The sequence below is a fragment of the Rhizobium sp. LjRoot254 genome, assembly GCF_964254105.1.
GTDB lineage: Bacteria > Pseudomonadota > Alphaproteobacteria > Rhizobiales > Rhizobiaceae > Rhizobium_E.
In genome coordinates this window covers 5,700,687-5,758,357 of sequence record NZ_CAXUSM020000001.1, presented here as the reverse complement: position 1 = coordinate 5,758,357, position 57,671 = coordinate 5,700,687, and the positions used below count along the sequence as shown (strand labels likewise).

Genomic DNA, 57,671 nt, shown 5'->3' with positions numbered 1-57,671 from the left:
GATATGTCTCCGGGGCCATCGACCAGTCTGGCGTGCTCCGGGCGAACGACCACGGTGGCCTTGCCATTGGGCCTGAAAGCCTCGGCGACCGTCGCACAAATCCGGGCGCCCGAATTCAGCGTCACGCTGGCCTTGCAGCCATCGATGCTATCGACCTTTGCGGTGAGGAAATTGGTTTCACCAATGAAGTCGGCGACGAAGCGGTCGGCCGGACGGTCATAGATATCACGCGGGCTGCCGACCTGGAGGATCCTGCCGGCGGACATCACGGCGATCCGGTCGGACATCGTCAGTGCCTCCTCCTGGTCATGGGTGACGAAGATGAAGGTGATGCCGGTCTCGTGCTGCAGCCGCTTCAGCTCGATCTGCATTTCCTTGCGCAGCTTGTAATCCAGCGCCGAGAGCGGCTCGTCGAGCAGCAGCACCTTTGGTGCCGGCGCCAGCGCTCGAGCCAAGGCCACGCGCTGTTGCTGACCGCCCGAAATCTGGCTTGTGCGCCTGTTCTTGAGGTTCTCCATATGCACGAGCTTCAGCATCGCATCGACGCGTACGCCGATCTCGGCCTTCGACCGCCCAAGCATTTCGAGACCAAAGCCGATGTTCTCGGCCACGGTCATATGCGGGAACAGGGCGTAGCTCTGGAACACGGTATTGACCGGCCGCTTGAAAGGCGGAAGCGGCGCTATGTCCTGGCCATAGAGCAGGATCTCGCCATCGGTCGGAAATTCGAAGCCGGCGATCAGCCGAAGCAACGTGGTCTTTCCGCAACCGGACGGACCGAGCAAGGTGAAGAATTCATTTTCGCGGATAGTCACGGATACATCGTCGAGTGCCGTGACCGGCTCCAGCCCCGCCGACCGAAAAATTCTTGTAACGCCTTTCGCCTCGATGGCGGACTGCATGGCTGTCAAGTCGCTTTCCCCCTGCGCTTGCATGCGGCCATTCACCGGCGGGACGTCGGCTGGCCAACTGATCTGCTGCATCCCGAATATATTTTACTAATTAGTTAGTCAATAAAAATTTGAAGATCATAATCGCTGTCACCGAGGCCGAGCCACACGGCGTGAATCATCGATCAATGTCGGTGAATGTTCGAGGATGCGAGGGCGGCTCTGTGCCGGACGGATGCACAGGCCAGAAGCCATCACAAGGATGGCGACTAAGACCTCGGGGCTATCTCGCGATCGATGTGGACAGCAGCAGCGCCGGAATGGCCGGGTCGTCTGCATCGGTAACCAGCAGGAGATTCAGTCGGTCGCCGTCCGGTTGGGCGCTGATGCCCTCGACCTTGTACGGCCGGTCAAGTCGTTTCAACGAGAGCAGATGTCCCGCATTGCCGATGATCCCGACCGCCGCCCCTATGCAGGCTCCATCGCGATAGGCGTCTTCTGTGTCTTCGGCCACGGCGCAAAACACCATGTCACCATTGGGCAGAGCCGCCGCATCGGTGAAGCAGAAGGGCACACCATCGATCAAACCAAGGTTGAGCCGATCGATGGCGGATGGTTCGATTGCATCGGGGCGCGCTTGCCACAGGCCATCCATGACTTGCGAAAGCGGGTAATGTACGATCGCGTTTTCGGCATGCCGCTTGTTGCCGCGTTGGAACAGGCGCAATTCGTCTCCGGCGACAACCGCGCCCTCGATGTTGAGTTCAGCGAACGCGCCGCCAAGCGGACCGAGAATGGGCGCCAGATCCAGTTGATGCGGCGGACCAGAGACGGCGCCGCCCGCGTCGAGACCGAGCAGAGCGCCGAGGCAACGGTTCTGCCTTGATCCCGATCCGAAAGCCATAAGCGCGCCATGCGGAAAACCCCGGAAAGCCGGAACCAGGGCCAGCGCCTCGAGGTCTGGCTTCCGCCGCTTTCGCTCAGCCTTGGCATCGGGCAACGCACCATCAAACAGGCGGATCAGACTGCCGGGTTCAGGCGAAGCGGTGGAAAACACGCCCAGGTGAAGCTCGTCGTCGGCAACGACATAGGCGGTTGAACCGATGCAGACGAGCCCGCTCGCAGCGCTCATATGCGACGGCCGCGTTCCGGGAATATCCATTGATAGGTTGAGCGCGCGTAACTCGGCGAGAGCGATCATCGCTGCGTCTTATCAGGCCGAATTCTCCACCTCAACGCCCGATGCCGGAAAACCGTCACAGCGTGAAGACTGCTTGCTTTACGCGCCTTGTCAAGCTGCAATCCGCTCCATGCGCAGCCCGGTAGGCGCGGGTCGCACTATCACCCGCCGGAAACGGCCCTGCTTCGTCTTGCGATCATTGAATCGAGCTGATGGCAAGATCGCGCAGAAGGTTTTGCAATTGGGCGCCTTGGGATTTGGGCCTGATCCGCTCAACACCTGGCGCTGGTTGGTGCTGTTGCGGGGTGGGGTTTTTATCCATGTCGAGCACATAGGTCTGCTTCGTCGTGACGACCTCAAGCACGAGATGGTCGTTCGGCCTGTTTCGGGACACGACCTTGGGCCGCAGCGCCCGCGCCGGATAGCCAAGCTGGATCAACGCGTGCCGCTTCGTGACGACAAAGTCGTCGCAATCACCGAAGCGGGGATTGATCGTCCATTCGTCACTTGTCTCATTTCGGGGGATGATCGAGTCGTTCACGGTGTGATCGATGCCCTGGATGTCGCGATCGACATGTTGCGACCACTTGATGACCGTCGGTCCCGTGGTCGGACACTCCGCGGCATGCTGAATGCAGAATACGGTATGTGCCATGTTGATTTGGTCGTCCGGTCCAGCATGCGACGCAAAACCGGCAAACAGCCATGACAAAGTAATGAGATATGACACAGAATCGCCCCGCTCGAGTTCCCCGGGGGCAATGTGACTAGAACTATGGCGATATCGCGTCGCAACTTTTAGGCGTTCTCGACGCCACGCGAATGGGAACGCCATCTTGCCGCCTATAATTGCAATATGTCAGCGCGGTTGACCCAATAGGCAGTCGATCGCTGACCGTCAGCGACAAGGATCTTGCCATTTGTCCTGCCGAAATCACCAATATACAATTTTGTAGTGTATAACATTATTAAGAAAGTCTTGACATAACAGCCTTTACTGGAGCTTAATGGATTTGTGGGCTGTTTTTCTTAAGTATGGAGGAAGAAATGCGCCAAAAAATTCTTGCAGCAACACTACTAGTTCTGACGTCGTCTTTGGCTTGGGCCGATCCAGCCGAAGTCGCACAGTCCTGTGCTACGGGCTCGGACTGCACCGCACTCGTCAATCAGGAGATTGCCGGGATGCAGGGAACGCAGGCTGAAAAAGACAAAGCCGTCGCCGATCTCGTGGTTTCGATCGGCACCGAAAGCCAGACCGCCGACGCGTTAAGGTGCAAGGAAATGGCGGTGGCCGTCAGGGCGTCAGCAGGCTCTGTTTCGGATGCTGGCCAGCAAGCACGGATAATCGCCGTTGCGGACTCCATGTGCAAAGCGCAGATACAAACAGCTGCCATTGGAGATGACTCACCGGACGATGGCGGCGAACGCAACGAACAGCCGGCAAGTGACAACTAGATCGGTTGCAGTTTCGTCGAAGCCGCCGTTTTGCGACGGTGACGTTATCCGGTGCTTATACCATGAGCACCGGTGGTGGCTTGCTCGTCCCGAAGGTCAATCAAACCTTTTGCCGGCCCGTTCGTCGGAGACAAATCGGGCGTGCTCGGCATGGACAATCGCCGCAAGCTCCCGCTTCACGTCGTTGAAGGCGACCGAATTGCTGCCGCGGGGATAGGGCAACTCGACCTTTACATCCTTTTTGATCGTGCCCGGTCGGTATGTCATGATCACGACTCGCGTTCCAAGATAAACCGCCTCTTCGACGGCCGCTGTCGATCCGTCGCATTGACTTCGCAAGCCACTCTCGCTTAGTTCACCCAGGACAGGGGAAAACGGGTTTCGATGGCGGATTCGACGACATCATTGGCAAAGGCAGTGCGCCTGTTGTGCGTGCTGTGCCTCGTCATGATCGGCTTCGCCCACAAGCCTGTCGAAGCCGCATCTGCCGGCAACATTCCCGTCTATGTCCTGCCCGACGGCTCGATCGCCTCGATCTGCATTCCCGGCGACCATGACCAGAGCCCGGCCAAGGCGGCAAGCCACGGCTGCGATGCTTGCCGGCTCTCATCGACCGCACTTCTGCCGACGCCGCAAGATCACTGCGGCCAGCCCTTGGCATATGCGCAAATCGTCAAGGTCCAGGAACGGCAATACCGCCTAGCACGGCAGATCTATCCGCCCAGTTCCGGGCCTCGCGCGCCTCCTCACGCTGTCATGATGTCCTAACCGGCGTTGCGGGCGCTCCGTAACGCCCGTCATCCCTCACGGCCTGCCGAGTGCGGCCGGAAACATCGGTATATCCATGACAGACACAACACTCACCGGCACGCCCGCCGTGACCGAAGGCGATATTTCCCTCTATCGCGCCATCTGGCGCTGGCATTTCTTTGCGGGCCTTCTGGTCATTCCATTCATGCTCAATCTCGCCGTGACCGGCAGTCTCTATCTCTTCAAGGATGAGATCAACGACACCTTCTTTGCCTACCGCAACGTGGTGGCGGACACTGGAGCAAGCGTTGCTCCATCTGCGATGATCGACGCCGCAGAGGCGGCCGTGCCCGGCTCCTCGGCATCCGGCTATCGCGAAGCGCCCGATGCCGCGCATTCGGCGATGGTGACGGTTTCATCCGATGCCGGCAGCACGCTGGTATTCGTCAATCCGCATGACGCCAAAGTGCTCGGCCACGTCGCCTCGGACAATGAATTCAACTGGGTCGTGAAGAAGATCCACAGCCTTGAATATTTCGGCGCCTACGCCAATCGGCTGGTGGAAATCGTCGGCGGCTTCGCGCTGATGCTGGTGGTGACCGGCATCTATCTCTGGTGGCCGCGCCGTCAGACCGGTGGTGTGCTGTCGGTCCGTGGCACGCCGTCGAGGCGGGTCTTCTGGCGCGACACGCATGCCGTGACCGGTGCGGTGGCCGGGATCATGATCTTCTTCCTCGCGGCCACGGGCATGCCATGGTCCGGCTATTGGGGAGACAGCGCCAACACATGGCTGACGGCCAACGGCTATGGCTATCCCGCCGAATTGTGGGATGCCGTGCCAACCTCCTCGAAGGCGACACACCACGCCGTCGACCAGCCGGGCTGGGTCGTCGAGAATGCACCGGTGCCGGAATCGACGATGGACATGGCGCACATGCACGCCCAGCCGATCAGCCTCGACGCCGCGGTCGATATTGCCCGGAAAGCCGGCATCGCGCCTGGCTTCGAAATGGCGACCCCCAGCGACGACAAGGGCGTTTACACGGCCTCCGTCTATCCCGATGACCTCTCCCGGGAGCGCACCATGCATATCGACCAATTCTCCGGCAAGCCGCTGGTCGATATCTCCTATGGCCAGTATGCACTCGCCGGGCGCCTGATCGAATGGGGCATCAATGTCCATCAGGGACAAGAATGGGGATTGTTCAACCAGCTGCTGATGCTGGCGACCTGCCTGTGCATCGTGCTGATGTGCGTGTCCGCTGCCGTGATGTGGTGGAAACGACGCCCCTCCGGGCGTCTTGGCGTGCCGCCCGCACCGCCGCGTAAAAGCGTCTATATCGGCCTCTGGGCCATCGCCGCCGTCTTCGGCCTTGCCTTCCCGATGACCGGGATCGCGATCGTTGTGATGGTCCTGCTCGACCAGACGATCCTCCGGCTCATTCCGCCGCTGCGGCGGATATTTTCGTGAGAGTTGCGGAAAGGACCTCGACGCATCGCGATTGCCAGCGGGGGGACCAACCTGCTGTTATCAATCAGTGATTGGTCAATCGACCAATCACTCCACATTCGCTGGTTGATGCCTTGAACACCGGATTGGAATGCCTACTTCACTCATACTCTGCCGCGGCAACTGTTGACATCGGTCAATTGAGCGAAGAGCATTCGTAAATTGATATGGAACCAAGGGGGCATGAGAATGCGGAATTGGCTATCTTCTGTACTGAACGGTCTCGTTTTCTCTCTCCTCCTTCTGCCAAATGCGGCAAACGCACAGGATGCCGCCGCCCCGCCGCCGGTCACGGTGGCCAAGCCTCTCGTCAGGGATGCGGTGGACAATGACGGCTTCGTCGGCCGATTCGACGCCGTGGACAGGGTGATCGTGCGGGCGCGTGTCGGCGGCTATCTGCAGGAAGTGCATTTTACCGACGGTTCGCTGGTCAAGAAGGGTGATCTGCTGTTCGTGATCGACCAGCGGCCATACGCGATCGCGCTCGACCAAGCCGATGCCCAGCTCCAGTCCGCCCAGGCCACGTTGACCTATGCGTCAGCGCAGCTCGCGCGCGCCGAAGGCCTCGTCAAGAGTGGTGGCCAATCCATCCAGACGCTCGAGGATCGACGCCGCGAACAGATTTCCGCTCAGGCCGCCGTTCGCGCCGCCGAGGCGACGGCTGATCGCGCCAAGCTCGACCTCGAATATACCAAGATCACCGCACCGATCAGCGGCCGCATCGACCGCAAGCTGATTTCCGTCGGCAACCTCATCCAGGCGGATCTGTCGATATTGACGACAATCGTCACGCTGGATCCGATCGATTTCTATTTCGATGTCGATGAACGCCGGCTCTTGAACTTCGCCAGCACGGCGCGCAGCCGTGGTGACGACATTCAGCTTGGCGGCGGCGGTGTCGAGGTGAAGGTGACGATTGCGGATTCTCGCGAAAAGCCGTTCAGCGGCAAGCTCGACTTCGCCGAAAACCGGATCGACACGCAGACGGGCACGATGCGGCTCCGGGCGCGGTTCGAAAATCCGCAGCTGGTTCTGCAGCCCGGCCTGTTCGGCCGTATCCAGGTCGAGGCGTCGAACAAGTATCGCGCGATTCTCATCCCTGACGAGGCGATCGGCTCGGACCAGAACGAGCGCGTGGTCTTCGTGGTCGGCGCCGATGGCACCGTATCCACCAAGGCGGTGCGCCCCGGTCCCCGTCTTTATGGCTACCGCGTCATCCGCGAGGGCCTCGACGGCACCGAGACGATCATCGTCAATGGTCTGATGCGCGCGCGTGCGGGCTCCAAGGTCACGCCTCAGATGACCGAACTGCCGCAACAGCGCGATGACGCCGTGCCGGATGCGTTGGATCTGGAGCTCGCGCAATGAGATTTGCACATTTCTTTGTCGACCGGCCGATCTTCGCATCGGTCGTCTCGATCGTGCTGCTGATTGTCGGCGGCGTCGCCTATTTCCAGTTGCCGGTCGCACAGTATCCTGAGATCGCGCCTCCGACCATCGTCATCCGCACCGCCTATCCCGGCGCCGATGCCGAGACGATCGCCAACACGGTAGCGACGCCGCTGGAGCAGGAAATCAACGGCGTCGAGGACATGCTCTACATGTCGTCCTACTCGACGGCCGACGGCTCGATGGCGCTGACCGTCACCTTCAAGCTCGGCACCGATCTCGACAAGGCGCAGGTGCTGGTGCAGAACCGCGTCGCCATTGCCGAACCGCGGCTGCCTGAAGACGTGCGCCGCATCGGCATTACCACGGCCAAGAGCTCGCCCGACCTGATGATGGTCATCCATCTGCTCTCGCCCAATGGCCGTTACAACCAGCTCTATTCCTCGAACTATGCCCGCACCCGCATCCGCGACAAGCTGGTCCGGCTTGACGGCGTCGGCGACGTCATCTTGTTCGGCGAGCGCGAATATTCGCTGCGCATCTGGCTCGATCCGGAAAAACTCTCGTCCTACGGCATGACATCGAGCGATGTCGTCCAGGCTCTGCGCGACCAGAATGTGCAGGTCTCGGGTGGCTTGATCGGCGCGCCGCCGGCGTCTGATAACAGCGCCTTCCAATATACCGTGACCACCGAGGGCCGGTTTTCCGATGCCCGCCAGTTCCGCTATGTGATTGTGAAAGCGGCTGAAGACGGACGCCTTGTGCAGTTGCAGGATGTCGCCCGTGTCGAACTTGGCGCCAAGGACTATGTGACCAACAGCTATCTCGACGGCAACCCCGCCGTCGCGATCGGCATCTTCGCCCGGCCCGGCACCAATGCGCTGGCTGCATCCGAATCGATCCAGCAGACGATGAAGGAGTTGTCGAAGGATTTCCCGCCGGGCCTGACCTACGACATCATCTACAACCCGACCGAGTTCATCTCGGAATCGATCTACGAGGTCTACAAGACCATCGCCGAAGCGGCCATCCTGGTCGCCCTCGTCGTGCTCATCTTCCTGCAATCCTGGCGCACCGCGATCATTCCGATCGTCGCCATTCCCGTATCGCTGATCGGCACCTTCGCCTTCCTCCTCGCCTTCGGCTTCTCGCTCAATATGCTGACGCTGTTCGGTCTGGTGCTGGCGATCGGTATCGTCGTCGATGACGCGATCGTCGTGGTCGAGAATGTCGAACGAAATCTCGCACGCGGCATGACCCCCAAGCAGGCGGCACATGTGACGATGGACGAAGTGGGTGTGGCGGTCGTCGCCATTTCGCTCGTGCTCATCGCGGTTTTCGTGCCGACCGCCTTCATTCCCGGCATATCAGGCCAGTTCTACCGCCAGTTCGCGGTGACGATCGCCGTTGCGACGGGCATCTCGGCGCTGAACTCGCTGACGCTGTCTCCGGCGCTGGCCTCGATCCTGCTGAAGCCGCATGAGGAGCACCATCGCTCACGCAATCCGATCACGCGGGCCGGCCAGTTCCTCGCCGGCGGGTTCAATGCCGGATTCGACAGGATGAGTGCCGGCTATTCCTGGATCGTCCGCCATATGGTGCAGACCGGGCTGGCAATCACGGCGTCCCTTATTGTGTTCGCCGGCTTGCTCTACGCGACCTATTTCATGGGCACCACGGTTCCACGCGGCTTCGTTCCGACGATGGACCAGGGCTACGCCATCGTCGTCGTGCAATTGCCCGATGGCGCATCGCTCGAGCGCACCGATGCGGTGATCACGAAAGCCTCCGAGATCGCGAACTCGATTCCCGGCGTCAGGAACGCCGTGGCCTTTGCCGGCTTCAATGGCGCGACCTTCACCAACGCGTCCAATTCCGGCGTCATCTTCACGCCATTCGATAGTTTCGAGGAGCGGCTGAAACACGGCCAGAGCGCGAACGCGATCATCGGCCAACTCTACATGAAAATGCAGAGCATCCAGGAAGCCTTCATCATCGCCGTGCCGCCGCCCGCCATCGCCGGCATCGGCAATGGCGGCGGCTTCAAGATGCAACTGATGGATCTCGAAGGTTCCGATATGCGCCGCGTGCTGGGTGCTGCCTATCAGTTGATGGGCAAGGCGAACCAGACGCCGGGCCTGACGGGCGTCTTCACGACCTTCTCCGCATCGAGCCCGCAATATTTCCTCAATATCGATCGCGACAAGGCCCGCGCCCTGAACGTGCCGATCCCCAACATCTTCGATACGCTGGCGATCAATCTCGGCACGTCCTATGTCAACGATTTCAACGCGTTCGGCCGTGTCTACCAGGTCCGTGCCCAGGCCGACAAACAGTTCCGCACCGACAGGGCGAGTATCCTGGCGTTGAAGGTCCGCTCGGCAACGGGCGCGCTCGTGCCTCTGGGAACCTTGATCGACATCCTCGACAAGAGCGGCCCGGCCCTCGTCCAGCACTATAATATGTATGTCTCCGTCCCGGTGCAGGGCAATCCCACGCCCGGCGTCTCGACCGGCAGTGCGATCGAGAAAATGGAAACCCTCGCCAGGGAGATCCTGCCATCAGGCACGACCTTCGAATGGACCGAACTGGCCCTTCAGGAGAAGAATACCGGCAATACGGCAATCTATATCTTCGCGCTGGCCGTAATCTTCGTGTTCCTGGTGCTTGCTGCGCAGTATGAAAGCTGGATCTTGCCACTGGCGATCATTCTCATCGTGCCGCTCGCGATCCTCGCGGCACTTATCGGCGTCTATTTGAGAGGGATGGACAATAATATCCTGACCCAGATCGGCCTTGTCGTGCTGATCGGACTGGCGGCGAAGAATGCGATCCTGATCGTCGAATTCGCCCGGCAAGCCCAGGCTGAGGGCAAGAGCGCGGTGGAGGCGGCGATCGAGGCGTGCCATCTGCGCCTCAGGCCCATCCTGATGACCGCATTCGCCTTCATCTTCGGCGTCGTGCCGCTGGTGATCGCCACCGGTCCGGGTGCCGAAATGCGCCAGTCCCTGGGTACCGCCGTGTTCTCCGGCATGATCGGCGTCACATTCTTCGGATTGTTCCTGACGCCTGTGTTCTATGTCCTGCTGCGCTCGCGCCGTTCGAAAGCCATGACACCCGGGGAACCGACCGAGGAAGCCGCCGCGATTTGAGCTTCGGAGCAGGAGACCAGAAGCAACAGCCTAGTTTACCGCCGGAACTCTGCATTTCCCGAAAATGTCGAGTTCCGGCCGGTAGACGGAGGTCCTGATATCCATCATCCCCAGCAGCGTGTGGTAGACATTGTCGTGGCTGAACGGCGAGGCGGAAAGCCTTGCCGCGCAGGCCCGATCGAAACTGGACGCCGCATCGTAATCCGACGACGTCCACGCGATCAGCGGCACATGCGTCTGCTCCCTCGGCGCAGAGGCATAGGGCGCGCCATGCATGAAGACGCCGTTCTCGCCGAGCGATTCCCCGTGGTCGGAGACGAAGAACATCACGCCGCTCGCCTTGTCATGATGTTTATCGAGAAGCCCGATGACCCTCGCCAGGAACCGGTCGGTATACGCGATCGTGTTGTCATAGGCATTGACGATCTCCTCCGAAGAGCAATCGTTCATCTGGTAGAGCCGGCAATCCGGCTGGAAGGGCCTGAACGTATCGGGATAGCGCAGGTAATAGGCCGGCCCGTGCGATCCGCGCTGGTGCAGCACCACGACGGTCGGCCCCGTCGCCGCGCCGATCAGCGTGTCGAGATCGCCGAGGAAGATGTCGTCCTGGCAGGTGCCGCTCTGGCAGAGGTCCGGATCTGTGCGCATCATATAGCTCACATATTTCACGCCATCGGCCACCCCCTTGGAGCCGCCGTCATTGTCCCACCAGTGCACGTCGATCCCTGCATGCTTGTAGACGTCCATCAGCGATTCCCGCGCGATCGCCTTGTCCTTGGAGAAGTCCCCGCGTTGGAAACCCGAGAACATGCAGCGGAGCGAAATGCTGGTTTCCGTGCCGCAACTCGTGACATTAGAGAAGTTCAGCACGCCGAGCTTGGCCAGGTCCGGATTGGTATTCCTGGCATAGCCGTTGAGCGAGAAATTCATCGCCCGCGCCGATTCCCCCACCACGATCACCGTGACGACAGGCTTTTTGGCCCGTGCGATCCATTCGCCCTTGCGGGCATCGCGGCCATAGGGTTCGCGCATGGCATTGCGGTTCTCGATCATCTGCGCCGCCACCCTGATCGCAGCCGAGACCGGTCCCGCCGGGTTCAGCACCTCCATCATGGCGTTGAAGTCGCGTCGCATCGCGGCGCGCACCTCGCCGAGATGCGAAAAGATCAGCCCGCCCGCGACCAGAAGCATCACGACGAACACCGCCGCATTGGTCAGCAGGCGTGACCGGAACGGACCGTAGATCACCTGCACCCACATCACCAAAAGGCTTGGCAGAATGCCGAAAACCAGCATGTGGACGAAAAAGCTCGCAGTCAGGAACTCTCCCGTTTCGCCGGAATTGGTGGCCAGAACATTCTCGATCATGTTGGCATTGATGACCGTGCCGAACGTATCGGTGAAATACGAAGCCCCCGCCGCGACCAGGATCGCGAAGATGTAGACGGGCTTGGCGATGAAACGAAACGACAGCCCCACCATCACCCCGATGAACACCGCAAACGTCGCCACGCCGAAGGTGGCAAGACCGGTACCGCTCGCGAAACCCTCCCAGGCCTTGCCCCAGAACGTGATATTAGCCACAGCCAGCAGATGGAGCGCGACAAGCACGCCGAGAGCCGTGGCGCTGATCGCGGGACGTCGCGTGAAAAATGCGGCCATGCTCTTCCATATGCTTGTTGATTGCGGACGGAATGGGAAGCGCATGTAGGCTCGGCGGCGGCCATTGTCCATGGAGCGTCTGGCCTTTTCCCCGCCGCACAACCACACTAAGTAGATGTTCTCGCGAGCATGGGATGGAGAGCGACCGGATGGGACTGCGCACGATCGGCCTTGCACTTGTAGGCCTCGCCTGCCTCACAGGCAGCGCCGCCGCGATCGAACTCAGGCTGCCCGCCGAATGCACGCTCGGCACCGATTGCTTCCTGCAACAGTCGCCGGACATGAAGGCAGGCCCCGGCGCCACCGATCCCTTCTGTGGCATCGCCACCTATGACGGCCACGATGGCGTCGATCTCCGCATCCTGTCGATGGAGGATGTCGCGCGCGGCGTGCCCGTCGTGGCAGCCGCCGATGGCGAGGTGCTGCGCGGCCGCGATGGCGCGCCGGATCGCCTGATTCAGACCGATGCGGATCGCCGGGCCGTCGCCGACAAGGAATGCGGCAACGGCGTCGTCATGAAGCACGCGGATGGCACCGAGACGCAATATTGCCACCTCAAGCAGGGCAGCATCGTGGTTCGTCCGGGGCAAAGGTTGAAAGCAGGCGACAAGATCGGCGAGGTCGGCGCCTCCGGTCTCGCTCAGTTCCCGCATGTCCATCTGACGGTGCGGATCGGCGGCGTGGAGATCGATCCGCTGACCGGCCGCAAGATCGGTGATGGATGCGTCGCCAATCCCGCAGACGCCCACCCCCTGTTTTCCAAGGCCGTCATGGACGCCCTGCCCCACGACAAGCCTGATATCCTCGGCTTCGGTCTTGCCGGATCGGTGGTCGATTACGACGCGCTCGCCATCGACGGCCCGCCGGCTGATGCTGCATCGAGCGATCAGGCAACCGTGGTCTGGGGATGGATCGCCAACCTGAGAGCCGGCGACCGCCTGCGCTTCACCATGAGCGATCCCAGCGGCCAGCCTCTGGTCGACACCACAACCGAACCCCTCGACCGCAACAAGGCGGTCTATTCCGCCTATTCCGGCAAGCGCGGCTCGCCCCTATCGGGCTCCTATGCGATCGGTCTGGAGATCATCCGCGACGGCAAGGCGATCATCGATCGGAAGACGACAGTCAATGTGAAGTGAGCGTGCTGACCGTCTTTAGTACGTCGCCCGGCCGCCCGAGAGATCGAACACCGACGCCGTGGTAAAGCTGTTTTCCTTCGACACCAGCCAGGCCACCATCGCCGCCGCTTCCTCAACCTCGAGGAACCGCCCGCGCGGAATCCGCACCCGCATATATTCGATGAATTCCGGCGTCAGTTGTTCGAGGATGCGCGTCTGCGCGGTCGCCGGCGTGATGCAGTTGACCGCGATGTCATAACCCGCGAGTTCCTTGCCGAGCGACTTGGTAAGCCCGATCACGCCCGCCTTGGATGTCGAATAGGCCGAGGCGTTTGGATTGCCCTCCTTGCCGGCGATCGAGGCGATATTGACGATGCGGCCATAGTTCTGCGCCTTCATTCCAGGCACGAAGGCGCGGTTCACGAAGAATGTGCCGTGGAGATTGATGTCGATGATCTTCTTCCACATCGCGATCTCGTAGGTGTCGAGAGGCCCCGCCGGCCCGGCGATCCCGGCCGAATTGACCACGATCTGCACCGCGCCACTATTGCTCAACGTCCGCTCGCGCGCCGCTTCCACCTGCTCCCAGTCCGAGATATCCACCACTTCGCGAGTAGCCTGCCTACCAAGTGCCGCAGCGGCGGTCCCCAGCAGGGCCTCGTCCATGTCCCAGAGCGTCACCCGGGCGCCCGACTCCACCATCCGCTTGGCCATGGCAAAGCCGAGCCCCTGCGCGCCACCGGTCACCACGGCATGCTGGCCTTCGAGATCGATCCTGTTCATGTTCCCTCCCGGCATTTCCTCGGCCCATGCGTAGCTGATCATACGACCGTTGGAAAGGTTGTGTGGCATCTTGGCCAACTGTGGAGCGCTGGCGATCCAACTGGCTCCCTCTTCTCCCCTTGGGGAGAAGTGCCGAGCGAATGCGAGGCGATGAGGGGTTCTCAGCCGCACATTCCGCGCTTCGCGCAACCCCTCATCCGCCCTTCGGGCACCTTCTCCCCAAGGGGAGAAGAGGACGCCAGCGGCACTTATCCAGTCACTCGCAAGCCCGATTGCCGTCACGCCATATGAAACACCCGCGTTAGCGGCACCTGCACCGGCGTATTGTCCGCTTCGACCGCCATGACATCAGCCATATAGTCCCACCATTTCCGCATGATCGCCTCCTTGGGCATTGCGTCCATCGTGTGATCCTCGGTGCGCTTCAATATGCCGAAAAGGTGGTTGGTCTCTTCGTCGAGCCAGATGGAATAATCCGAAACACCTGATGATTTGAGCAGCGCCGAAAGCTCCGGCCAGATCTCGTCGTGACGACGCTTGTATTCCGCCTTCTGGCCGGGGTTCAGCACCATGCGGAACGCGATCGTTTCCATATTCACAACCTCTAACATATTGATACTGCGACTCAAGCGGCAAATGCGATGCTCTTCATTATAGGGTTGTTCATCCTTTCCCAGCAAAGCGTTTGACGAATTTGGCCCCCACCCGCTTTATCCGTCCGATCCGAAACACGCGACTCGATGCCGGAGATTGACGACCCATGCTCAAACCGTCCGCGACGGCGATTGCCGACATGCTGGAGTTGCTGGCCCGCATGCTGCATGCCAGGGGCTACCAGCACGAAATGTTTCCCGCCCAATGGGTGGCGCTGAGATATTTCTCCAGAGCGCGCCGCGATCTCTGCACGGCAAGTGAGCTCGCACGCTTCCAGCATATGGCAAACGGTCCCGTCAGCCGCACCGTCCGTACGCTTCTGCAGAAGGGCCTGCTCGCCAAGGCCAAGGAACAGCCACGCGGCAAGGCGGAAATACTGGAACTGACCGCCTCCGGCCGCGCGCTCCTCAAGCTCGATCCCTGCCGTGAGATCGAGTTCATCCTGTCAAGCCTGACCGACGATGCCCGCTCCGCGCTCAACCACGGGCTGGAACTCCTGCTCCATCGCCTGTCGATGCCGGAAGCAAAGATCGCTTAGGATTTAACGCTCGGCGGAATGACCTGGTCGGGCATCGTCTCGCGCTCGGCCTTCGCACGGCGTGCGGCTTCCGCGAAATCCTCGGCCACACCGTTTCGGCGCGGCTCCTTCCACAACAGGTCGTTGAAGAGGCCTGCCGTTTGCATGACCAGCAATTGTTCGGAGAGCTTGTCGAGCGCGCTCGCCCAGCCCCAGCGATGATCCTGGCAATCCGCTTCATTCCAGAACTCCTCCTGCCGGAACCGCATCCGCGTACGCCCGTCACCGGTATCATCAAAATGGATGGTCACCAGCGTTTCGTACTTGTGCCAGTGCATCGACGACGAGAAGATCAGCTTCGAGGGTTCCTCGATCGCATGATAGGTGCCCCAAACCCAGGTCTCGACATCGCCGTTGAACATGCAGGCCCGCCAGCCGCCGCCGACGCGAACGTCAAGCTCGCAGCTTGTGAGGCTGTGGCCGCGCGGACCGTACCAGCGGATCATGTGCTTCGGGTTGGTCCACATCGCGAAGACGATCTCGCGCGGCGCGTCGAAAATCCGCTCAAAGGCCAGCACCCGGTCCGACGTGTTCATTATATTCATTTCCTGTCCTCCAATATCTCTTCGAGATAGTCGTCCATCCTGTCGAAGCTCTCGTCCCAGAAGCGCTTCATCTGTTTGGTCCAGTCCCGGATCTCCTCAAGCCGCGAAAGCTCCAGCCGGCAGGGCCTGAGCTGCGCCTCGCGGCGCCGCGTGATCAGCCCTGCCTGCTCCAGCACCTTCAGGTGCCGCGAGATCGCCGGGCCGCTGATATCGAAGGGTTCCGCCAGTTCCTGCACCGAAGCCTCGCCCTCGGAAAGCCGCTGGATGATGGCGAGCCGTGTCGGGTCGCCGAGCGCGGCGAAAACGGATGAAAGCTGCGGGTTCATAATTTAACATTTTTGTTAATTAACATAATTGCTAATTACAAATGCGGCGAGCGTCTGTCAAGCGACGGCCCGGACATTCCCCGGCCATTGGTATGTTCTTAATTTATCAGCTTGCTTTCCCGGTTTGCATTGCACAAACTCCAAAATCAAAAGCAGGGAACAGCGCCATATGTCGATCAAGGCGAGCATCTATCACCTCACGCACTATAAATACGACAAGCCGGTCATCCTCTCGCCCCAGATTATCCGGCTCAAACCTGCTCCCCATTCCAAGACCAAGGTCCTCAGCCACGCCCTCAAGGTCACCCCGTCCAACCATTTCGTGAACCTGCAGCAGGACCCCTACGGCAACTATCTCGCCCGTTTCGTCTTCCCCGAACCCGTGACCGAGATGAAGATCGAGGTCGATCTCGTCGCCGACATGACGGTCTACAATCCCTTCGATTTCTTCGTCGAGGAAAGCGCCGAATACTGGCCCTTCGCCTATCCGGAAGACCTCAAGGAAGACCTTTCGATCTACATCAAGCCCGAGCCCGCCGGCCCCGAGCTTCAGGCCTACCTCGATACGCTCGATCGGAGCAAGCAAAAGACCGTCGATATGGTCGTCGGCCTCAATGCCATGCTGCAGAACCGTGTCGGTTACGTCATCCGTATGGAGCCCGGCGTCCAGACTCCGGAGGAGACGCTGCTCACCGCGCTCGGCTCCTGCCGCGATTCCGGCTGGCTGCTCGTGCAGATCCTGCGCCATCTTGGCCTCGCCGCCCGCTTCGTCTCCGGCTACCTCATCCAGCTCGCGCCCGACCTCAAGGCGCTCGACGGCCCCTCCGGCACCGAGGTCGATTTCACCGACCTGCATGCATGGTGTGAAGTCTATTTGCCGGGTGCCGGCTGGATTGGTCTCGACCCGACCTCCGGCCTGCTGACGGGCGAAAGCCATATTCCGCTCGCCGCAAGCCCACATTTCAGGAATGCTGCGCCGATCTCGGGCGGCTATTTCGGCCAGGCCGAGACCTCCTTCGATTTCGACATGAAGGTCATCCGCGTCTCCGAGCATCCGCGCATCACCAAGCCCTTTCCGCAGGATAGCTGGGAACATCTCGACCGGCTCGGCGAGGAGGTCGATGCCTATCTCAAGGCCGAGGACGTGCGCCTCACCATGGGCGGCGAGCCGACCTTCGTCTCGATCGACGATTTCCAGTCCGACGAATGGAATACCGCTGCCGTCGGCCCGCAGAAGCGCGACCTCGCCGACACCCTGATCCGCAAGATCCGAGAGCGTTTTGCGCCCGGCGGCTTCCTGCACTATGGCCAGGGCAAGTGGTATCCCGGCGAGACCCTGCCGCGCTGGACCTTCTCGCTCTACTGGCGCAAGGACGGCAAGCCGATCTGGCGCGATCCCCAGCTCGTCGCCATCGAGCGCAAGGATTACGAAGCGACCGTCGACGATGCCGGCAAGCTGCTGGCAGCCATCGCCGTCGAACTCGATCTCACGCCCGAGAACGTCATGCCCGCCTACGAGGATCCCGCCGAGTGGATCGTCAAGGAGGCCAATCTCCCTGAGAATGTCGATCCCGCCAATTCGAAGATCAAGGATCCCGAGGAGCGCAACCGCATCGCCCGGGTGTTTTCGCGCGGGCTCACCACGCCGTCCGGCTTCGTCCTCCCGGTCCAGGCCTGGCAGGCACGCGCGTCGGGCCGCGTCTGGGTCAGCGAGAAATGGATCACGCGACGCGGCCGCATCTTCCTCGTACCGGGCGATTCGCCGGTCGGCTTCCGCCTGCCGCTGAACGCGCTCCCCTATATCTCGCCGTCGATGTATCCCTATATCAATCCCGAGGACCCGACGGTCGCCAAGCCGGACTTGCCGGATTTCGCCGCTGAGAAGGGCCGCGCCATGCCCGAGCATTCGCTGAAGGCGGATGCTGCCGGCCAGCAGGAGCAGATCGGCCAGTCCTACGAGGAGATCGGCGGCCGCGTCCGTACCGCCATCTCGATCGAGCCGCGCGATGGCCGGCTCTGCATCTTCATGCCGCCGACGGAGAAGCTCGAAGACTATCTCGACCTCATCGCCTCGGCCGAGCGCGCCGCCGCAAGCCTCGGTCTGCCCGTCCATATCGAGGGCTATACGCCCCCACAGGACGAGCGGCTGAACGTTATCCGCGTCGCCCCCGATCCCGGCGTCATCGAAGTCAACGTCCACCCGGCGAGCAACTGGCGCGAATGCGTCGACATCACCACGGCGATCTACGAGGAAGCCCGCCAGTCCCGCCTCGGCGCCGAGAAATTCATGATCGACGGCCGCCACACCGGCACCGGCGGTGGCAACCATGTCGTGGTCGGCGGCGCCAACCCGAACGACAGCCCGTTCCTGCGCCGCCCCGATCTGTTGAAAAGCATCGTGCTCTTCTGGCAGCGTCATCCCTCGTTATCCTACCTGTTCTCCGGCCTGTTCATCGGCCCCACCAGCCAGGCGCCGCGCATCGACGAAGCCCGTCACGACGGCCTTTACGAACTGGAAATCGCGCTCGCCCAGGTCCCGGCCCCCGGCAAGGGCGTGCCCCCGCTGCCATGGCTGGTCGATCGCCTGTTCCGCAACCTGCTGGTCGATTCGACCGGCAACACCCACCGCTCCGAAATCTGCATCGACAAACTCTTCTCGCCCGACGGCCCGACCGGCCGCCTTGGCCTGATCGAGTTCCGCGGTTTTGAGATGCCGCCGGATTCGCGCATGAGCCTTGCACAGCAGCTGCTGGTCCGCGCCCTGATCGCCCGTTTCTGGAAAGCGCCGCTGGAAGGCAAGCTCGTCCGCTGGGGCACGACGCTGCACGACCGCTTCATGCTGCCGCACTATGTCTGGGCGGATTTCATGGATGTGCTCGACGACCTCAAGAGCCACGGCTTCACGTTCCGGCCAGAATGGTTCGAGGCCCAGCTCGAATTCCGCTTCCCCTTCTATGGCGAGGTCGATTACGAAGGCACGCGGCTCGAACTCCGCCAGGCGCTGGAACCCTGGCACGTCACGGGCGAATCCGGTGCCATCGGCGGTACCGTCCGTTTCGTCGATTCCTCGGTCGAGCGCCTGCAGGTCAAGCTCGAAACCACCAATCCCGAGCGCTTCGCGGTGGCCTGCAACGGCCGGCCGGTGCCGCTCAAGAACACCCAGACGCGCGGCGTCGCGGTCGCCGGCGTGCGTTACAAGGCCTGGCAGCCGGCGTCGGGTTTCCACCCGGTTTTGCCGGTTAACACACCGCTCACCTTCGACATCTATGATACATGGACGGGCAAGGCGGTGGGCGGCTGCATCTATCACGTCGCTCATCCGGGTGGCCGGAACTACGAGACGTTTCCGGTCAATGGCAATGAAGCGCAGGCGAGACGGCTCGCGCGCTTCGAGCCATGGGGCTACACATCCGGCCGCTATCAGCTGGCACGGGAAGAACCCCATCCGGATTTCCCGCTGACGTTGGACCTCAGGAGGCCGCCGGGAGTGTAAATGGTAAGTGCGGGGGCAACGAGCGCGCAGGTGAAAGCCGAGACGCCGAAGAAGAAGCTGGATTATCGTCCGCTGGCAGGCGCCCCGGACGAAATGCTGGGTCCGGATGGCGAAGTACGTCCGGTCTGGCGGCATTTCCTCAACCGCCTCTCGGCGATGTCCGAGGACGAACTCGAGACCCGCATCGACAAGGCCGACCGTTACCTGCGCGACGCTGGCGTATTCTACCGCGCTTATGGCGGCGCGCCGAATGCCGAACGGTCCTGGCCGCTCAGCCACGTCCCCGTCCTGATCAACGAACAGGAATGGGAGAAACTCTCCGAAGGGCTGATCCAGCGCGCCGAACTGCTCGAACTGATCGCCGAGGATATCTATTCCGAAAACCGCCTGGTGCAGGAAGGCTTCCTGCCGCCAGCACTCATAGCCGGCAATCCCGAATATCTCCGCCCGCTTGTCGGCCTCAAGCCTGCCGGCGGCCACTTCCTGCATTTCGTCGCCTTCGAGATCGGCCGCGGCCCGGATGGCGACTGGTGGGTACTGGCCGACCGCACCCAGGCACCCTCGGGCGCCGGCTTCGCGCTGGAAAACCGTGTCGCGACGACACGCGCTTTCTCCGACATCTACGCCGAAACCCATGTCCACCGGCTTGCCTCCTTCTTCGGCGCCTTCCGCGATACGCTGCAGGGCTACAAGAAGCATCCGGAAGACCGCATCGCCGTTCTCACCCCGGGACCGGCGAACGAGACCTATTTCGAACATTCCTATATCGCCCGCTATCTCGGTTTCATGCTGCTTGAGGGCGAGGATCTTACTGTCGTCAACAACCAGGTCATGGTCCGTACCGTCGCCGGTCTCAAGCCGGTCAGCGTGCTCTGGCGCCGCCTCGACGCCAACTATGCCGATCCGCTCGAGCTCAACCAGACCTCCCAGATCGGCACGCCGGGCCTCGTCCAGGCGCTGCGGTCCGAAAGCGTCGCCATCGTCAACGCGCTGGGCTCGGGCCTGTTGGAAACCCGCGCCCTTCTCGCCTTCATGCCGGCCATCTGTCGCCGCCTGCTCAATCAGGAACTCAAGCTACCATCGATTGCGACATGGTGGTGCGGCCAGCAGTCCGAGCGCGACCACGTCATCGCCAACCTCGACAGGATGATGATCGGCCCGGCCTATTCGCGGCTGTCGTTCTTCGATGACGGCAACGAGTCGCTCTCCGGCTCGGCGCTGAGGGAAAAGAACGCCGCAATGCTGACCCGCCTCCAGGAGGAAGGACATCGGCTTGTCGGCCAGGAGGTCGTGAAGCTCTCCACCACGCCGGCCTTTGTCAACGGCAAGCTGTCGCCGCGACCGATGAGCCTGCGCGTCTTCGCCGCCCGCACCAAGGAGGGCTGGCAGATCATGCCGGGCGGCTTCGCCCGCATCGGCGGCAGCGACGACGTCTCGGCCATCGCCATGCAGAAGGGCGGCTCGGTCGCCGATGTCTGGATCGTCTCGGATAGCGCCGTGAAATGGTCGACGCTGCTGCCGTCCGAGGAGAATTTCACCCGCAACATGCCGGGCAGCCTGCCATCGCGCGCCGCCGACAACTTGTTCTGGCTCGGCCGCTATATCGAGCGCGCGGAAGGCGCGCTGCGCATCCTGCGCTCCTGGCACGGCCGCTTCGCCGAATATGCCGATCGCGAGCAGCCGCTGCTGGCCGACGTTTCCGAATATCTCGCGGCACTTGATGTCGATACCGAGGAGGTCGTGCCGGAAACCCTGGTGATGAACATTTCGAGCGCGCTCTATTCCGCCTCCAACATTCGCGACCGGTTCTCGCCTGATGGCTGGCTGGCGCTGAACGACCTCGCCAAGACGGCGCGTGATTTCCGCGAGAAGGTGCTGCCCGGCGATGATGCCACCCGCGCCATGACCATCCTGCTCCGCAAGCTTGCGGGCTTTGCCGGTCTCGTCCACGAAAACATGTACCGCTTCACCGGCTGGCGCTTCCTGTCGATCGGCCGGCATCTCGAACGCGGCCTGCACATGGCCCGCTTGCTCCGCCATCTCTCCGGCCCCGATGCACCCGACGGCGCGCTCGACATGCTGATCGAGATCGGCGACAGCGTCATGACCCACCGCCGCCGCTACAATGTCGCGACTGCACGCCTGACGGTCACCGACCTGCTCGCCCTCGACCAACTCAATCCGCGCTCGATCTTCTATCAGCTCAACGAGATCAAGACCGAAGTCGAACTTCTCCCCAATGCCACGATCAACGGCCAGTATTCGCCATTCTACCGAGAAGTCCTGAAGATCTATAATCAACTGTCGCTGATGACGCCGGAGGCGATGACCACCGAAGTCTATGCGCAACTGGCTGAGGACATGGAAAATCTTTCCGATCTCCTTGCAAAGACCTACATCTCCATCTGACCTGTTGATTTGAGCCGTGATCCTCGGCAGATTGCAGTCCGACACCTCAATCGCCGGTCGCAGGGGGCATCCATGGCCAAGGACATTCTGAAGGGCAGACTTTTCGGCCCGGAAATCTATACCGAAGCTTCGATGTCCGTAGTGGTGGACTCGTCGGCGGTCTTGCTCTCCGACACGGAAGGCCTCTATTTTTCACCCGCGGCTTCCAATGCGAAGATTACCGTTGCGGGAGGGATCATCGCCTCCAATGTCGGAATCTATGTCGAAGGCGTCTCATCCCGGATCGACGTCGCCCGATCGGGATTGATCTCCGGGGAATTCGCCATCGTCCTGTCCGGCGCGGACAGCCGCGCCACCAACAACGGCACCCTCATTGCAGACGAGGCGGGCGTCTGGCTTAGCGGCGGTCGGTCGAAGCTTGTCAATACCGGCAGCATCTGGGCCAACGCCGGTGTCGTGCTCATCGGCGATGATACGGTTTTCGTCAACCAGAAGACCGGCGACATTTCCGCGAGAAATCACGCGGTCGTCGTCGAAGTGTTCACCGCTGATACCACATCGAGAACCGTTAACAGGGGACTCATGGCCGTCGAAGATGGCGCAGTCTTCTTGGGTGACAGTTCCGATGACACACTGATCAACAGCGGCAAACTCATCGGCGACGACGTCGATCTCGGCGGCGGCAATGATGTCTTCGATAACCGGGGTGGAAGGTTCAACGGCTCGGTCATCGGTGGCCCAGGCGACGACATGCTGATCACCGACCGCGCAAATCTCCAACTGGTCGAGGATGCCGGCGAGGGCGACGACACGGTCAAATCGTCGGTGACCTACACGCTCGGCGCAGAGGTCGAAACGCTCATCCTCTCCGGCAAGAAGGATATCGACGGCACGGGAAATGCCTCCGCCAACACCCTGACGGGCAATCGGGGCGACAACGACCTGTTCGGCCTCGCCGGCACGGACACGCTTGATGGCGGCAAGGGCAATGACCGTCTGGCGGGCGCGGAAGATGCCGACACATTTGTCTTCGCGACCCGCTACGGTGTCGACACGATCACCGATTTTGCCGACGGAATCGACAAGATAGATCTGAAGGGTTTCGATGCGGTCGCTGACTTCACCGACATGATCGACCACCACGCCAAGGATAGGAACGGCAATGTCGAAATCCGCAGCGGCGACGACAGGCTGATCATAAAAGGCACGACCGTCCTCGACCTCGACATCGGCGATTTCATTTTCACCTGAATCAGTGCATCAAGGGTATCGAGCATGTTGTCGCTATTGGAGCCAACAGGATGACTCCAATAGCGACAACTTGCTCTAGGGAACGGCGTCCGGAATACCCATGCTCTACGACATCACAATGAAGATCACCTATGAATACGAGGTTGGCGCCAGCGGCGCCCGCCATGTGGTGCGCGTGCTGCCGCTGACGCTGCCGAAGGGCCAGCGGCTGATCGCGGGAACCGTCAGCGTCGACCCGCAGCCCGAGGAGCGGACCGACTTCGTGGATTTCTTCGGCAATGCCGCCTCCTCGATCAGTTTCCGCAATTCGCATCAGGAACTCGAAATCCGCATGCAGGCCCGCGTGCAGGTGGAAGCCCAGCTGCCGCTCGCCGACATCTCGCCTGTCGTCAGCGAGATCACGGAAGAGACCTTCGACTGCTGGACGCTGGAACCGGAATCGCCGCACCATTTCCTGGGCGTCAGTCCGCGCCTGCCTTATAGTGCCGATATCGCCAAATGGGCGCGCAGCCTCATCAAGCCTAAAATGAGCGTCAGGGAAGCCGCGAACAAGATCTGTTCGGCCATCCATTCCCAGTTCACCTATGTGCCCGGCGCAACCAAGGTGAACACGCCCGTGGGCGAGGCCTTCAAGCTGAAGAAGGGCGTCTGCCAGGATTTCACCCATATCATGATCGTGGCGCTCAGGTCGCTCGATATCCCGGCGGGCTATGTCTCGGGCTTCCTGCGTACCATCCCGCCGGCGGGCAAGGAGCGCCTCGAAGGCGCCGATGCCATGCATGCCTGGGTTCGCGTCTGGTGCGGCCGGACGACGGGCTGGATGGAATGGGACCCCACGAACAACATGATGGCCGGCACCGATCACATAAGGGTAGCCTACGGACGGGACTATTCAGACGTCGCACCGGTGATCGGAATCCTCAAGATCTACGGCGGCCACACGACCGACCAGGCAGTCGACGTCATCCCTGTAAGAGCTTGATTATTATCAAACAATTTCGTTCTATCTTTAGTAAAGTCCTAATACGTCAGTAAACCTGAACAAAACAAATCCCTGTTAACTTTCGCTTCACATCCAACTCGCTGGTGGGGAGCGACCATGCCTTTCAACTTTTCTTCGCATTTCTTGCGCGATTTCCTGAAAAACAGGAAAGGCAACCTTTCGATCATCGCGGCTATCGTGCTGCCGGTGGGCCTTGCGGCAGCCGGCATGGCGATCGACACGTCGAAGATGATCGCTTCGAAGGCGGCCCTTCAGAACGCGGCGGATGCCGCAGCACTGGCGGCCGCCTCGGCGCTCGCCAACAAGGACATAACGACCGAGGCGGCCGAAACGCTGGCCACGGATTTCGTCAAGGGCCAGATGGCCAACCACATCGAGGCGCCGAAAGACGCAACCGAGCAGCCGTTCGATTTCTCGACCTGCACCAATGTCGCTGTCACGCAGGAGGCCACGGTCGGCACCGCGAAGAAATACACGGTCAAGGTCGCCACCTGCTATGATGTGAAGTATTCGGCGCTCTCGGCCTTCATGGGCAGGAGCAGCGGCCGTGTCAGCGTATCGAGCACCACGCAATCGAGCACGGAGAGCAAGAACGCGCTTTCGATGTATCTCGTCCTCGACCGCTCCGGCTCGATGGCTGAATACACCAACACCGTGTCCGGCAGCTACACCTGCAGATACGGCCGCAGGACCTATACCTGCTACACCTACTACGACAAGATCACCGCTCTGCGCATAGCAGCCACAAAGCTCATGGATCAGCTCGCGACGGCCGATCCGGACACCGTGCTCGTCAGGACGGGTGCCGTTTCCTACAATAACGTCATGCAGACTCCGCTCGGTATCGCGTGGGGCGTCACCGCCGCGAAGACGTATATTTCCAACCTGACGGCGAACGGCGGCACCGATTCCGGCCTCGCGTTCAAGACGGCATACAACGCAATCAAGGCGACGACCGAGGATACCGCGCACCAGGCCAAGAATGGCCAGATCCCATCGAAATACATCGTCTTCATGACCGATGGCGACAACAACTACACCTCCGCCGACACCGAGACCAAGGTGTGGTGCGACGCGGCCAAGCTAGCGGGCATCGAGGTCTATTCGGTCGCTTTCATGGCGCCGGATCGGGGTCAGGCCCTGCTCAGCTATTGCGCCACCACCTCGGCACATTACTTCGCCGCCGAGAATGCCGAGGACCTCAACGCGGCCTTCGAATATATCGGCGAACGCGCCACCGCGACTAGCACCCGCCTGACGCAGTAACGCGAACAGCGAATTTTCAAAAAACCGCCGGCGCACCCTCGCCGGCGGTTTTTCTGTTCGCGGCGCTTGCATCTAAATCGATTAAATGTCTAAATCCCGATGAGGCGGCGCGTGAATCAAATAAACCGTTGCATGCGGTTTTGATCGATGCAAACTTGGCCTTGCTGCCGGGTATTTCTACTCCCAGGAAATATTTTCGGCCCAACAGACATGATACGGACAGGCCATGAACCAAACTTCCGCCATCAAGGAAATCCCCGTCCCCAAAGCGCGCAAATCCGATCCTACACAGCTGGCGGCGGACATCGTCGAGCGCCTGATCTACCGCATCGGCAAGGACGCCAAGGTTGCCAAGCCGCATGACTGGCTGACCGCCGCTATCCTCGTTATCCGCGACCGCATCATCGACCAGTGGATGGAATCGACCCGCAGGACCTATGAGAGCGGCGGAAAACGCGTCTATTATCTCTCGCTGGAATTCCTGATCGGACGGTTGACCCGCGACGCTGTCTCCAATCTCGGCCTGATGGAAGAACTGCGCGAAGCGCTGAAGACGCTCGGCGTCGACCTCGATGTCGTGGCAGGGCTGGAGCCGGATGCCGCGCTCGGCAATGGTGGTCTCGGCCGTCTCGCCGCCTGCTTCATGGAATCGATGGCCACGGTGGATATTCCAGCCTATGGCTACGGCATCCGCTATGTCCACGGCCTGTTCCGGCAGCAGATCGCCGAGGGCTGGCAGGTCGAACTGCCCGAGACCTGGCTCGCGCATGGTAACCCTTGGGAATTCGAGCGCCGCGAAAGCGCCTATGAAGTCGGCTTCGGCGGCGCGGTCGATTCCGTTCTCGCCCCCGATGGCGAAGCCCGATACGTCTGGAAACCCGCCGAGCGCGTGATCGCCGTTGCCTACGACACGCCGATCGTCGGCTGGCGTGCCCATCGCGTCAACACGCTCCGTCTCTGGACCGCCCAGCCGATCGACCCGATCCTGCTCGCCGCCTTCAATGCCGGCGATCATATCGGCGCGCTGAAGGAGAGCAACAAGGCCGAATCGCTGGCCCGCGTCCTCTATCCTGCCGATGCGACGCCCGCCGGCCAGGAATTGCGGCTCCGGCAGGAGTTCTTCTTCTCCTCGGCCTCGCTGCAGGATATTCTCCGCCGTCACCTCCAGCAGTATAACACCCTGGAAAACCTGCCCGACAAGGTCGCGATCCAACTCAACGACACCCATCCGGCCGTCTCCGTATCCGAACTGATGCGCCTGCTCTGCGACGTGCATGGCTTCGATTTCGAAACCGCGTTCGAGATGACCCGGAAGACCATTTCCTACACCAACCACACGCTGCTGCCCGAGGCGCTCGAAACCTGGCCGGTGCCGCTGTTCGAACGCCTGCTGCCGCGCCACATGCAGATCATCTACGGCATCAATGCCCAGGTCCTGATCGATGCGCGCAAGCAGAAGAACTTCAGCGACGCCCAAATCCGCTCGATCTCGCTGATCGACGAAGCCGGCGGCCGCCGGGTGCGCATGGGCAACCTCGCCTTTATCGGCTCGCATTCGATCAACGGCGTCTCGGCGCTGCATACCGAACTGATGAAGGTCACGGTTTTCGCCGACCTGCACAAGCTCTATCCGGACCGGATCAACAACAAGACCAACGGCATCACACCGCGCCGCTGGCTCATGCAGTGCAATCAGCCTCTGACCAACCTGATCCGCGAGGCGATCGGCGACAAGTTCCTCGACAATACCGATGAACTCAAGGCGCTCGATGCCTACGCCGACGATACCGGCTTCCAGAAGAAGTTCGCCGCCGTCAAACGCGAGAACAAGATCAAGCTCGCCCAGCTCATCCAGAGCCGCATGGGCCTCAAGCTCGATCCGTCGGCGATGTTCGACATCCAGGTCAAGCGCATCCACGAATACAAGCGCCAGCTTCTCAACATCATCGAGGCGGTGTCGCTCTACGATCAGATGCGCTCCCATCCCGAACGCGACTGGGTGCCGCGCGTGAAAATCTTCGCCGGCAAGGCGGCGCCGAGCTATCACAATGCCAAATTGATCATCAAGCTCGCCAACGATGTCGCCAAGGTGATCAATTCCGACCCCGCGGTGCGCGGCCTGCTCAAGGTCGTCTTCGTGCCGAACTACAATGTCTCGCTCGCCGAGGTATTGGTCCCGGCCGCCGACCTTTCGGAACAGATTTCCACCGCCGGCATGGAAGCATCCGGCACCGGCAACATGAAGTTCGCCCTCAACGGCGCGCTCACCATCGGCACGCTCGACGGCGCCAATGTCGAGATGCTGGAAAATGTCGGCGCCGAGAATATCAAGATCTTCGGCATGACAACTGACGAAGTCGGCAAGGCGCGCGCCGAGGGCCACAATCCCCGGGCGATCATCGAAGCCTCGCGCGAACTGCAGCAGGCGCTTCACGCCATCGGCACCGGCGTCTTCTCGCCTGATGATCCCGGCCGTTTCACGAGCCTTGTCGATGGTCTCTACCAGCATGATTGGTTCATGGTCGCGGGCGATTTCGATGCCTATGCCCAGGCGCAGCGCGAAATCGACCAGATCTGGATGGACGAGCAAAACTGGTTCTCCAAGGCGGTCCGCAACACTGCCCGCATGGGCTGGTTCTCGTCGGATCGCACGATCCGCCAATATGCGAAGGAAATCTGGAAAGCGGGCTGAACGCGGGAGGCGTCAGACGCGTTGAGCAAGGAATATCCACGCACTTAGAAAAAAACCGGGACGGGAGGGGATGCGATGGACAAGCCGGCAAAGACGAAGAAGGGGAAAGTTGAGGGACCGGTCGAGACGGTGACGACAGAACCTGACAGGAAGGCGAAGAAGCCGAAAGAGGTCAAGGATTTCCGCATCTTCAACGAAGAGATCGCGGCGATCGTCGAAGGCGTGCACGCCAATCCCTTTTCCGTCCTCGGCATCCACGAATTCGGCAAGGAGTTCGTCGCCCGCACCTTCATTCCCGGCGCCGAGGAGGTCGTGGCCTGCACGCTCGCCGACGAGGCGGTCGGCAATCTGCCCCGCCGCCACGATGCCGGCTTCTTCGAGGGCGCCGTCAGCGTCAAGAAGCGCCAGCCGCTCAAATACAAGGCCCGGAATGCCGCCGGCAGTTGGGAACTCGTCGATCCCTATTCCTTCGGTCCGGTACTTGGCCCCATGGACGACTACTACCTCCGCGAGGGCTCGCATCTCAGGATGTTCGACAAGATGGGCGCCCATCCCATCCATCACGAAGGCGCCGATGGCTTCCACTTCGCCGTCTGGGCGCCGAATGCGGCGCGCGTCTCCGTCGTCGGCGGCTTCAACAACTGGGACGGCCGCCGCCACGTCATGCGGCTCCGGGCCGATACCGGCGTCTGGGAAATCTTCCTGCCCGGCATCGGTGGTGGCGAGACCTACAAATACGAGATCCTCTCCCGCGACGGCACGCTGCAGCCCCTGAAGGCCGACCCCTTCGCCCGCCGCTCGGAACTGCGGCCCAAGACCGCCTCGATGACGACACCCGAGATCGCGCAGGAATGGGAGGACACGGCGCACCGCGACTGGTGGTGCAATGTCGATGCCCGCCGCGTGCCGATCTCGACCTATGAAGTCCATCCCGCCTCATGGATGCGCGCCGATGGCAACGAGATGCTCTCCTGGGACGAACTCGGCGAGCGGCTGATCCCCTATGCCGTCGAAATGGGCTTCACCCACATAGAATTCATGCCGATTACCGAGCATCCCTACGATCCGTCCTGGGGCTACCAGACAACGGGTCTCTTCGCGCCCACCGCCCGCTTCGGCGAGCCCGAAGGCTTCTCCCGTTTCGTCAACGGTGCTCACAAGGCGGGCATCTCGATCATTCTCGATTGGGTGCCGGCGCATTTTCCGACCGACCAGCATGGCCTGCGCCGTTTCGACGGCACCTCGCTTTATGAACATGCCGATCCGCGCCAGGGTTTCCACCCCGACTGGAACACCGCGATCTACAATTTCGGCCGCAGCGAGGTCAAAAGCTTCATCATCAATTCCGCCCTCTACTGGGCCGAGAAGTTCCATGCCGACGGCATCCGCGTCGATGCCGTCGCCTCGATGCTCTACCTCGATTATTCCCGCAAGGAAGGCGAGTGGGTGCCGAACAAATATGGCGGCCGCGAAAACCTCGAAGCCGTCGAGTTCCTGCAGGATATGAACCGCCATCTCTATGGCTCGCATCCCGGCATCATGACCATCGCCGAGGAATCCACTTCCTGGCCCAAGGTTTCTGCCCCCGTCCATGACGGTGGCCTCGGCTTCGGCTTCAAGTGGAACATGGGCTTCATGCACGACACGCTGACCTATCTGGCGCGCGAGCCCATCCACCGCAAGCACCACCACCATGAGCTGACCTTCGGCCTGCTCTATGCCTTCTCGGAAAATTTCGTCCTGCCGCTCAGCCATGACGAAGTGGTGCATGGCAAGGGTTCGCTGATATCAAAGATGGCCGGCGACGACTGGCAGAAATTCGCCAATTTGCGTGCCTATTACGGCTTCATGTGGGGCTATCCCGGCAAGAAGCTCTTGTTCATGGGCCAGGAATTCGCCCAGTGGAACGAATGGTCGGAGGCAAAGTCGCTCGACTGGCACCTGCTCGATTTCCCCAACCATGCCGGCATGAAGGACTTGGTCAAGGACCTCAACCATCTCTATCGCGACAAGCCGGCGCTGCACGCCAGGGATTGCGAGGGCGAAGGCTTCGAATGGTCGATCGCCGACGACTTCGAGAACTCGGTCTATGCCTGGATCCGCAAGGCACCGGGCGAACGGCCGGTCGCCGTCATCTCGAATTTCACGCCCGTCTATCGCGAGAATTATACGGTGCCTTTGCCCGCCGAGGGCAAATGGCGCGAAATCATGAATACGGATGCGCATCACTATGGAGGCTCCGGCAAGGGTAATGCCGGGGAGGTGACTGCGCGCCGCGAAGACAGCGGCCGCATCTCGGCCGTCTGCGTTTTGCCGCCGCTCGCAACCGTCTGGCTCGAGCTCGCGGATTGATCAAGGCATAACAGAGGGAGGACAACCCATGACAGAAAAGAGAATCCAGCCGCTGGCCCGCGATGCCATGGCCTATGTTCTCGCCGGCGGGCGTGGCAGCCGCCTCAAGGAACTCACGGACCGGCGTGCCAAGCCCGCGGTCTATTTCGGCGGCAAGACGCGCATCATCGATTTCGCGCTGTCCAACGCCCTGAATTCCGGCATCCGCCGCATCGGCGTCGCCACGCAGTACAAGGCGCATTCGCTGATCCGCCACCTGCAGCGCGGCTGGGACTTTTTCCGCCCCGAGCGTAACGAGAGTTTCGATATCCTGCCGGCCTCCCAACGCGTCTCCGAAACCCAGTGGTATGAGGGCACCGCCGACGCGGTCTACCAGAACATCGACATCATCGAGCCCTATAACCCGCAATACATGGTCATTCTCGCCGGCGACCATATCTACAAGATGGACTACGAGCTGATGCTCCGCCAGCACGTCTCGACCGGTGCCGATGTCACCATCGGCTGCCTCGAAGTGCCGCGCATGGAAGCCGTCGGCTTCGGCGTCATGCATGTCGACAAGACTGACACGATCATCGATTTCGTCGAGAAACCCGCCGACCCGCCCGGCATTCCCGGCAACGAATCCATGGCGCTCGCCTCCATGGGCATTTACGTCTTCCACACCAAGTTCCTGCTCGACCTGCTCAGGGCCGATGCCGCCGATCCCAACTCGTCGAAGGATTTCGGCAAGGACCTGATTCCGCACATCGTCAAGAACGGCAAGGCCGTCGCCCACCGCTTCAACGAGAGCTGCGTCCGCGCCGAGATGGAAACCCAGGCCTACTGGCGCGACGTCGGAACCGTCGATGCCTATTGGCAGGCCAATATCGACCTCACCGACATCGTGCCGGAACTCGATCTCTACGACAGCGAATGGCCGATCTGGACCTATTCCGAACTCACCCCGCCGGCCAAATTCGTCCATGACGAGGACAAGCGCCGCGGCTCGGCCGTCTCCTCGCTGGTCTCGGGCAATTGCATCATTTCGGGCGCTGCGATCAACCGCTCGCTGCTGTTCACCGGTTGCCGCGTCAATTCCTATTCCGCGCTCGATCATGCGGTGGTGTTGCCTGAGGTGACCGTCAACCGACGCGCGCAGCTGAAGAACTGCGTGGTCGATCGCGGCGTCATCATCCCGGAAGGCCTTGTCGTCGGTGAGGATCCGGAACTCGATGCCAAGCGCTTCCGCCGTACCGAGACCGGCATATGCCTGATCACCCAGACCATGATCGACAAGCTGGGAATGTAGGGCCGATGCAAAAATGAAAGTCCTCTCCGTCGCCTCGGAAGTCTTCCCGTTGATCAAGACCGGCGGGCTTGCGGATGTCGCGGGCGCGCTGCCCATCGCGCTCGCGCCGCTGGGCATCGACATGCGCACCCTGATGCCGGGTTACACGAGCGTCCTTGCCAAGCTCGGCACCGCGCGCATCGTCTGCGAGATCCCCGATCTGCTCGGCCATCCCGCGACGCTGCTCTTCGTCGAGCATGCCGGGCTTTCGCTTTACATCATCGATTGCCCGGATTTCTACGACCGGGACGGCGGACCCTATGTCGATGAAACCGGCAAGGACTATATCGACAACTGGCAGCGCTTCGCGGCGCTGTCCCGCATCGCCTCCGATCTCGCCAACGGCATCGATCCGGATTGGGCGCCGGATATCGTGCATGGCCATGATTGGCAGGCGGGGCTCGCGCCCGTCTATCTCAAATATTCCGAGGTCGGCCCGCACACGCCCTCGGTGCTCACCATCCACAACATCGCCTTCCAGGGCCAGTTCTCCGCCCAGATCTTCCCCGCGCTCGACCTGCCGCTCGCGGCCTATACGGTGGACGGCGTCGAATATTACAGCAATATCGGCTATCTTAAGGGTGGGTTGCGCACTGCCTGGGCACTGACCACCGTCAGTCCGACCTATGCGGAAGAGATTCTCGAACCGCAATTCGGCATGGGCCTCGAAGGCCTGATCGGCGAGCGCGTCGCCGATCTCGTCGGCATCGTCAACGGCATCGATGATGATGTCTGGAACCCTGAGACCGACAAGCATATCGCCGCGACCTATAACGGCGTCAGCCTTAAGCGGCGACGGGAAAACCGGATGGCGCTGGTCCACCGTTTCGGCCTCATTGCCAATGACGGCCCGATCTTCTGCGTCGTATCCCGCCTCACCTGGCAGAAGGGCATCGATCTCATCATCGAGGCCGCCGACGAGATCGTCGCGCATGGCGGCAAGCTCGTGGTCCTTGGCTCTGGCGATCCGGTGCTTGAAGAGGGCATGCTGGCGGCAGCCGCCCGCCATCCCGGCAGCATCGGCGTGGTCTTCGGCTATGACGAGCCGCTGTCGCATCTCATGCAGGCCGGCTCGGATGTGATCCTCATTCCGTCCCGCTTCGAGCCCTGCGGGTTGACCCAGCTCTACGGCCTGCGCTACGGTTGCGTGCCTGTCGTCGGCAAGACCGGCGGCCTCGCCGATACGATCATCGACGCCAATGGCGCGGCACTCACCGCCAAAGTCGCCACCGGCATCCAGTTCTCGCCGATCGACCGGCACGGCCTGTCGCAGGCGCTTCGCCGCACCTTCCGGCTGTTCGAGGACGACGCAGTCTGGAACGCACTGCAGAAGGCGGCGATGAAATCGGACGTTTCCTGGCAGACCAGCGCCAGCCAATATGCCAACCTCTACAAGACGCTTATAAACAGGGTTGCCGTTTTATGATCAACACCGTTTCGACCACCCCCTATTCCGACCAGAAGCCCGGTACATCTGGCCTGCGCAAGAAGGTGCCGCATTTCCAGCAGACGAATTATGCCGAGAACTTCATCCAGTCGATCTTCGATTCGCTCGAAGGCTTTGTCGGCCAGACCCTGGTGATCGGCGGTGACGGTCGCTACTACAATCGCGAAGTTATCCAGATCGCCATCAAGATGGCCGCCGCCAATGGTTTCGGCAAGGTCATGGTCGGCCAGGGCGGCATTCTCTCGACACCCGCCGCCTCCAATCTCATCCGCAAATACCGCGCCTTCGGCGGCATCATCCTCTCGGCCTCGCACAATCCCGGCGGCCCGACCGAGGATTTCGGCATCAAGTACAACGCCTCCAACGGCGGCCCGGCACCGGAAAAGATCACCGATGCGATCTTCGAGCGCTCCAAGATCATCGACAAATACCTGATCTCCGATGCCGAGGACGTCGATCTCGACGTGCCGGGCACCAAGCAGGTCGAGGATATGGAAGTCGCGATCGTCGATCCGGTCGAGGATTACGCGGCGCTGATGGAAACCCTCTTCGACTTTCCCGCGATCAAGGCCAAGATCGAGGGCGGCTTCCGCGTCGTCTTCGATGCGATGAGCGCCGTGACCGGCCCCTACGCCAAAGAGATCCTCGAAAACCGCCTCGGCGCGCCGAAGGGCTCTGTCCTCAACTTCATCCCCCTGCCCGACTTTGGCGGCCACCACCCCGATCCCAACCTCGTTCACGCCAAGGACCTCTACGACCTGATGATGTCAGGCGACGCGGCACCCGATTTCGGCGCCGCGTCCGATGGCGATGGCGACCGCAACCTGATCATCGGCAAGGGCATCTTCGTCACCCCGTCGGACAGCGTCGCCATGCTCGCCGCCAACGCCCATCTCGCGCCCGGCTATGCCAAGGGCCTCGCCGGCATTGCCCGCTCCATGCCGACCTCCGGTGCGGCCGACCGCGTTGCCGAAAAGCTCGGCATCGGCATCTACGAGACGCCGACCGGCTGGAAATTCTTCGGCAACCTGCTCGACGAAGGCATGGCGACGATCTGCGGCGAGGAAAGCGCCGGCACCGGCTCCAACCATGTCCGCGAGAAGGACGGCCTCTGGGCCGTCCTGCTCTGGCTCAACATCCTCGCCGTCCGCAACGAGAGCGCCAAGGACATCGTCACCAAGCATTGGGCCGCCTTCGGCCGCAACTACTATTCCCGCCACGACTACGAGGAAGTCGCGACCGACGCCGCGAACGCCCTGGTGGATAACCTCCGCGCCCAGCTCGCCACGCTACCCGGCAAGAGCTTCGGCGACCTCAAGGTCCGCGAGGCCGACGACTTCGCCTATCACGACCCGGTCGACGGCTCGATCTCCAGGAACCAAGGCATCCGCATCCTGTTCGAAGGCGGCTCCCGCGTCGTCTTCCGCCTCTCCGGCACCGGCACGTCAGGCGCTACGCTCCGCGTCTACATCGAACGCTACGAACCCGACGCCTCCCGCCACGACATGGACACGCAGGAAGCCCTCGCCGACCTCATCGCGGTCGCCGACGAGATCGCCGGGATCAAATCCCGCACAGGCCGGGACAAGCCTAGCGTGATTACCTGAGCGGGATTTTTATCCCTGCTTCGCCGGGCCACGGCCGGAATCCCTATTCCGGCCCGCCCAAAAGTCCGGCGGCGGCATGCCGAAAGGGCTTTGACGCATGGTGAAACTGGTTCACACCTATGGCCTGCAGGATGCCCTGCTATCCTCCTTCTACGAAGAAACCGACGTCAGCCTCACGACGCATTCCGGCCGGAGAGCCGTGCTGGAATTCGCCAACGGCTATGAGATCGACCTGGTTGGCGAGCGCATGACCTATGAAGGCCTCGCGATCACCAGCGGCAAACTCGATACCGTCGTCTTCCGCGACCCGCAGGGCAATACCATCGCCTCCGCGACCGATCTCAAGAGCTTCTCGGCGTTTTCCATATACGACATCATCGCCAATCAGGCCGATGTCGATCTCCAGCCGTTTCTCTTCAAGGGCGACGACTTCATCTTCGGCTCGGCCGGCAACGACATGCTGCACGGCTACGGCGGAAACGACAATCTCAAGGGTAACAACGGCGACGACATGATCAGGGGCGGCGGCGGAGCGGATATGCTCAACGGCGGTCGAGGCCTCGACACGTTCGACGGCGGCGTGGGCGCCGACACCCTTGTCGGCGGCACAGGCGCCGATACATTCGTCGGCAGCGCCTCCATGGGTCACGATGTCGTCAGGGATTTCAACTGGCAAGGCGCCGGCCACGACTGGATCGAGAATGCATCCGGCGTCGATGCCACATGGGCGAAGGACGGCCACGATATCCTGATCCACTTCGGAGCCGATGACACGATGCGGCTCTTGAACGTCAAGGCATGGCAGTTCTCCGATGATTTCATCGTCAGCGAGATCGTCTGACGACGGGTTATCGACGGCGACACGCTGCGGCAAGCCGTTTCCAGGTTCAAAAAAAGGACCCCGCCCCAACCCCTCCCCACAAGGGGGAGGGGCTTACATCGCCTCGCCCTCCCCATTCCCAATCACCGTTTCCACTCGCCGCAGCGTCTCGATGTAGCGATAGGCGGCGCAACACGTTAAGCCCCTCCCCCTTGTGGGGAGGGGTTGGGGCGGGGTCTTGAACCTATATCTCATCCCTCCGTCCAATAGCCCTCATCCCCCGCCAATGCTAAACTCAATCGGGAGGAGAACTCACCGTGCGCATCGCCGTCCTGTCCGACATACACGCCAATCGCGAGGCCTTCACCGCCTGCCTCGCCGCCATCGAAGCCGCGCGCGCCGATCGCCTCGTCATCCTTGGTGACATTGTCGGCTATGGCGCCGATCCCGTCTGGTGCCTCGACAAGACACGTGAACTGCTCGCTGCCGGCGCCATCGTCCTGCGCGGCAATCATGACGACGCCGTCGCGACATCCACCCAGTCGATGAACCTGAATGCGCGGCTGGCGATCGAATGGACCCGCAACCAGCTCTCCGCCGAGGACCGCACTTTCCTGGGCAACCTGCCGATGCAGATCGCCGAGGATGACCGCCTCTATGTCCATGCCAGCGCCAACGCGCCGGAAACCTGGCACTACATGCTCGGCGCCGATGACGCTCGCGGCCATTTCCTGTACACCGATGCCGCCGTCAGCTTCTGCGGCCACACCCATCAGCCGGCACTGTTTTCGGCCTCGCCGGCCGGCAAGATCACGGCATTCACGCCGGGCGCCGCCGAGCCCATCCCGCTTGCCCTGCAGCGCCAATGGCTCGCGGTTGTGGGATCGGTCGGCCAGCCGCGCGATGGCAATCCCATGTCCGCCTGGGCGCTTTACGATACCGAAACTCGCACCCTCCGCTTCCAGCGCATCCCCTATGACATCGAGGCCGCCGCCGCCAAAATCCACAAAGCCGGCCTGCCAGAAGCACTCGCCGAACGTCTCTTCGCGGGATATTGAATGGCCAAATCCGCACTCACCAAGGGCGACATCATCGACGGCTTCGTCATCGGCGACCTCGTCCACAACGGCGGCATGGCGCGCCTGTGGAGCGTCAGCAAGGCTGATATCGATATGCCGCTCCTGATGAAAGTGCCCCGCATCGGAGAGGGCGACGATCCAGCCGCGATCGTGAGCTTCGAGATGGAGCAGATGATCCTGCCCAAGCTCTCGGGCCCGCACGTTCCCCAGTTTGTCGCCAACGGCGATTTCGCCGCCCAGCCCTATATCGTCATGGAGCGCATATCAGGCTCGTCGCTCTGCCCCTGGCTGGAGGTGCTGCCCCGCACCGACGAGGAAGTCGCCACGCTGGGTGCCAAGATCGCCGACGCGCTCGACGCGATCCATCGGCAGAGCGTCGTCCATCTCGATCTCAATCCCTCCAACATCGTCTTCCGCGACACCGGCGAAGCCGTGCTGATCGACTACGGCCTCGCCTGCCACATCCACATGCCCGACCTGATGGCCGAGGAATTCCACCTGCCCTATGGCACCGCGCCCTACTTGGCGCCCGAGCAGGTCATCGGCCGCCGCACCGATTTCCGTTCCGATCTCTTCGCGCTCGGCGTTCTGATGTATTTCTTCGCCACCGGCGAGCAGCCCTTCGGCGACCCTGAAAGCATGCGTGGATTGCGCAGGCGGCTCTGGCGCGACCCGTACCCGCCCCGCGCGCTGAGGCCGGACATCGCGCCGGCGCTGCAGGAGGTTATTCTCCGCTGCCTTGAGGTCAAACCCGACCGGCGCTACCAGACCGCCGCCCAGATCGCCAACGATCTCCGCGACCTCCGGCAGGTCAAGCTCACCGCCCGCGCCGAAAAGCTCCACCGCGATCCGTGGACCGAAGTCATGCGGCGCCGCTTCAACCCCGAGCCGCTTGGGCTGCACAAACCCGCCGTCATCGCCGGACAATATGCCGATGCGCCGATCGTGCTCGTGGCGATAGACCTCGACAATGCCACGCCGGAACGCCACGCCATGCTCAGGCTGACCACCCAGCGCATCGTCGAAAAATCGCCACACGCCCGCATCGCCTGCCTCAACATCCAGCGCATCAACCGCATCAATCTCGACACGTCACTCGATGACGCAGGCCACAACAAGCACGTCGCCCGCCTCGTCCAGCTCAAGGGCTGGGCGCAGCCGATCAAGGCACCGGAAGGCGCCATCACCTACCACGTCATCGAAGCCGTCAGCCCGGCATCCGCCATCCTCGATTTCGCTCGCGCCAACAAGGTCGACCACATCGTCATGGGCGCCCGCGACAGTTCCACACTCCGCTCCCTGATCGGCAGCGTTGCCGGCGAGGTAGCCGCCGAGGCGCCATGCACCGTGACGGTGGTGCGGAGGCGGTATTCTGCGACACCACCAGAGTAGAGACTGGGGCGAGCCGTTTACAAAACAGCCGCCAGATGGAATACAGGCTCATCAACTCAACGTTGCCGAGTGTTCATGGAAGCCGCACAGTCTCTTACGCCCTCGACCCTGACACCGTTTCTGCTCAACGTCGCACCCGTGCTACCCGTCTTCATCTGGGGTCCGCCGGGGATTGGAAAATCTGCGCTCGTGCGGCAATTCTCGGAGAATGTCGGCCTGCCCTGCGTATCGCTTCTCGGCTCCCAACTTGCACCGGAAGATATTATCGGCGTGCCTCAGATCATCGACGGCAAGTCGCGTTTCTGTCCGCCGACGCTGATCGCGCGCGACGAGCCCTATTGTCTGTTCCTTGATGAATTGAACGCCTGCTCGCATGAAGTCCAAAAGGCGTTCTATTCGTTGATCCTCGATCGGCGCATCGGCGAGTTTGACCTGCCGGCTGGAACGATCATCATTGGCGCGGGCAACCGGGCCGAAGACGCAGCCATCACCAAGCCGCTCTCGTCCGCGCTGATCAATCGCCTCGTCCATGTGCAGCTTCGGGCATCGGCGCGCGATTGGCTGTCATGGGCCGGCGATGCCGGCCTCCATGACCTGGTGCTCAGTTACGTGACGTTACGGACCGATCATCTATGGTCGCGTCCGCCCAAGCACGAAGAGCCGTTCTCGACACCGCGCAGCTGGGAAATGCTGTCCAATGCGCTTTTCGGTTATGGCCCGGCGATTACGCTGGAAGAGGTCGAAGTGCTTTCCGCCGGCCTGCTGACGCCGGCGCACGCACGCCAATTCGTGACCTTTGTGAAAATCCAGCACCGCAGGCACGAACTCGCAGCGATCCTGAAGGGCGATGCGGGCTGGCCGGAAAGGCCGGATGAACGCGATATCCTTTATTTCCTCGTCCAGCAGTTCCGCGACCGGCTGATCAAGGAATTGCCTGAAGATGAAGGCAAGGCCGGCAGCGAGACCAGGCAACTTGCCACCCGTGGCAAGGACCTGATCGTGTCGCTGGCGCGGATCTCCACCGAACTTGCCCAGTTGGTAGTCACCGAAACCGAAAGCGGCGCGAGCCTGCCGGCCTGGTACACCATCGAGCTTGCCAAGGCCCTGCCGCGTCTTGCTGCCCGGCGTGCGTGATGAAGAAATCCCGGACTCAGCCCAAGGAGAACCTGCAAGCGATTGCCGGAGCCGCCGAAATACTCAAGGCTCACCCACTCTTTGCGCGCCTGGAGATGAGTTGCACGGCAGCCAAGGCGGAATCTGATTTCGCCACCAACGCATTCGCGCGCCTTGTCATCGCCCGATGGGCAACGTGGTCCGGCGAGTTTTCCTGCCGCGTTGAACTCAATGCGTGGCGGCGTCTGTCGCCGCCCGAATGGGCCAATGTCATCGCCCAGGCAACCTTGCATCACTATTTTTGCCATCCTGATCCGGAAAATCGCGATCAAGTCTACAGCACCGCCTGCTCCGTCCTGGCCTATGACTTCCTCGAGACGATCGGCTGCGGGCTGCGGCCGTCGGAACTGCAGCCCGCCCAGCCGCCGAGGCTTGGCCACGACCTGCCCACCGTGCTCCGCGCGTTCGAGCGCGATCAAAGCCTCTTGTCGCAATTTGACTGCCTCAATCTCAATGGACCCGGCGCGAGCCCCTTTGTCTTCGATGGCGAGCCGCCGCCGATCTCGCCCAAGGATCGGAGGCAGCGAGAGGAAGCGCTGGCCGCCGCCATCCGTGCGAGTGTCGTACAGGCAATCGACAAGGCTGGTGCGGCCGCGAGCCACGCCATCCGTCGCAATCCGAATTCATTCGCCGGGCGCGCCCGATCGTGGTTCATCGCCAGCTATCCGCTTCTCGCCTCGCTCGCCGCCGGTTTTGAGATCATCGAGGATGAAGCGATCTGCAAATCGCTGGATATCTCGATCGCGGCTGTCGATAGCGAGCTTTGCCGCATCTATATCAATCCGCTGTTTGCTTGGACTTACGAGTCGATGAAATTCGCCATCGCCCATGAATTGCTGCATGTAGGCCTTCGACACGAACCGCGCCGCCAGGGCCGTGACCCGTATCTCTGGAACGTCGCCTGCGATTACGTCATCAACGGCTGGCTCGTAACAATGGGCATCGGAACGATACCGACCGGCGATCTTCTGCTCGATCCTGAACTCGGCTTCGAACGCGAGTCGGCGGAAGCGATTTACGACCGGATCGTCTCGGACCTTCGAACCATGCGCCGGCTGGCCAAGGCTCGAACAATGGCGGGCAAGGGATTGCCTGATATGATCAGCAAGCGCCCGGCGGCATGGTGGAACGGCCCGGGCGTCGATCTCGATGAGTTTTATCGCCGGTCGCTTTATGATGGGCTCGATCTGCAGCTTTCCCGCACCGGACGTGGGCTGCTGCCGGGCGAGCTGGTCGAGGAGATCCGCGCGCTGCATCACCGTCCCATTCCCTGGGATGTCGCGCTCAGCCAATGGCTGGATAATTTCTTCCCACCCATCGAGGCGAAGCGATCCTTCATGCGAGCCAGCCGCCGGCAATCTTCCGCTCCTGATATCCCGCGGCCGGTCTGGCTTCGGCCCGAGGAACAGAGGAAGGCACGTACCTTCGGCGCGGTCCTCGACACGTCGGGCTCCATGTCGCCGCGCTTGCTGGCGAGAGCCCTGGGGGCGATCGCCAGCTATGCCGAGAGCCGCGACGTGCCGTATGTGCGGGTCATGCAATGTGACGCCGGTGTCCACGATATGGGTTACGTGGCACCGGAAACGCTGATGGGACGGGTTGAGGTCAAAGGCCGGGGCGGCACCATCCTGCAGCCGGCAGTGGACCGGCTGCAGAGCGTGGATGATTTCCCCCGTGATGCGCCGTTTCTGATTATTACCGACGGCAGCTGTGATGTCCTCACCGTCAGACGGGAACACGCCTATTTGATGCCGGAAGGCTGCAGGTTGCCCTTTCAGACGGCGGCACCCCGGTTCGCACTCGAAACCGAGAGCTGACGATGGCTCAATAGCGTCGCCGACATCGCCACGAGTCCCTTCTCCCCGCGAGCGGGGAGAAGGTGCCGGCAGGCAGATGAGGGGCAAACCCCAATATCAGCCATCCCCCAAAGAACCCCTCTTGCCAAACCCGCGACATGCGGGTATATACCCGTACCATGTCGAACGCTTGCTACTGCATCGTCCTCCGCAAGGCCTCGCGCCGCATCTCCGCCGTCTATGACGAGGCGCTGGCGCCTTATGGCATCAATATCGCCCAGTTCTCGGCCATCCGCAACATCATCCGCCACGAGCCGATCTCGCTCACCGATCTCGCCGACAAGCTCGATCTCGATCGCTCGACTGTCGGCCGCAACATGAAGGTGCTGGAGCGCATGGGTATCGTCGCCACTGCCACCGGCGCCGACCACCGCGAAGCGGCGCTGTCGCTCACGGCGGAAGGCAAGGCACTGCTCGTGAAGACCGAACCCATCTGGCACGATGTCCAGGTCCAGATCGAGGACCGTCTCGGGCCCGAACATTCCCGGCAGTTGAGCGAACTGCTCGAAGCCATCTGATTTTTTGACTTCATTGCGGGTATATACCCGCAAATTCCAACAGCCGCGGCGCGGCGCATGAGAGGTGACTTACATGATTTCCACACGGCTTGCCGCCACGCTCGAGCGCCGCCGGATCCATTACGGCTGGGTCGTCGCGGCCACCACCTTCCTCACCATGCTGGCGACCGCCGGCGCCATGGGCTCGGCCGGCGTGATGATCGAGCCGCTTCGTACCGAATTCGGCTGGACCACCGCCGAAATATCGTCCGCCATGGCGATCCGTCTCGTGCTCTTCGGCCTGCTCGGTCCTTTCGCCGCCGCCTTCATGAACACTTTCGGCATCCGCCAGGTGGTCTCGACCGCACTGATCATGATATCAGGCGGCATCGTCGCCTCGCTGTTCATGACCGAGCTCTGGCAATTGATGGCTCTATGGGGCGTCGTCCTCGGCGTCGGCACCGGCATGACGGCGCTGGTGCTTGGCGCCACCATCGCCACCCGCTGGTTCTCCGCCCGCCGCGGCCTGGTCGTCGGCCTGATGACGGCGAGCAACGCCACCGGCCAGTTGGTCTTCCTGCCGCTGCTCGCCAGCCTCACCGAGGTCTATGGCTGGCGCACGGCGCTCACCTTCGTCACGGTTGTCATCGTCGCCGCCATGCTGCTGGTGCTCTTGCTGATGCGCGATTACCCCGCCGATGTCGGCCTGCCCGCCTATGGCGACAACAACGTCACGCCGCCCCCGGCCCGCAACACATCCTTCGCGCAACTGGCGCTCTCGCCGCTCGCAGCCCTCCGCGATGCCTCGAAGACCGCGACCTTCTGGGTCCTGTTTGGCACCTTCTTCGTCTGCGGCCTCTCGACGAATGGCCTGATCCAGACCCACTGGATTTCCATCTGCGGCGATTTCGGCATCGCGCCGGTCAGCGCCGCCGGCACGCTCGCGGTCATCGGCATCTTCGATTTCATCGGCACCGTCTTCGCCGGCTGGCTGTCGGATCGCTATGACAATCGCTGGCTGCTGTTCTGGTTCTATGGCCTGCGCGGCCTGTCGCTGGTCTATCTGTCGCTGTCCGGTTTCTCCGTCGTCGAACTCTCGGTCTTCGCCGTCTTCTACGGCCTCGATTGGGTCGCGACCGTTCCGCCGACCGTCAAGCTCGCCGCCGAACGTTTCGGTTGCGAACGCGCAGGCCTGGTCTTCGGCTGGGTCTTCGCCGGCCACCAGCTGGGCGCGGGTACCGCAGCCCTCGGCGCCGGCATGCTCCGCACCGACACGCTGACCTACATGCCCGCCCTCTATATTGCCGGCATTGCGTGTGTCGTCGCGGCTATGTCGGTGCTGTTTCTCACCAAGCCGAAGACAGCGGCGCCGGTGCCGCAAGCTGCTTAAGTCTAAGAAAGACCCCGCCCCCACCCCTCCCCACAAGGGGGAGGGGCTTAACCCAGCGCACCCTCTTCACTTGAACCGAACCGCTTCTGCACGCATCGACGTTGCATTGGGCAGCAGGAGCGCTCCGGGTTGGCCCCTCCCCCTTGTGGGGAGGGGTGCGGGGCGGGGTCTTTCTTGAACGACAGCGAAGCACGCACGTTTATTTTCGTCGCACCAAATCAATCGCTCACATCTCAATATAGGAAAACATTCCTCATCCATCTTCCCAAATCCCCAACTCCGTGCCATACTCCCTGCCGTTCCGTATCGGCTACACCCTGAGGCGTCAGGGCGAGGCGGGACCGGTGACCTTCATGGAGAAGAGACGTAAGTCTCCATGCGGGGCGTCCGAGAGAAGGGCCAGCCCTCTGGGCCGAAGCCGCAAGGCCTCGACCCGGACGCACATTGGTCATGTGCACATGCCCGTTCCCCAAGGCTCCTCAAAGGCTGCGGGACAACGGGCGCAGAGCTGGCGAGTTCTAGGATGGAGCACACCGCTTGACGGGGCACGGCGACGTGTCTTAACCGGCTGCCGCGAGGCGGCCTATTACCTTGGCACGGAGACGTGCCCCGGCCGATCCTCTTTGCCCAAGCGAAGGGATCGGGGACGTGCATGGTCAAGACACGGGGCGGAACGGCTCGCGTGAATGCGGAGATGTGTTTTGAGGGAAGATGGGACAATCATTTTCGTCGCGGCCAGTTCGCCCCCCTCTGCCCTGCCGGGCATCTCCCCCACAGGTGGGGAGAATGGCAGGCGGCACGCTCATTGCCCCAATTGATCAGTCGTTGCTTAGCACTCGACATTCGATTTTGGGCAGGGTTGGCGCCTCTAGCCATTCTCCCTCCTTGTGGGGGAGATGCCCGGCAGGGCAGAGGGGGGTGCCGCGAATGCCCATATGACTACTGACTATTCGCTACTCGCTGCCCCACCCCTTGTCACAAACTATTCGCTTCCCTCTCCCGGCGATTTCATTAACATTCGACCTCCAAGCCTTTGACCCCGCGAGTGCCCGTCCATGCCCAAACCCGGCGTTGCCATTACACCGCAAGGTGTGGATTTTACGATCTTCTCCCGCAATGCCAGCAAGGTCGAACTCTGCCTTTTCGCCGATCGCGGCGGCCATGAAATCTGCCGCCTGCCGATGGACCGCCAGGACGATCACACCTGGCAGATCAACGTGAAAGGCGCCCATGCCCGCATGCATTACGGCTACCGGGCGCACGGCATCTACGCACCCGAACATGGCCAATGGTACGATCCGTCAAAGCTTCTGGTCGATCCCTACGCGGTGATCCTCGACCGTCCCTTCACCTATTCGCCCGACCTCTCGACCTACGGCACCGAGACCGAGGACCTGGTACCCAAATCGGTCATCACGACGCTCGAACCGGTCGCCCATCAGCCGGCGCGGTTCCATGAAGGCGGCCTGGTTTACGAGGTCAATGTCCGCGCGCTCACCATGCGTCATCCTGATATCCCCGAGGCCGAACGCGGCACGATCAAGGCGCTCGCCCATCCCGCCATCATCGCCCATCTCAAGCGCATCGGCGTAACCGCGGTCGAGCTGATGCCGATTACCGCCTGGATCGACGAGCGCCACCTGCCGCCGCTCGGGCTCAGGAACAGCTGGGGCTACAATCCGATCGCCATGATGGCGCTAGAGCCGCGCCTCTGCCCCGGCGGCATCACCGAGCTGGCCGAGACAGTCGCGGCCCTTCACGCGGAGAATATCGGCGTCATCCTCGATCTCGTCTTCAACCACACCGGCGAGAGCGACCAGCTCGGAGCGACCGTCTCGATGCGTGGCCTCGACAGCCTCACCTATTATCGCGCTCCGGAGGGTCATCCCGGCCTGCTGGTCAACGACACCGGCACCGGCAACACGCTCGCCTGCGACAACCCGGTGGTCCGCGAACTGGTGCTCGATACGCTCAGGCATTTCGTGACCTTTGCCGGGATCGACGGTTTCCGCTTCGATCTCGCCCCGATCATGGGCCGCGATATCCATGGCTTCTCGGCGAGAGCCCAACTCATCACCGACATGATCGAGGACCCTGTGCTCGCCGATCGTATCCTGATCGCCGAGCCCTGGGATATCGGCTATGGCGGCTACCAGCTCGGCAACTTCCCCGATCGCTTTCTCGAATGGAACGACTGGGCGCGCGACACGCTGCGCATGTTCTGGCGCGGCGACGGCCACAAGATCGGCGACCTCGCCACCGTGCTCGCCGGCTCGTCGCATATCTTCCAGAAGAACGGCGCGACCCGCACCCGCACCGTCAATTTCGTCGCGGCCCACGATGGTTTCACGCTCCGGGACCTCGTCTCCTTCGAGAAAAAGCACAATGATCTCAACGGCGAACATAATCGCGACGGCCACAACGAAAACTATTCCTGGAACAACGGCGTCGAGGGTGAGTCCGAGGATCTGGTCACGCAGAAGCGCCGCCTCGCTGACGTCAAGGCCCTGCTTTCCACGCTATTCGTTAGCCGCGGCACCGTCATGCTGATGGCCGGCGACGAATTCGGCCGCACCCAGCAGGGCAACAACAACGCCTATGCCCAGGACAACGAACTGACCTGGCTCGACTGGCCGCATGCCGACGAAGACCTGATCGCCCATGTCGCGGCGCTGTCGGCGATCCGCAACCGCTTCGTGGTGTTTTCCGAAACCCATTTCTTCGGCGAAAGCGACGAGGTGACATGGCTGAGCCCGCGCGGCGAACCGATGGAAATCCCCGATTGGGAAGACACGTCGAACGGCTTCCTGGCAATGCTCCTCAGCACCACCGATCGCGAGACCGGCGCAGCCTGCCGCCTCGCCATCGCCTTCAACCGCACCGAGGAATCCCGCCGCTTCGCGCTCCCCGGCGGCGCGAAGAAGTGGAAGACCCTGCTCGGAAGCGGGCTGACGGTGGATGCGCGCTCGGTGGCGGTGTTTTTGGGATCGGGGGATTGATGATGTCTCGAGCGGCGGATATCGAACGCCTAATCGCCGCTCTTATAACCCTCTGGAAAAATATCCGGCTCGGGCATTGGCAACTCATTTTCAGTGCCCCAGGATTCCATCCATCGATCAACAGCTTCCTGCGACACGAAGATACCTTTGTCGGCCTCGGCAAGCGCGGCTTCGATTGCCCCTTGCATCGCGGTCTTGGCATTTTGCATCGACGGCAGTCCCCGATTGCTTGTCAAAGCAACTTAGCAGATGGAATACCGAGACCCGAATCAAAGCGCCGCGTCTGCCGCGCCTTCGCAAAGCATGCCGAAGCAATAATCCGCAAACGAGCGCCAGCATTCGACGCGATATGTGTCCTCGCTTTCGCGATGGAGCACGATCTCCATCTTGCCGAACACCGTGCGGCTGCAGGCGTCGACCGGGAAGCTTGCTTGCGTGAGATCGTGCGGGCAGGCCGAGTTGATCGCCACCTTGGCGCCCGGTCCCGAGACCATGATCGCGATGTTGCGATGGGAAATATCGACCGCCGTATGGAAGACGCTGGCCTTCGCGGCGAGCGCCACGAAGTCGGTGCCGTCCGGCCCGATCAGCAGCCACTCCTCGGGCCCGAGCCAGAGCGCGGTGATGCCGCTGCCTGTCGCCGAAGCCTTTGGCTTGGTCGGCAGGGACACGCCGAGCGCCGACGAGAGCGCGGCAATCGCATCGGGATAGGCTCGCAGCGAGGCGCGGGCCGCGTTCGGTGCGGTCGTCAGGCTGACGGCGGAGGAGCCGCCGTGGAAGCCGGCAGTCGCGGAGCGGCGCATGGTTTCAAGCTCAGACATTGATCCGGCCTCCTTCCTTGTCATAGAACACGGCGTCACAGACCTCGACCGGGATCACCCGATCGGCCATCGGCACGTAGAGCGTCTGGCCCATCTTCGAGCGGCCGCCGGCGACCAGCGCCATGGCGATCGAATGGCCGCAATTCTCCGACCAGTAGGACGACGTCACGTGGCCGAGCATCTTCATCGGCACCGGCTGATTGGGATCGGCGACGACCTGCGCCCCCTCCTCCAGCACTTCCTTCGGATCCTTGGTGCGGAGCCCGACCAACTGCTTGCGGCCCTCTGCGACAAGGTCCGGACGCTTGAGGCCGCGGATGCCGACGAAATCGGCCTTCTTTTTGCCGACAGCCCAGCCGAGCCCGGCATCGTCGGGCGTCACGGTTCCATCCGTGTCCTGGCCGACGATGATATAGCCCTTCTCGGCGCGCAGGATGTGCATCGCCTCGGTGCCATAGGCGCAGGCGCCGAGCGGTTCGGCCCGTGCCCAGATCGCTTCCCACACGGCATGGCCGTAATCGGCGGGCACGTTAACTTCGAAGCCGAGTTCGCCGGCAAAGGTCATGCGGAACAGCCGCGTCGGCACGCCGGCGATCTTGCCTTCGACGACGCTCATATGCGGGAAGGCCTCGTTCGACATGTCGATTCCCTCGAGCAGCGGTTCGATGATCTCGCGTGCCTTCGGACCCTGCACGGCGATGACCGCCCATTGCTCGGTGGTCGAGGTGAGGAACACCTTGAGGTCGGGGAATTCGGTCTGCAGATAATCTTCCATATGCTGCATGACGCGCGGCGCACCGCCCGTCGTGGTCGTCACATGGAAACGATCCTCGGCAAGCCGTCCGACGACGCCATCGTCATAGACGAAGCCGTCCTCGCGCAGCATGATACCGTAGCGGCAACGGCCGGGCTTCAGCGTGTCCCAGCTGTTGGTGTACATGACGTTCATGAACTTGGCAGCGTCCGGCCCGACGACCTCAATCTTGCCGAGCGTGGAGGCGTCGAAGACACCCGCCACGGTGCGAACCGTCTTGCACTCGCGGTCGACGGCCTGGTGCATGTTCTCGCCGGCCCTCGGATAGAACCAGGCGCGCTTCCAGATGCCGACATCCTCGAAGACGGCGCCGTGATCCTCTTCCCATTTGTGCATCGGCGTCTTGCGTGCAGGGTCGAACAGCGGCCCGCGCGCATGGTTAACGATGGCGCCGAAGGTCACCGGCGTATAGGGCGCGCGGAACGTGGTGAGACCCACTTCCGGGATCGGCTTGCCGAGCGCTTCTGCTGCGATGGCGAGACCGTGGATATTGGACGTCTTGCCCTGGTCGGTGGCCATGCCGTTGGTGGTGTAGCGCTTGATATGCTCGATCGAATGCATACCTTCGCGCACCGCAAGGCGAATATCCTTGGCGCAGACATCGTGCTGGAAATCGACGAAAGCCTTGGCGGAGGAATTCTCAGCGCCTGCGCCGTCGGCCGCACCGGTCATGCCGCCGGTCCAGTCGAAGGCCTGCGTGGCGTTGATCGAAAGGCTCGAAGAACCGGTCGCGCCCGTCGCCTCAGCCATCAACTGGCCGGCGCCCAGCGCCTCCTCGATCGAGGCTTCGAGCGAATTGGTGCCATTGCAGGCGCCGACCGACAGGCAATCCTGCGCATAAGTGCCCGGCAGGAAGCGCTGAAGCTCGGCATCGAAGGCGACCTTGCCGCGCGACTGCGAGAAGAGATGCACGGACGGCGTCCAGCCCGACGACACCATCAGCGCGTCGACATTGACCTTCTCGCCGGAGCGCATGCCGCGACGGGCAACTGTTATCGACGAGATCCGCAACTTGCCACCGGTCTTGAGCACCGAGGAACCGGCCTGGACATTGATGCCGAGTTCGCGGGCCTTGGCCAGCACCGCCTCGCCCGGCTTGTCGCGGGCGTCCACAATCACGGGAATCTGAACGCCGGCGGCCTTGAGATCGAAGGCGGCTTCATACGCCGAATCGTGGGATGTGTAGACGCCGACCTTGGCGCCGACGGCAACACCGTAATGGTTGAGATAAGTGCGCGCGGCCGAGGCGAGCATGATGCCCGGCCGGTCGTTGCCGTCGAACACCATGTGCCGCTCGATCGCACCTGTCGCCAGGATCACGCGCTTGGCGCGGACCTGCCACATCCGCTCGCGCGGCAGCGACTTGTCGGGGCTTGCGAGATGTTCGGAAACCCGCTCGACCAGGCCGATGAAATTCTGCGCGTAGTAGCCGAACACCGTGGTGCGGGTCAGCACCGTTACATTCGGCATGGCGGCGAGCTTCGCCGTCATCGCCTGCGCCCAGGCAAAGCCTTCCTGTCCGTCGATCGTCACACCGGTGTCGAAATGCAGCGAACCGCCGAATGCGGCGCGTTCATCGGCAATGATGACGCTGGCGCCGGTTTCGGCCGCAGCAAGCGCCGCAGCGATGCCGGCTGCTCCGCCACCGGCGACCAGCACATCGCAATGGGCGAAGCGATTGGAATAATGATCCGGATCGGCTTCCTTGGGCGCGACGCCCAGACCGGCGGCCTCGCGGATGAAGGGTTCATAGATCGCCTTCCATGCGGCCTTCGGCCACATGAAGGTCTTGTAGTAGAAGCCGGCCGCGAAAAAGGGCGACAGAAGATTGTTGAAGCCACTGACATCGAAGGCGAGCGATGGCCAGCGGTTCTGCGACTTCACGGTCAGGCCGTCATAGACCTCCTGCATCGTGCCGCGCACGTTGGGCGTGGCCCGGCCGGCGTCGCGCGAAATGTCGAACAACGCGTTGGGCTCCTCCGGACCGGCGGTGAGGATGCCGCGCGCCCGGTGATACTTGAACGAACGTCCGGCCAGATGAATGCCGTTGGCGAGCAGCGCCGAAGCGACGCTATCGCCTTCCAGCGCATTGAGCACGCGGCCGTCGAAGGTGAAGCGCGCGGTCTTGGCGGGCGTCAGGCGGCCCTTGCCCGATATACGGTTGGCTGCACTCATTTTACGCCTCCTGCCATGCGCGCGTCGATCGTCGCCTGGTCGGGCTTCGGCTCGTCCTGCCGGTATGTCATCACGAACTTGTCGGTGACGGTATGACGGACCGCGCGGAAGAACTTGCCGCAGCCCGAGACGTGCCGCCAGCGCTCGAAGACGAGGCCCTTGGGATTGTCGCGCAGGAAGAAATAGTTCTCGAACTCTTCGTCCGAGATCTCGGTGATGTTTTCCGGGCGCAGGATATGCGCCTCGTCACCGTTGCGGAATTCGAGTTCCGCACGGTCTTCCTGACAATAGGGGCAGTGTATGAGGAGCATCGCCTTCCACCTAATCTAAAGTTCGGCGCCCGGGACAACCGGGCCATCATTGTGTTTACAGAGCATCCGGCCTTGCGCCACGAATGGCGCGATCCGTCTAATCAGTTCTTCGGGCTTGTCGTATGGCAGAAGCACATTCTTCACGCCCCAATTGTTGATCATCATCGCGTAGGGGTTGGCGTCCAATATGACTCCCCGATCCTTGGCTGCGGCTCCGTCTGGTATGAAGACCACCACCGGTCCGGGAAACATCCGGACACAAGCGAGCTTTCCACTGTCTGCAACGAACGGCCAGTCCTTTTCACCATTTGCCCGCGAGATCGCCTGAAAGCGCACATCGCTAGCATCTGGCACTACGAAGCCAGCTGGCTGGATCATCAAACCTGCCGCCGGCAACGCGCCGATCATCTAGTGCGCCACCGCCGCCGCCGCCGCCTCGTCGATCAACCGGCCATTGCGGAAGCGGTCGAGATTGAACGGCGCGTTGATCGGGTGCGGTTCGTCGCGGGCGATCGTGTGGGCAAAGACATGCGCCGAGCCAGGCGTCGCCTTGAAGCCGCCGGTGCCCCAGCCGCAGTTCACATAAAGGCCCTTGACCGGCGTCTTGGCGAGAATTGGCGAGCGGTCCGGCGTCACGTCGACGATGCCGCCCCACGAGCGCATCATCTTCATGCGGGTGAAGATCGGGAACATTTCGCAGATCGCATCGAGCGTGTGGTTGATGATGTGCAGCCCGCCGGTCTGCGAATAGGACGCATACTGGTCGGTGCCGGCACCGATGACCAGTTCGCCCTTGTCGGACTGCGAGATATAGGCATGCACCGTGTTGGACATGATCACGCAGGGAACGATCGGCTTGATCGGCTCGGAGACCAGTGCCTGCAGCGGATAGGACACCAGCGGCAGCTTGACGCCGGCCATTTCCATGACGACCGAGGTGTGGCCGGCAGCCACGACGCCGACTTTCTTGGCACCGATATAGCCACGCGACGTCTCGACGCCCTGGACCGAACCATCTGGACCGCGGCGGATGCCGGTGACTTCGCAATTCTGGATGATGTCGACACCGCGATCGGATGCGCCGCGCGCATAACCCCAAGCCACCGCATCATGGCGGGCCGTGCCACCCTTGCGCTGCAGCGTGGCACCAACCACCGGATAGCGTGCCGTCTTCGAGATATTGAGCGGTGGGCAATATTCCTTGGCTTCCTCGGGTGTCAGCCATTCGTTCTCGACGCCGTTGAGGCGATTGGCGTGGATATGCCGCTTGAGCACCTGCACGTCATGCACATTATGCGCCAGCATCATCACGCCGCGCGGCGAATACATCACATTGTAATTGAAATCCTGCGAGAGATTGTCCCACATTTTCAGCGCATGATTATAGATGCCGGCGCTTTCGTCATAGAGATAGTTCGAGCGGATGATCGTGGTGTTGCGGCCGGTATTGCCGCCGCCCAGCCAGCCCTTCTCGATCACCGCGATATTGGTGATGCCATGCTCCTTGGCGAGATAGTAGGCCGTGCCGAGGCCGTGCCCGCCGGCGCCGATGATGACGACGTCGTATTCAGACTTGGGCTCGGGCGAGGTCCATTGCTTTTCCCAGCCGCTATGGCCTCTCAAAGCCTCGCGGGCAACGGCGAAAACCGAGTATTTGCGCATCCGGGGAACTCCATGACCTTGCAGCCGAATTTTCTTGCCGCAGGAAATCGCAAAATTAGTGACGAGACAACGTTTCTTTTGCGACGCCTGACAGCGCGCTACCGCCAGCGACGAATTGAACATTAGAACCGGCTATTTTTCGACGAAAGGCGCATGCGGGTACTGGACTTGGTTCACTGCTTCTGCTATCGCATCCGTCAATCGCACGGCTCCTGGTCGGGCGGAACAATTTTGTTTGCTTCCGGACACACAGTCCTCCGGCAGTTTCAACTCGAGATAAGGAACGGGATTCACGTGCAGGTACTGGTTCGCGATAACAATGTTGATCAGGCGCTCCGCGCTCTCAAGAAGAAGATGCAGCGCGAAGGCATTTTCCGCGAAATGAAGATGCGCGACTATTACGAGAAGCCTTCCCAGAAGCGCGCTCGTGAAAAGGCAGAAGCCGTTCGCCGCGTTCGCAAGCTGGCCCGCAAGCGCATGCAGCGCGAAGGCCTGATTGCTGGTCCTCCGGCTCGTCCGACGCCGACCCGGTGATTTGTCGTCGTTTTGACGAAATCTAATGTATCTGTGGCGGGGGCGATCTATTCGCCGCCGCCTTTTTGTTGCAGCGGCCTGGAATTGCCTGGAACTGCAACGGTTCCCCGGAAGTTGAAGACATCATGACCGACAGCCCTGCCGTTTGCGTGAGCGAAGAGACCTTGGCGCAGCGTATGCGGGCACCGGCGCGCGTCCTGCGCACCATGGTCATATCAGCGATGCTCACTGCCGGCGTTGCCGCCTGTGGAACGACCGATACGACCGATACGATCCGCATCAACAAGGAACAGGGCTCCGACCAGAACATCGCATCCCTGACCGCGGTCATCAATTCCAACCCGTCCGATCCCGAAGGCTACAATACGCGCGGCTCCGCCTATGGCCGGGCCGGCCAATTCGGCGATGCGCTCGATGACTTCAATCGTGCCATCGAGCTCAATCCGCGCTTCTACCAGGCCTACGCGAATCGCGGCCTGATCTACCGCAACCAGGGCAAGGCCGAACTCGCGCTGGCCGACTACAACACGGCGCTGCAGCTCAGCCCGCGTTACGACGTGGCCTTCATCGGTCGCGGCAACATTTATCGCCAGGCCGGACAATTCGATGCGGCGATGAACGACTACAATCGCGCCATCGGCCTCGATACGACCGACCCCCGCGCCTACCACAATCGCGGCCTGATCTATCAGCGGCGCGGCAACCATGCCAAGGCGATCGAGGACTTCTCGACCGCCATCTCGCTGTCGCCGAATTCCGCCGAGCCGTATAACGGCCGCGGCATTTCCTATGCCGCGCTGAACGACAACGACAATGCGTTCGCCGACTTCAACACCGCCATCACGCTGGATGGCAACCTGGCCGAATCCTGGGCCAACCAGGCTCTGATCTATGAACGCCAGGGCAACCTCAAGAAGGCCTATCGATCATACGCCCAGGCGCTCAAGCTGGATCCGAAGTATCAGCCGGCCATGGATGGCGTGGCCCGGACGAGAACCGCGACCGCCGCGAACTGACTTTCGTTAGAGTCCCCAGACCTTCCTGAGATCGTCGTTGATCCGGCTCTGCCAACCCTTGCCTGATGCCTTGTAGCGGGCGATGAGATCGGCATCGAGGCGAAGCGTGACCTGCTTCTTCGGGCTTTCGAGGCTCGGCCGGCCGCGGCCGCGGGCGATACTCGCAGCGAGATCCGGAAACACCTCCGCGAAGGGCCGGGCAAGCTTGAAATCTTCCTCGGTCCATTCGGGATTATCGCTGACCTCGTCCCAGTCCTCTTTCGTATAGCCACGGCCGGGCTGGAACTCATCGATTGTCTTGGCCTTGGTCATGAGAGTTCCTTTCTTTCCCTGGAATTGGCAGGGCGCATCGATACTACGGAGAGGCCTTCGACGCCCAACCGGGCGAAGATAACCGCGATCGCACCATCGTCCATTCTCCCGATTGCACGGAACCTGCCGAGTTTCGCAGGCCGGATAATGGCAGTCAGAAAGAACGTTTCATCAAGCGCCGCAAAATCCAGCTTATGCTTGATGAGGTTGGCGGCACGCTTCGGTTCATCCCAAACGATCTTCATTTAATGTAACTACATAAATTGAGAATGCAAGAACCATAGTATCGAACCCAAGCCAAAAGAAAACCCGCCGGGTTGCGGCGGGTTCGAGAATTCAACCGTGTGACGTCGCTTAATGCGCCATCGCCTTGACGATATCCTCGGTGACCTTCTTGGCGTCGCCGAGCAGCATCATCGTGCCGTCCTTGTAGAACAGCGTGTTGTCGATGCCGGCGTAACCAGAACCGAGCGAGCGCTTGACGAACAGGCAGGTCTTGGCCTTGTCGACGTCGAGGATCGGCATGCCGTAGATCGGCGAGGTCTTGTCGTCGCGGGCCGCCGGATTGGTGACGTCGTTGGCGCCGATGACATAGGCGACGTCGGCCTGCCCGAAGTCGGAATTGATGTCCTCGAGTTCGAAGACGTCGTCATAAGGCACATTGGCTTCGGCGAGCAGCACGTTCATGTGCCCCGGCATGCGGCCGGCGACCGGATGGATCGCGTATTTGACCTCGACGCCGGCTTCCTTGAGCTTGTCGCCCATTTCGCGGAGCGCGTGCTGGGCCTGGGCTACAGCCATGCCGTAGCCCGGCACGATGATGACCTTGGAGGCGTTTGCCATCAGATAGGCCGCATCCTCGGCCGAGCCGAGCTTGACCTGCTTGTCCGAAGTGTCCTGCGCCGCAACACCCGTCTCACCGCCGAAGCCGCCGAGGATGACCGAGATGAACGAGCGGTTCATGCCCTTGCACATGATGTAGGAGAGGATCGCACCCGACGAGCCGACCAGCGCGCCGGTGATGATCAGTGCCAGGTTGCCGAGCGTAAACCCGATGCCGGCGGCGGCCCAGCCGGAATAGGAATTCAGCATCGAGACGACGACGGGCATGTCGGCGCCGCCGATCGGGATGATCAGCAGCACGCCGAAGGCCAGGGCCAGCGCCACGATCAGCCAGAAGACGACATGGCTTTCGGTGACGACCAGCACCCCGACCAGAACCACGATGCCGACAAAGATCGCGAGGTTGATCGCGTGCCGCATCGGCAGCATGATCGGCCGGCCCGACATCCGGCCATCGAGCTTGAGAAAGGCGATGATCGAGCCGGTGAAGGTGATGGCGCCGATGGCGACGCCGAGCGACATTTCCACCAGCGCCTGGCCGTGGATGTGACCCACTTCGCCAATGCCGAAGGACGACGGCGCATAGAGTGCCGCGGCGGCAACCAGCACGGCGGCAAGACCGACGAGGCTGTGGAAGCCGGCGACCAGCTGAGGCATGGATGTCATGGCGATGCGGCGCGCGATGACCGCACCGATCGAACCGCCGATGCCAAGGCCGAGTATGATCAGCACCCAGCCGGTCAGCGTCGGGGTTGTCAACGCTAAGGTCGTGAGGATCGCGATCCCCATGCCGACCATGCCGAAGCGGTTGCCCTGGCGCGAGGTCGAGGGATGCGAGAGGCCACGCAGCGCCATGATGAACAGCACGCCGGACACAAGATAGAGGAAGGCTGCGATATTGACTGACATCTAGGCCGCCCTCACTTGTCTTTTTTCTTGTACATGGCGAGCATGCGCTGGGTGACGAGAAAGCCGCCGAAGATGTTGATCGAGGCGAGGATCAACGCCACGAAGCCCATGCCGGTGGCGATGCCGCTGACCGACAGGCCGACGGCGAGCAGCGCGCCGACCACGATGACCGACGAGATCGCGTTGGTCACCGCCATGAGTGGCGTGTGCAGCGCCGGGGTGACCGACCAGACGACATAATAGCCGACGAAGATCGCCAGCACGAAGATCGCCATCTGGAAGACGAAGGGATCGATCACGCCGCCGGACAGGGCGTGCGCGGCGTCTGATATCGACGGCTGGGTCGCCACGGCATCACGGACGGCGGTGACCGCCTTGTCGAGATTGTCGAGGGCCTGGTTGACGGTTTCGGATGCCATTTCCTCAGCCCTCCTTGACTGCGGCAGGCACAGCGCCGCCGAAATTCGGATGCACGACCCGGCCGCCATGGGTCAGCATGGTCGCCTTGACCAATTCGTCGTCGAGATTGATCGTCAATTCCTTGGTCTCCTTCGAGATCAGCGTCTCGAGGAAGGTGACGAGGTTCTTGGCGTAGAGCAGCGAGGCCGAGGCGGCGATACGGCCGGGCACGTTGGCATAGGCGATGACACGCACGCCCTCGACATCGGCGACCTGATCGGCAACGGCACCCTCGATATTGCCACCACGCTCGATGGCCAGATCGACGGCAACGGAGCCCGGCTTCATGGCTTTCAGCATGTTACGGGTGACAAGACGCGGCGCCGGCCGGCCGGGAATCAGCGCCGTGCTGATGACGATGTCCTGCTTGGCGATGTGCTCGGCGACGAGTGCCGCCTGCTTGGCCTGGTATTCGGCGGACATCGGCTTGGCGTAACCGGCCGCGGTTTCGGCGGCCTTGAATTCATCGTCTTCGACCGCGATGAACTTGCCGCCAAGCGAGGCGACCTGTTCCTTGGCGGCGGGGCGCACGTCGGTGGCGGAAACAACGGCGCCAAGACGGCGGGCGGTGGCGATGGCCTGCAGGCCCGCAACGCCCGCGCCCATCACGAAGACCTTGGCGGCGGGCACGGTGCCGGCGGCGGTCATCATCATCGGCATGGCGCGGTCATAGACGGAGGCTGCATCGATCACGGCCTGGTAGCCGGCGAGATTGGCCTGCGAGGAAAGCACGTCCATGGATTGGGCGCGGGTGATGCGCGGCATCAGTTCCATGGCAAAGGTCGAAAGACCGGCAGACGCCATCTCGGCGATGGCTTTCTCGTTGCCATAGGGATCCATGATCGCAATGACGATGGCGCCCGACTTGTAAGCCTTGATTTCCTTCGGCGCCGGCCGGCGTACCTTGAGCACGACATCGGCCGTCTTGACATCTGTCGCCGAGCCGATCCGGGCGCCCAGCTTCTCATATTCGCCATCCGGAATGCGGGAAAGCGTGCCGGCGCCTGTCTCGACCACGACATCGAGCCCAAGCGCCTTCATCTTCTTCACCGTTTCCGGCGAACACGCAACGCGCGGCTCGCCCCCGACGGTTTCACGCGAAATATAGACTGTTGCTGCCACCATGCCCTCCCGGCAAAAATCAGCATACGCTTTCGCTGCCGCCCATCAAGGCGGCAGGGAGAAGTCAATCCTCCGTCAGATATTCAGAGTAGGTAGAAGCCGACGACCGACAGCACGACGAAAAGCAGCGTCGAGAATACAAAGCCGGCACTCGAGAAGAAGCCGACCGCCATGGCGATCATCAGCGCTCCGATCATCATCGCGCCGTATTTCGCAGCGTTGATGAAGAATTTGTAGGTCTTGTGGTGTTCTGGATAATCCATGGAAGCGCCCACTTCCACGGGCCCGGAATGATGTTCGGCCATCTCGTTCTCTCCAAAGGCGGCAGCCATCCGTGCCGTCCGCCACTCTCTTGCATGCAATATCCCGGATGCGGCGGAAATTGAAGCCTATCCGGGGATTGGCATTACACAGCCGAAAAAAAATCGCAATGCGACCCAAGGGCGCTTTCGTTCGATCAAATCGATTTTAAAAGACAATCCAAACGAAAAAGCCCGGGACGCCCGGGCTTCCTGTTCGAAGGGCAGTCGGCAAAATCAGAGTTTTCCGGACCGCTGCTGGATCATCATGAACGTATCATAGGTGTATTCGCCGATCTGCGCCCAGAGATAGGAGTCCTTCTTGAACGCCAGCTGATCGTCGTAGA

Annotated in this window: 49 protein-coding genes (2 of these 49 cut by a window edge); 27 read left to right on the top strand and 22 right to left on the bottom strand. The window is 61.8% G+C overall.

Annotation, left to right across the window (positions count from 1 at the left end; translation table 11 throughout):
• The 3 genes from ACSQ26_RS28345 to ACSQ26_RS28335 form a co-directional block, all read right to left on the bottom strand.
• Positions 1-902, bottom strand: partial view of an ABC transporter ATP-binding protein gene (locus ACSQ26_RS28345; RefSeq protein ID WP_436015514.1) — the 5' portion only. It extends 181 nt beyond the left edge of the window; 902 of the gene's 1,083 nt are visible here — the first part of the coding sequence; it begins with the start codon at positions 900-902; the stop codon falls past the left edge of the window.
• Positions 903-1,173: 271 nt separating this feature from the next.
• Complete coding sequence (locus tag ACSQ26_RS28340; protein WP_436014920.1) at positions 1,174-2,022, bottom strand: DUF6929 family protein; 849 nt, start codon at positions 2,020-2,022, stop codon at positions 1,174-1,176.
• Between the two features lie 244 nt (positions 2,023-2,266).
• Complete coding sequence (locus ACSQ26_RS28335) at positions 2,267-2,800, bottom strand: transglutaminase-like cysteine peptidase (protein WP_436014918.1); 534 nt, start codon at positions 2,798-2,800, stop codon at positions 2,267-2,269.
• A gap of 317 nt (positions 2,801-3,117) precedes the next feature.
• On the opposite strand from ACSQ26_RS28335, the gene ACSQ26_RS28330 reads away from it, so the two are divergent.
• On the top strand, positions 3,118-3,525 hold the full coding sequence (locus ACSQ26_RS28330) for a hypothetical protein (RefSeq protein WP_436014916.1): 408 nt from the start codon (positions 3,118-3,120) through the stop codon (positions 3,523-3,525).
• 96 nt (positions 3,526-3,621) lie between these two features.
• Here the strand turns inward: ACSQ26_RS28330 and ACSQ26_RS28325 are convergent, their stop codons facing one another.
• The gene (locus tag ACSQ26_RS28325; protein ID WP_436014914.1) at positions 3,622-3,792 is read right to left on the bottom strand and encodes a hypothetical protein; all 171 of its coding nucleotides are present in this window, start codon (positions 3,790-3,792) and stop codon (positions 3,622-3,624) included.
• Between the two features lie 117 nt (positions 3,793-3,909).
• Here ACSQ26_RS28325 and ACSQ26_RS28320 point away from each other — a divergent pair, with 117 nt between their 5' ends.
• The 4 genes from ACSQ26_RS28320 (at position 3,910) to ACSQ26_RS28305 (ending at position 10,326) form a co-directional block, all read left to right on the top strand.
• Positions 3,910-4,293: a hypothetical protein gene (locus ACSQ26_RS28320; RefSeq protein WP_436014912.1), complete on the top strand. Its 384-nt coding sequence runs from the start codon at positions 3,910-3,912 to the stop codon at positions 4,291-4,293.
• Between the two features lie 76 nt (positions 4,294-4,369).
• A complete protein-coding gene (locus ACSQ26_RS28315) occupies positions 4,370-5,746 on the top strand; it encodes a PepSY-associated TM helix domain-containing protein (RefSeq protein WP_436014910.1) in 1,377 nt (458 codons plus the stop codon).
• A gap of 228 nt (positions 5,747-5,974) precedes the next feature.
• Positions 5,975-7,153, top strand: coding sequence for an efflux RND transporter periplasmic adaptor subunit (locus tag ACSQ26_RS28310; RefSeq protein ID WP_436014908.1), 1,179 nt, complete (start codon positions 5,975-5,977; stop codon positions 7,151-7,153).
• The gene (locus ACSQ26_RS28305; RefSeq protein ID WP_436014906.1) at positions 7,150-10,326 is read left to right on the top strand and encodes an efflux RND transporter permease subunit; all 3,177 of its coding nucleotides are present in this window, start codon (positions 7,150-7,152) and stop codon (positions 10,324-10,326) included. The genes ACSQ26_RS28310 and ACSQ26_RS28305 overlap by 4 nt, the downstream gene beginning before the upstream one ends.
• A 30-nt stretch (positions 10,327-10,356) precedes the next feature.
• Here the strand turns inward: ACSQ26_RS28305 and ACSQ26_RS28300 are convergent, their stop codons facing one another.
• Complete coding sequence (locus tag ACSQ26_RS28300) at positions 10,357-11,988, bottom strand: phosphoethanolamine transferase (RefSeq protein WP_436014904.1); 1,632 nt, start codon at positions 11,986-11,988, stop codon at positions 10,357-10,359.
• A 149-nt stretch (positions 11,989-12,137) separates the two neighbouring features.
• Between ACSQ26_RS28300 and ACSQ26_RS28295 the strand changes: the two genes are divergently transcribed.
• Positions 12,138-13,127 carry a M23 family metallopeptidase gene (locus ACSQ26_RS28295; RefSeq protein WP_436014902.1) on the top strand — a complete coding sequence of 330 codons (990 nt, stop codon included), beginning with the start codon at positions 12,138-12,140 and terminating at the stop codon, positions 13,125-13,127.
• A gap of 15 nt (positions 13,128-13,142) precedes the next feature.
• On the opposite strand, the gene ACSQ26_RS28290 is transcribed toward ACSQ26_RS28295, so the two are convergent.
• Positions 13,143-13,889: an SDR family NAD(P)-dependent oxidoreductase gene (locus ACSQ26_RS28290; RefSeq protein WP_436014900.1), complete on the bottom strand. Its 747-nt coding sequence runs from the start codon at positions 13,887-13,889 to the stop codon at positions 13,143-13,145.
• Positions 13,890-14,167: 278 nt separating this feature from the next.
• Complete coding sequence (rhaM, locus tag ACSQ26_RS28285; RefSeq protein WP_436014898.1) at positions 14,168-14,482, bottom strand: L-rhamnose mutarotase; 315 nt, start codon at positions 14,480-14,482, stop codon at positions 14,168-14,170.
• A gap of 167 nt (positions 14,483-14,649) precedes the next feature.
• Between rhaM and ACSQ26_RS28280 the strand changes: the two genes are divergently transcribed.
• On the top strand, positions 14,650-15,081 hold the full coding sequence (locus ACSQ26_RS28280) for a hypothetical protein (RefSeq protein ID WP_436014896.1): 432 nt from the start codon (positions 14,650-14,652) through the stop codon (positions 15,079-15,081).
• Here the strand turns inward: ACSQ26_RS28280 and ACSQ26_RS28275 are convergent.
• Both ACSQ26_RS28275 and ACSQ26_RS28270 read right to left on the bottom strand, forming a co-directional pair.
• Entirely contained in the window at positions 15,078-15,656 is a 579-nt protein-coding gene (locus ACSQ26_RS28275) for an SRPBCC family protein (protein WP_436014894.1), read from the bottom strand. The genes ACSQ26_RS28280 and ACSQ26_RS28275 overlap by 4 nt on opposite strands.
• Positions 15,657-15,661: 5 nt before the next feature.
• Positions 15,662-15,991, bottom strand: coding sequence for an ArsR/SmtB family transcription factor (locus ACSQ26_RS28270; RefSeq protein ID WP_436014892.1), 330 nt, complete (start codon positions 15,989-15,991; stop codon positions 15,662-15,664).
• Positions 15,992-16,160: 169 nt separating this feature from the next.
• On the opposite strand from ACSQ26_RS28270, the gene ACSQ26_RS28265 reads away from it, so the two are divergent.
• The 18 genes from ACSQ26_RS28265 to glgX all read left to right on the top strand — a co-directional run bounded on the left by ACSQ26_RS28265 (position 16,161) and on the right by glgX (position 46,047).
• Positions 16,161-19,484: a DUF2126 domain-containing protein gene (locus tag ACSQ26_RS28265; protein ID WP_436014890.1), complete on the top strand. Its 3,324-nt coding sequence runs from the start codon at positions 16,161-16,163 to the stop codon at positions 19,482-19,484.
• Positions 19,485-21,893 carry a circularly permuted type 2 ATP-grasp protein gene (locus tag ACSQ26_RS28260; protein WP_436014888.1) on the top strand — a complete coding sequence of 803 codons (2,409 nt, stop codon included), beginning with the start codon at positions 19,485-19,487 and terminating at the stop codon, positions 21,891-21,893.
• Positions 21,894-21,965: 72 nt separating this feature from the next.
• Complete coding sequence (locus tag ACSQ26_RS28255; protein ID WP_436014886.1) at positions 21,966-23,144, top strand: calcium-binding protein; 1,179 nt, start codon at positions 21,966-21,968, stop codon at positions 23,142-23,144.
• 100 nt (positions 23,145-23,244) lie between these two features.
• Complete coding sequence (locus ACSQ26_RS28250) at positions 23,245-24,126, top strand: transglutaminase family protein (protein WP_436014884.1); 882 nt, start codon at positions 23,245-23,247, stop codon at positions 24,124-24,126.
• 117 nt (positions 24,127-24,243) lie between these two features.
• A complete protein-coding gene (locus tag ACSQ26_RS28245; protein WP_436014882.1) occupies positions 24,244-25,413 on the top strand; it encodes a vWA domain-containing protein in 1,170 nt (389 codons plus the stop codon).
• Between the two features lie 226 nt (positions 25,414-25,639).
• Positions 25,640-28,105 (top strand): glycogen/starch/alpha-glucan phosphorylase, encoded by a 2,466-nt coding sequence (locus ACSQ26_RS28240; RefSeq protein WP_436014880.1) that lies wholly within the window; start codon positions 25,640-25,642, stop codon positions 28,103-28,105.
• Between the two features lie 75 nt (positions 28,106-28,180).
• The gene (gene glgB / locus ACSQ26_RS28235; protein ID WP_436014878.1) at positions 28,181-30,457 is read left to right on the top strand and encodes a 1,4-alpha-glucan branching protein GlgB; all 2,277 of its coding nucleotides are present in this window, start codon (positions 28,181-28,183) and stop codon (positions 30,455-30,457) included.
• 28 nt (positions 30,458-30,485) lie between these two features.
• A complete protein-coding gene (gene glgC / locus ACSQ26_RS28230) occupies positions 30,486-31,748 on the top strand; it encodes a glucose-1-phosphate adenylyltransferase (RefSeq protein WP_436014876.1) in 1,263 nt (420 codons plus the stop codon).
• 13 nt (positions 31,749-31,761) lie between these two features.
• A complete protein-coding gene (gene glgA, locus ACSQ26_RS28225) occupies positions 31,762-33,213 on the top strand; it encodes a glycogen synthase GlgA (protein ID WP_436014874.1) in 1,452 nt (483 codons plus the stop codon).
• A complete protein-coding gene (locus ACSQ26_RS28220) occupies positions 33,210-34,841 on the top strand; it encodes an alpha-D-glucose phosphate-specific phosphoglucomutase (RefSeq protein WP_436014872.1) in 1,632 nt (543 codons plus the stop codon). The genes glgA and ACSQ26_RS28220 overlap by 4 nt, the downstream gene beginning before the upstream one ends.
• Positions 34,842-34,938: 97 nt before the next feature.
• Entirely contained in the window at positions 34,939-35,682 is a 744-nt protein-coding gene (locus tag ACSQ26_RS28215; RefSeq protein WP_436014870.1) for a calcium-binding protein, read from the top strand.
• A 296-nt stretch (positions 35,683-35,978) separates the two neighbouring features.
• Complete coding sequence (locus ACSQ26_RS28210) at positions 35,979-36,719, top strand: metallophosphoesterase family protein (RefSeq protein ID WP_436014868.1); 741 nt, start codon at positions 35,979-35,981, stop codon at positions 36,717-36,719.
• Entirely contained in the window at positions 36,720-38,132 is a 1,413-nt protein-coding gene (locus ACSQ26_RS28205; RefSeq protein WP_436014866.1) for a serine/threonine protein kinase, read from the top strand.
• A gap of 75 nt (positions 38,133-38,207) precedes the next feature.
• Entirely contained in the window at positions 38,208-39,266 is a 1,059-nt protein-coding gene (locus tag ACSQ26_RS28200) for an AAA family ATPase (RefSeq protein WP_436014864.1), read from the top strand.
• On the top strand, positions 39,266-41,122 hold the full coding sequence (locus tag ACSQ26_RS28195) for a vWA domain-containing protein (RefSeq protein WP_436014862.1): 1,857 nt from the start codon (positions 39,266-39,268) through the stop codon (positions 41,120-41,122). Before ACSQ26_RS28200 ends, ACSQ26_RS28195 begins: the two co-directional genes overlap by 1 nt.
• Before the next feature lie 158 nt (positions 41,123-41,280).
• The gene (locus ACSQ26_RS28190) at positions 41,281-41,679 is read left to right on the top strand and encodes a MarR family winged helix-turn-helix transcriptional regulator (protein WP_436014860.1); all 399 of its coding nucleotides are present in this window, start codon (positions 41,281-41,283) and stop codon (positions 41,677-41,679) included.
• 73 nt (positions 41,680-41,752) lie between these two features.
• Entirely contained in the window at positions 41,753-43,048 is a 1,296-nt protein-coding gene (locus ACSQ26_RS28185) for an MFS transporter (protein ID WP_436014858.1), read from the top strand.
• Between the two features lie 1,055 nt (positions 43,049-44,103).
• On the top strand, positions 44,104-46,047 hold the full coding sequence (gene glgX, locus ACSQ26_RS28180; RefSeq protein ID WP_436014856.1) for a glycogen debranching protein GlgX: 1,944 nt from the start codon (positions 44,104-44,106) through the stop codon (positions 46,045-46,047).
• Between the two features lie 29 nt (positions 46,048-46,076).
• Here glgX and ACSQ26_RS28175 read toward each other — a convergent pair whose 3' ends face one another.
• The 6 genes from ACSQ26_RS28175 to ACSQ26_RS28150 are packed head-to-tail and all read right to left on the bottom strand — an operon-like array spanning position 46,077 to position 51,830.
• Positions 46,077-46,256 carry a hypothetical protein gene (locus tag ACSQ26_RS28175; RefSeq protein WP_436014854.1) on the bottom strand — a complete coding sequence of 60 codons (180 nt, stop codon included), beginning with the start codon at positions 46,254-46,256 and terminating at the stop codon, positions 46,077-46,079.
• 60 nt (positions 46,257-46,316) lie between these two features.
• Complete coding sequence (locus ACSQ26_RS28170; RefSeq protein WP_436014852.1) at positions 46,317-46,868, bottom strand: sarcosine oxidase subunit gamma; 552 nt, start codon at positions 46,866-46,868, stop codon at positions 46,317-46,319.
• Positions 46,861-49,857 (bottom strand): sarcosine oxidase subunit alpha, encoded by a 2,997-nt coding sequence (locus tag ACSQ26_RS28165; protein ID WP_436014850.1) that lies wholly within the window; start codon positions 49,855-49,857, stop codon positions 46,861-46,863. The genes ACSQ26_RS28170 and ACSQ26_RS28165 overlap by 8 nt, the downstream gene beginning before the upstream one ends.
• Positions 49,854-50,168: a sarcosine oxidase subunit delta gene (locus tag ACSQ26_RS28160; RefSeq protein ID WP_258158567.1), complete on the bottom strand. Its 315-nt coding sequence runs from the start codon at positions 50,166-50,168 to the stop codon at positions 49,854-49,856. The genes ACSQ26_RS28165 and ACSQ26_RS28160 overlap by 4 nt, the downstream gene beginning before the upstream one ends.
• A 15-nt stretch (positions 50,169-50,183) precedes the next feature.
• The gene (locus ACSQ26_RS28155; RefSeq protein WP_436014846.1) at positions 50,184-50,576 is read right to left on the bottom strand and encodes a hypothetical protein; all 393 of its coding nucleotides are present in this window, start codon (positions 50,574-50,576) and stop codon (positions 50,184-50,186) included.
• On the bottom strand, positions 50,577-51,830 hold the full coding sequence (locus tag ACSQ26_RS28150) for a sarcosine oxidase subunit beta (protein ID WP_436014844.1): 1,254 nt from the start codon (positions 51,828-51,830) through the stop codon (positions 50,577-50,579).
• 294 nt (positions 51,831-52,124) lie between these two features.
• Here ACSQ26_RS28150 and rpsU point away from each other — a divergent pair, with 294 nt between their 5' ends.
• Together rpsU and ACSQ26_RS28140 are read left to right on the top strand one after the other, a co-directional pair.
• Entirely contained in the window at positions 52,125-52,364 is a 240-nt protein-coding gene (gene rpsU, locus ACSQ26_RS28145) for a 30S ribosomal protein S21 (protein WP_258162908.1), read from the top strand.
• 176 nt (positions 52,365-52,540) lie between these two features.
• Entirely contained in the window at positions 52,541-53,380 is an 840-nt protein-coding gene (locus ACSQ26_RS28140) for a tetratricopeptide repeat protein (RefSeq protein ID WP_436015512.1), read from the top strand.
• Positions 53,381-53,386: 6 nt separating this feature from the next.
• Here the strand turns inward: ACSQ26_RS28140 and ACSQ26_RS28135 are convergent, their stop codons facing one another.
• The 7 genes from ACSQ26_RS28135 to ACSQ26_RS28105 all read right to left on the bottom strand — a co-directional run.
• Positions 53,387-53,692: a BrnA antitoxin family protein gene (locus ACSQ26_RS28135; RefSeq protein ID WP_436014842.1), complete on the bottom strand. Its 306-nt coding sequence runs from the start codon at positions 53,690-53,692 to the stop codon at positions 53,387-53,389.
• Positions 53,689-53,937, bottom strand: a complete 249-nt coding sequence (locus ACSQ26_RS28130) for a BrnT family toxin (RefSeq protein ID WP_436014840.1) — start codon at positions 53,935-53,937, stop codon at positions 53,689-53,691. Before ACSQ26_RS28130 ends, ACSQ26_RS28135 begins: the two co-directional genes overlap by 4 nt.
• 109 nt (positions 53,938-54,046) lie before the next feature.
• Positions 54,047-55,444 carry an NAD(P)(+) transhydrogenase (Re/Si-specific) subunit beta gene (locus ACSQ26_RS28125; protein WP_436014838.1) on the bottom strand — a complete coding sequence of 466 codons (1,398 nt, stop codon included), beginning with the start codon at positions 55,442-55,444 and terminating at the stop codon, positions 54,047-54,049.
• 11 nt (positions 55,445-55,455) lie between these two features.
• On the bottom strand, positions 55,456-55,863 hold the full coding sequence (locus ACSQ26_RS28120) for an NAD(P) transhydrogenase subunit alpha (RefSeq protein ID WP_436014836.1): 408 nt from the start codon (positions 55,861-55,863) through the stop codon (positions 55,456-55,458).
• Between the two features lie 4 nt (positions 55,864-55,867).
• Positions 55,868-57,028, bottom strand: a complete 1,161-nt coding sequence (locus ACSQ26_RS28115; protein ID WP_436014834.1) for a Re/Si-specific NAD(P)(+) transhydrogenase subunit alpha — start codon at positions 57,026-57,028, stop codon at positions 55,868-55,870.
• Between the two features lie 80 nt (positions 57,029-57,108).
• Positions 57,109-57,330: an aa3-type cytochrome c oxidase subunit IV gene (locus tag ACSQ26_RS28110; RefSeq protein ID WP_436014832.1), complete on the bottom strand. Its 222-nt coding sequence runs from the start codon at positions 57,328-57,330 to the stop codon at positions 57,109-57,111.
• Positions 57,331-57,561: 231 nt separating this feature from the next.
• On the bottom strand, positions 57,562-57,671 hold the 3' end of the coding sequence (locus ACSQ26_RS28105; RefSeq protein ID WP_436014830.1) for a TRAP transporter substrate-binding protein. Its footprint extends 997 nt past the window's final position; 110 of the gene's 1,107 nt are visible here — the last part of the coding sequence; the start codon falls outside the window, past its right edge; it ends in the stop codon at positions 57,562-57,564.

What these genes read in the sequence shown, in the direction of transcription:
- ACSQ26_RS28185 (WP_436014858.1), top strand. Translation starts at nt 41,753, where the DNA reads ATGATTTCCACACGGCTTGCCGCCACGCTCGAGCGCCGCCGGATCCAT.
- ACSQ26_RS28205 (WP_436014866.1), top strand. Translation starts at nt 36,720, where the DNA reads ATGGCCAAATCCGCACTCACCAAGGGCGACATCATCGACGGCTTCGTC.
- ACSQ26_RS28195 (WP_436014862.1), top strand. Translation starts at nt 39,266, where the DNA reads ATGAAGAAATCCCGGACTCAGCCCAAGGAGAACCTGCAAGCGATTGCC.
- ACSQ26_RS28295 (WP_436014902.1), top strand. Translation starts at nt 12,138, where the DNA reads ATGGGACTGCGCACGATCGGCCTTGCACTTGTAGGCCTCGCCTGCCTC.
- ACSQ26_RS28200 (WP_436014864.1), top strand. Translation starts at nt 38,208, where the DNA reads ATGGAAGCCGCACAGTCTCTTACGCCCTCGACCCTGACACCGTTTCTG.
- ACSQ26_RS28245 (WP_436014882.1), top strand. Translation starts at nt 24,244, where the DNA reads ATGCCTTTCAACTTTTCTTCGCATTTCTTGCGCGATTTCCTGAAAAAC.
- glgC (WP_436014876.1), top strand. Translation starts at nt 30,486, where the DNA reads ATGACAGAAAAGAGAATCCAGCCGCTGGCCCGCGATGCCATGGCCTAT.
- ACSQ26_RS28300 (WP_436014904.1), bottom strand. Translation starts at nt 11,988, where the DNA reads ATGGCCGCATTTTTCACGCGACGTCCCGCGATCAGCGCCACGGCTCTC.
- ACSQ26_RS28140 (WP_436015512.1), top strand. Translation starts at nt 52,541, where the DNA reads ATGCGGGCACCGGCGCGCGTCCTGCGCACCATGGTCATATCAGCGATG.
- ACSQ26_RS28165 (WP_436014850.1), bottom strand. Translation starts at nt 49,857, where the DNA reads ATGAGTGCAGCCAACCGTATATCGGGCAAGGGCCGCCTGACGCCCGCC.
- ACSQ26_RS28255 (WP_436014886.1), top strand. Translation starts at nt 21,966, where the DNA reads ATGGCCAAGGACATTCTGAAGGGCAGACTTTTCGGCCCGGAAATCTAT.
- glgB (WP_436014878.1), top strand. Translation starts at nt 28,181, where the DNA reads ATGGACAAGCCGGCAAAGACGAAGAAGGGGAAAGTTGAGGGACCGGTC.
- ACSQ26_RS28135 (WP_436014842.1), bottom strand. Translation starts at nt 53,692, where the DNA reads ATGACCAAGGCCAAGACAATCGATGAGTTCCAGCCCGGCCGTGGCTAT.
- ACSQ26_RS28170 (WP_436014852.1), bottom strand. Translation starts at nt 46,868, where the DNA reads ATGTCTGAGCTTGAAACCATGCGCCGCTCCGCGACTGCCGGCTTCCAC.
- glgA (WP_436014874.1), top strand. Translation starts at nt 31,762, where the DNA reads ATGAAAGTCCTCTCCGTCGCCTCGGAAGTCTTCCCGTTGATCAAGACC.
- ACSQ26_RS28340 (WP_436014920.1), bottom strand. Translation starts at nt 2,022, where the DNA reads ATGAGCGCTGCGAGCGGGCTCGTCTGCATCGGTTCAACCGCCTATGTC.
- ACSQ26_RS28320 (WP_436014912.1), top strand. Translation starts at nt 3,910, where the DNA reads ATGGCGGATTCGACGACATCATTGGCAAAGGCAGTGCGCCTGTTGTGC.
- ACSQ26_RS28280 (WP_436014896.1), top strand. Translation starts at nt 14,650, where the DNA reads ATGCTCAAACCGTCCGCGACGGCGATTGCCGACATGCTGGAGTTGCTG.
- ACSQ26_RS28110 (WP_436014832.1), bottom strand. Translation starts at nt 57,330, where the DNA reads ATGGCCGAACATCATTCCGGGCCCGTGGAAGTGGGCGCTTCCATGGAT.
- ACSQ26_RS28265 (WP_436014890.1), top strand. Translation starts at nt 16,161, where the DNA reads ATGTCGATCAAGGCGAGCATCTATCACCTCACGCACTATAAATACGAC.
- ACSQ26_RS28175 (WP_436014854.1), bottom strand. Translation starts at nt 46,256, where the DNA reads ATGCAAAATGCCAAGACCGCGATGCAAGGGGCAATCGAAGCCGCGCTT.
- ACSQ26_RS28150 (WP_436014844.1), bottom strand. Translation starts at nt 51,830, where the DNA reads ATGCGCAAATACTCGGTTTTCGCCGTTGCCCGCGAGGCTTTGAGAGGC.
- ACSQ26_RS28250 (WP_436014884.1), top strand. Translation starts at nt 23,245, where the DNA reads ATGCTCTACGACATCACAATGAAGATCACCTATGAATACGAGGTTGGC.
- ACSQ26_RS28120 (WP_436014836.1), bottom strand. Translation starts at nt 55,863, where the DNA reads ATGGCATCCGAAACCGTCAACCAGGCCCTCGACAATCTCGACAAGGCG.
- ACSQ26_RS28270 (WP_436014892.1), bottom strand. Translation starts at nt 15,991, where the DNA reads ATGAACCCGCAGCTTTCATCCGTTTTCGCCGCGCTCGGCGACCCGACA.
- ACSQ26_RS28315 (WP_436014910.1), top strand. Translation starts at nt 4,370, where the DNA reads ATGACAGACACAACACTCACCGGCACGCCCGCCGTGACCGAAGGCGAT.
- ACSQ26_RS28160 (WP_258158567.1), bottom strand. Translation starts at nt 50,168, where the DNA reads ATGCTCCTCATACACTGCCCCTATTGTCAGGAAGACCGTGCGGAACTC.
- ACSQ26_RS28215 (WP_436014870.1), top strand. Translation starts at nt 34,939, where the DNA reads ATGGTGAAACTGGTTCACACCTATGGCCTGCAGGATGCCCTGCTATCC.
- ACSQ26_RS28330 (WP_436014916.1), top strand. Translation starts at nt 3,118, where the DNA reads ATGCGCCAAAAAATTCTTGCAGCAACACTACTAGTTCTGACGTCGTCT.
- ACSQ26_RS28115 (WP_436014834.1), bottom strand. Translation starts at nt 57,028, where the DNA reads ATGGTGGCAGCAACAGTCTATATTTCGCGTGAAACCGTCGGGGGCGAG.
- ACSQ26_RS28275 (WP_436014894.1), bottom strand. Translation starts at nt 15,656, where the DNA reads ATGAACACGTCGGACCGGGTGCTGGCCTTTGAGCGGATTTTCGACGCG.
- ACSQ26_RS28260 (WP_436014888.1), top strand. Translation starts at nt 19,485, where the DNA reads ATGGTAAGTGCGGGGGCAACGAGCGCGCAGGTGAAAGCCGAGACGCCG.
- glgX (WP_436014856.1), top strand. Translation starts at nt 44,104, where the DNA reads ATGCCCAAACCCGGCGTTGCCATTACACCGCAAGGTGTGGATTTTACG.
- ACSQ26_RS28155 (WP_436014846.1), bottom strand. Translation starts at nt 50,576, where the DNA reads ATGATCGGCGCGTTGCCGGCGGCAGGTTTGATGATCCAGCCAGCTGGC.
- ACSQ26_RS28220 (WP_436014872.1), top strand. Translation starts at nt 33,210, where the DNA reads ATGATCAACACCGTTTCGACCACCCCCTATTCCGACCAGAAGCCCGGT.
- ACSQ26_RS28130 (WP_436014840.1), bottom strand. Translation starts at nt 53,937, where the DNA reads ATGAAGATCGTTTGGGATGAACCGAAGCGTGCCGCCAACCTCATCAAG.
- ACSQ26_RS28305 (WP_436014906.1), top strand. Translation starts at nt 7,150, where the DNA reads ATGAGATTTGCACATTTCTTTGTCGACCGGCCGATCTTCGCATCGGTC.
- rhaM (WP_436014898.1), bottom strand. Translation starts at nt 14,482, where the DNA reads ATGGAAACGATCGCGTTCCGCATGGTGCTGAACCCCGGCCAGAAGGCG.
- ACSQ26_RS28290 (WP_436014900.1), bottom strand. Translation starts at nt 13,889, where the DNA reads ATGAACAGGATCGATCTCGAAGGCCAGCATGCCGTGGTGACCGGTGGC.
- ACSQ26_RS28325 (WP_436014914.1), bottom strand. Translation starts at nt 3,792, where the DNA reads ATGACATACCGACCGGGCACGATCAAAAAGGATGTAAAGGTCGAGTTG.
- ACSQ26_RS28125 (WP_436014838.1), bottom strand. Translation starts at nt 55,444, where the DNA reads ATGTCAGTCAATATCGCAGCCTTCCTCTATCTTGTGTCCGGCGTGCTG.
- ACSQ26_RS28240 (WP_436014880.1), top strand. Translation starts at nt 25,640, where the DNA reads ATGAACCAAACTTCCGCCATCAAGGAAATCCCCGTCCCCAAAGCGCGC.
- ACSQ26_RS28190 (WP_436014860.1), top strand. Translation starts at nt 41,281, where the DNA reads ATGTCGAACGCTTGCTACTGCATCGTCCTCCGCAAGGCCTCGCGCCGC.
- ACSQ26_RS28310 (WP_436014908.1), top strand. Translation starts at nt 5,975, where the DNA reads ATGCGGAATTGGCTATCTTCTGTACTGAACGGTCTCGTTTTCTCTCTC.